This window comes from Proteus cibi (assembly GCF_003144405.1).
GTDB lineage: Bacteria > Pseudomonadota > Gammaproteobacteria > Enterobacterales > Enterobacteriaceae > Proteus > Proteus cibi.
The window spans coordinates 1-57,671 of sequence record NZ_PENW01000015.1 but is presented as its reverse complement, the minus strand read 5'-3'; the positions used below and the strand labels follow the sequence as shown (position 1 = coordinate 57,671).

Genomic DNA, 57,671 nt, shown 5'->3' with positions numbered 1-57,671 from the left:
TTCAAAAAGAAAGATTAGATATCGGTGAATTAAAAATTAATTCTTATCGACAAAAAATGAAACCTATTAATTTATTCCGTCAGTATTGTGGTACGAAAATATTAAAAGAGATAACCGCTTTAGATATTGCTGAAATAATAGATTCCGTCAAAGTATTAGGACATTCAAGAATGGCTCAGGTCGTTCGCATGGTGCTTATTGATGTATTTAAAGAAGCTCAACATGCTGGCTATGTTCCTCCTGGTTACAACCCTGCGAAAGCAACTAAACAACCACGGAACAGAGTGAAAAGAGAACGCATGACATTGGACGAATGGCGCACTATTTACCAGCAAGCTAAGAACCATCCTCCTTACTTGCGATGCGGCATGTTGCTGGCCTTAACCACAGGTCAGCGGATCGGTGATATCTGTAAAATGAAATTCTCTGATATTTGGGATGATATGTTACATATACAGCAAGAGAAAACGGGGAGTAAGTTAGCCATCCCTCTCTCGCTAAAATGTGAGGCTATCAACCTCTCCTTAAGGGATGTTGTTGCTCAATGTCGTGACGCGGTTGTGAGTAAATATCTCGTGCATTATCGACATACCACCGCGCAAGCGAAACGTGGCGAACAAGTCACACCAAATACATTAACCACAACGTTTAAAAAAGCGCGAGATAAATGTGGGTTAACTTGGGAAAAAGGTACGGCACCTACTTTCCATGAACAACGTTCTTTATCCGAGCGGCTTTATCGTGAGCAAGGAATTAATACACAAAAATTATTGGGGCATAAAACACAAAATATGACTGATAAATACCACGACGATAGAGGCAAAGAATGGCAAATTATTGCTGTTTAATTGAACAGTTTTGGGGAAGAGTTTTGGGGATATTTTGGGGAAGAATTTTATAGTACAAAAAATAAACGGGAACTAATAAGCTCCCGTTAACTATTTATCAAATCAACAATTACATATGTTTGATAATCGCGTCACCAAACTCGCTACATTTCAGCAGTTTAGCACCTTCTAACTGACGTTCGAAATCATAAGTGACAGTCTTAGCGGCAATCGCGCCTTCCATACCTTTAATGATTAAGTCAGCAGCTTCTGTCCAACCCATGTGGCGTAGCATCATTTCTGCGGAAAGAATAATAGAGCCTGGGTTAACTTTATCTTGGCCTGCATATTTCGGTGCTGTACCGTGTGTTGCTTCAAATAAAGCACACTCATCACCAATATTTGCGCCTGGTGCGATACCAATACCACCCACTTGAGCTGCTAATGCATCAGAAATATAGTCACCATTTAGGTTCATACATGCGATGACATCATACTCTGCTGGACGTAACAGGATTTGTTGTAAGAAAGCATCAGCGATAACGTCTTTAACGATGATCTCTTTACCTGATTTTGGATTCTTAATTTTAACCCAAGGACCGCCATCTAATAATTCACCACCGAACTCTTCGCGAGCTAACTCATAACCCCAGTCTTTAAAGGCACCTTCGGTAAATTTCATAATATTACCTTTGTGTACCAGAGTGACTGAATCACGGTCGTTATCAATAGCGTATTCAATTGCAGCGCGAACTAAACGTTTAGTTCCTTCTTCTGAACAAGGTTTGATACCAATACCGCAATCTTGTGGGAAGCGGATTTTGGTCACACCCATTTCAGTTTGTAAGAACTTAATTACTTTATCTGCTTCTGCTGAGCCCGCTTTCCACTCAATACCTGCATAGATATCTTCTGAGTTTTCACGGAAGATAACCATATCTGTGAGTTCAGGTTGTTTAACTGGGCTTGGAGTGCCTTTGTAATAACGTACTGGACGTAGGCAAATATAGAGGTCTAGTTGTTGACGTAATGCAACGTTTAATGAACGGATACCACCGCCAACTGGGGTAGTAAGAGGACCTTTAATAGAAACACGGTATTCACGGATAAGATCTAAGGTTTCTTCAGGTAGCCAAACATCTTTACCATAAACCTGTGTTGATTTTTCACCGGTGTAGACTTCCATCCACTCAATCTTACGTTCTTTGCCGTAAGCTTTCTCAACAGCTGCATCAACAACTTTTAACATTGCTGGCGTAACATCAATACCGATACCGTCCCCTTCGATATAAGGGATAACCGGATTATTTGGAACAACAAGCTTACCTTTAGCATCTAGTGTAATTTTAGCGCCATTAGCCGGAACAACTACTTTGCTTTCCATCTACCTCTCCTTTCATGTAAGCGCACGCTTTGTTAATTTTTTGTAAGAGACCTGTCAATACTACTTGATTATTCAGCTAACGCCAATCGCTTCTCTTTTAAGGTATAATCAATCTCCCATTTTTTACAAAAATTAACTATGGCAAATCAACTTAAAAATAGCGCTAAATCGAGAAAACATCACACTCCATCAGCACAAAGAAAACCAGTACGCCCAAGAGGTGAGCGTAAAGTTGTTATCTTTAACAAGCCATTCGATGTCCTTGTACAATTTACAGACGAAAATGGCAGAAAAACACTAAAAGATTTTATTCCTATTCGTGATATTTATGCAGCAGGACGTTTAGATAGAGACAGTGAAGGACTTTTAGTCTTAACAAATGATGGGAAGCTACAAGCACAATTAACACAACCAGGTAAAAAAACAGGAAAAATCTACTATGCTCAGGTTGAGGGCATTCCAAGTGCTATCGCATTACAACAATTTAGCAATGGATTAGAGCTTAAAGATGGCAAAACATTACCTGCACAAGTCGAAATAGTTGAACAACCTGAATGGATATGGGAGAGAAACCCTCCAATTAGAGAACGTCAAACTATCCCGACAACTTGGTTAAAAATAACCTTATTTGAAGGTAAAAACCGTCAAGTGAGACGAATGACGGCTCATATCGGTTATCCAACATTACGTTTAATCCGCTTTAGTATGGGCAATATTACATTGGATAATTTGTTACCCGGTGAATGGAAGGAGATTGATTTTGTTTAAACCTAATGTGACTGTTGCGTGTATCGTTCATGCAAACGATAAGTTTCTTGTTGTTGAAGAAACGGTCAATGGAAAAGCAACCTGGAATCAACCGGCTGGACATCTTGAAGCCAATGAAACACTTATTCAGGCTGTTCAGCGTGAATTATGGGAAGAAACGGGATTAACACTTCCTGTTCAACATTTTCTTAAATTACATCAATGGATTGCCCCGGATAAAACACCCTTTCTACGTTTTCTTTTTCTTATTGAAGCACAAGAACAATTTGAAACTCAGCCTCAAGATAGCGATATTGATTGCTGTCACTGGGTTAGCGCCGATGAAATTATTCATAGTCAGCAATTACGTTCACCGTTAGTAAGAGAAAGCCTACTCTGTTATCAACAAGGTGAACGCTATCCTCTTTCCTTATTAAGTAGCTTCGGAACGCCTTTTAATTAAATAAAGGAAAAGGGAAAGAAAAAACAAAGCATCAAAAACAGAGTAAGACTTGATGCACCTATGTTAGTGATATGGTAAAGTATGGCGCTTATTTTTCCGCAGTGAGATCCCGTTATGTCAGATAACAGCCAAAAAAAAGTCATCGTAGGAATGTCCGGTGGCGTAGATTCATCCGTCTCAGCCTATCTTCTTAAGGAACAGGGATATCAGGTCGTTGGTCTGTTTATGAAGAACTGGGAAGAAGATGACGATACAGAATATTGCTCAGCCTCTACCGATCTTGCCGATGCGCAAGCTGTGTGTGATAAACTTGGCATTGAGCTTTATACCATCAATTTTGCTGCTGAATATTGGGATAATGTTTTTGAACACTTTTTATCCGAATATAAAGCAGGTCGCACGCCAAACCCAGATATTCTATGCAATAAAGAAATAAAATTTAAAGCATTTTTAGAATATGCGGCTGAAGATTTAGGTGCCGATTACATTGCAACAGGTCACTACGTTCGCCGTCGTGATATTGAGGGTAAAAGTCAATTACTTCGCGGTGTTGATAATAACAAAGACCAAAGCTATTTCTTATACACCTTAAGTCATGAGCAAATTGCAAAAAGCCTTTTCCCTGTTGGTGAAATGGAAAAACCTGAAGTCAGAAAAATTGCCGAAAAACTGGAATTAGCGACAGCAAAGAAAAAAGATTCAACGGGTATTTGTTTTATCGGCGAACGTAAATTTACCGATTTCTTATCGCGTTATTTGCCTGCAAAACCCGGTGCTATCGTGACTGTTGATGGTGAAACTATTGGTGAGCACCAAGGCTTGATGTATCACACATTAGGTCAGCGTAAAGGCTTGGGTATTGGTGGTACAAAAGATGGCGGAGAAGATCCTTGGTATGTAGTGGATAAAGATGTTGAGAACAACATTCTTGTTGTCGCTCAAGGTCATGAGCATCCAAGATTAATGTCTGTCGGTCTAATTGCTCAGCAATTACATTGGGTATCAAGAGAACCTATTACTGAAGCTTTCCGCTGTACTGTTAAAACACGATATCGCCAACCTGATATTGCGTGTACAGTAACACCATTAGGTGAAGACAAAATTGAAGTCCGCTTTGATTGCCCTGTTGCAGCTGTTACTCCGGGACAATCAGCCGTCTTTTATCAAGACGAAGTCTGTTTAGGTGGCGGTATCATTGAAACCCGAATTCAGGAGTAGATGTGGCTAAAGATTTTCGTGATATTACACTTGCATTGGCAGGCATCTGCCAAGCAAGTCGTCTCGTTCAACAAATTGCTTACCAAGGTAATGCGAACGAGAATGATGTTGAAGTGATGGTTAACAGTGTTTTTAATCTCAACCCAACTTCAACATTAGATGTTTATGGCAATCAAGTCAGCCACTTAAAATTAGGCTTTCAAACACTGAAAGCCATTCATCAGGCGGTAAGAAGAGAAAAATTAACACTTGAACTAATGACTTACCAGCAGGGCTTAATCAATCTAGAGCGTCTTATCAATAGAAATAATGATTATAGCTCTCGTTTATCACAAAAAATTTCTCAATTAGAGCGCCAAAAAAGTTATTTTGAACCCATGTCCGAAGGTGTATTTAATGCCCTTGCTGGCGTTTATGTTGATGCAGTTAGCCCTGTCGGCCCTCGCATTCAGGTTCATGGCTCGATTGATCTATTAAATACACCTATTATTCAAGCTAAAGTTAGAGCGCTATTATTAACTGGCATTCGTAGTGCGGTGCTCTGGCGTCAAGTCGGTGGTCGTCGTTTTGATTTTTTACTGCATCAAAAGACTATCCTACGACAAGCTGATGATTTTCTCGCTCAATGTTAATACTTTAAATTCAACCTGGGAGTTGCCAACAATGGAATTATCTTCGCTGACAGCGATTTCACCGATTGACGGTCGTTACGGTAGTAAAACCTCGTCGTTACGTTCTATTTTTAGTGAATTCGGTCTTCTGAAATTCCGTGTACAGGTAGAAGTTCGCTGGCTACAAAAGCTGGCATCTTGCGCCGACATTAAAGAAGTTCCCGCCTTTGAAAAAAACGCAAACGATTACCTTGATGCGATCGTTGCTAACTTCAATGAAGAAGATGCGGCTCGTATTAAAACGATCGAACGCACCACTAACCATGATGTAAAAGCCGTAGAATATTTCTTAAAAGAAAAAGTGGCGACCATCCCTGCTTTACATCAGGTTTCTGAATTTATTCACTTTGCCTGTACTTCTGAAGATATTAATAACCTGTCTCATGCTATTATGCTCGAAACGGCACGCCAAGAGATCTTATTACCTGCATGGCGTGAACTTATTGATACCATTAGTAAAATGGCTCAAGAATACCGTGATTTGCCCTTGCTATCTCGCACTCATGGTCAACCAGCAACACCATCTACAATTGGCAAAGAGTTTGCTAACGTTGCCTACCGCATGGAGCGTCAATATCGCCAACTCACGCAAGTTGAGATCTTAGGTAAAATCAATGGCGCAGTCGGTAACTATAATGCTCACTTAGCCGCCTATCCAGAAGTCAACTGGCATCAATTTAGTGAAGAATTTGTCACTTCACTTGGTATTACATGGAATCCATATACAACTCAAATTGAACCACACGATTATATTGCGGAGCTTTTTGATTGTATTAGTCGCTTCAATACTATTTTGATCGATTTCGACCGTGATATTTGGGGTTACGTAGCACTGAACCACTTTAAACAAAAAACTATTGCAGGTGAAATTGGTTCATCAACCATGCCTCACAAAGTAAACCCAATTGATTTTGAAAACTCTGAAGGAAACTTAGGGTTAGCAAATGCAGTTATGGGACATCTTTCAAGCAAATTACCTGTTTCTCGCTGGCAACGTGATTTAACAGACTCAACTGTACTGCGTAATTTAGGTGTTGGTATGGGTTATGCGCTGATTGCTTATCAATCAACCGTGAAAGGTCTTAATAAACTTGAAGTGAATGAAAACCATCTTCGTGAAGAGTTAGACTGCAACTGGGAAGTATTAGCAGAACCAATTCAAACTGTAATGCGTCGTTATGGCATTGAAAAACCTTATGAAAAACTAAAAGAACTTACTCGTGGTAAACGTATCACAGAACAAGATATGGCCGTTTTCATTGATGGTTTACAACTACCAGAAGATGAAAAAACACGCTTAAAAGCAATGAAACCTGAAAGTTATATTGGTTTTGCAACCCAACTTGTTGATAAATTAAACTAATTTATCTCTCTAAAAAGGCAGATAATTTCTGCCTTTTTTTATAATCCAAACACAAAGAAAACTATCTATAACTTAAACACTTTGCTGGATACAGTGTTTTTTAAGCGATAGATTGTCTATGATTGCCCATATTTTTTCTGATAGGTTGACTATCATTTCCTATATTTATTTTACAACAGTGAGTTTTCGCTGCTTGTACTCAAGGTGGAATAATGCGGATCTTAATTATTGAAGATAATATCTTACTTCGCCATCACTTATCCGTGCAATTTCGTGATGCAGGGCATCAGGTTGATGCGGCAGAAGATGCCAAAGAAGCAGATACTTTTATTGCAGAAGGCATACCTGATGTTGCGATTGTGGACTTAGGATTGCCGGATGAAGATGGCATCAGCCTTATTCGTAGATGGCGAGAGAATAACATTACCCTACCAATAATGGTTTTAACAGCTCGAGAAAGTTGGCAAGAAAAAGTTTCCGCGTTAAATGCGGGCGCTGATGACTATGTGACAAAGCCCTTTCATTTTGAGGAAATTGTTGCACGTATTCAGGCATTAATGCGAAGAAACATGGGAATTGCATCGCAAATCCTCGCCATTGAACCTTTTGAATTGGATTTATCACGTAAAGAGTTCATGATTTCAGGAGAACAAATTAAGTTAACTGCATTTGAATATACAATTTTAGAAACCTTAATGCGTAATCAAAATAAAGTTGTTAGCAAAGATGCATTAATGCGTCAATTGTACCCAGATGCTGAATTAAAAGAGAGTCACACGATTGATGTGCTAATGGGACGACTACGTAAAAAAATCTTAGAAAAATATCCTGATGATGTAGTGGTTACAGTGCGCGGACAAGGCTACCGTTTTGATATGAAATCTTAATATGCAAAAAAAACAGCGCTCTCCACTCTCATTACGAACTCGTTTTTTACTTGCAACCAGTGCCATAATTTTGGCACTTACGCTCTCTTATGGGTTAGTTGCCATTGTCGGTTCGATAGTCAGTGTAGATAAAACCACTTTTATGCTAATGCGTAGTCAAAGTAATCTTTACTACAGCTTGGCACAGTGGGATAAGGGCAAGCTGAATATTGAGTTTCCTACGAATCTTAATAATAACAACACTTCACTGGTGGTCATTTTTGATGATAAAGGCAACGTGTTATGGACACCTCCCGATTTACCGAAAGCCATTCCAGATAGCATTAAACATAAATGGCGCCATGAAGAAGGCTTATTTGAGACCTCCGTTGATATCAAAACAACACGTTTAATGTTAAAGCAGTTACCGCAATATCGTGTTTATCTCAAACGTCTTGAAGAATACTCGAGTAATGAGTTTTTAACTCACTCAGTTGTGATTAATCATTATCCTGCCGCTGATAATATGCCTTATATGGCGATCGCGGTTATTGATCCTATTCCTCAACGTATGCAAAAAGTCAGTCAAGTTTGGGATTGGTTCTTATATATCATTCTTGCCAATCTCTTTTTGGTTGTTCCCTTAATTTGGTTGGCTGCACATTGGAGTTTAAGCCCCATAAAACAAGTTATTGAACAAATCAGTGCATTAGAAAAAGGGACCCGCAATGATTTGGATGAAAACCCACCAACAGAGTTAAAAGGCGTAGTCCGAAATTTAAATGTGTTATTGCGTAATGAACGCAGCCGTTACAGTAAATATCGCACAAGTTTATCTGATCTTACCCATAGCTTAAAAACACCGCTTGCCGTGTTGCAATCAACATTACGCTCTTTACGTTCGGGCAAACAGATGACAATAGAGCAAGCTGAACCTATCATGCTCGATCAAATAGAACGGATTTCACAACAAGTTGGTTATTATTTACATCGAGCATCCATCCATGGTGATCACGATATTACCACGCGAAAACTCCACTCACTGTCAGGATTGCTAGATAATCTTTGCAGCGCATTAAGTAAAGTTTATCAGTCAAAAGGTGTTGATTTAACACTCAATGTTTCACCTGAAATCATGTGGTTAGGTGAGAAAAATGATTTTATGGAAGTCATGGGTAATATTCTTGATAACGCCTGTAAATACTGCTTAGAATTTGTCGAAATCAATGTTAGCAATAATGAAAATAGTGTAATTATTATTGTTGATGATGACGGTCCTGGTGTCAGCCCTGAAAAAAGAGAAGCTATTTTCCAACGAGGAACAAGAGCAGACACTCTGCGCCCTGGACAAGGGTTAGGATTATCTATCGCGGTAGATATTATTGAACAATACTGTGGTGAAATTACTCTTACCGATAGCCCTTTAGGTGGTGCGCGTATCACAGTAATCTTTGCTGAGCAGCAACTTACTACTGAGCGAGAATAATCATTGTTGATATAACGCTTCTTTTTTAAATCACCGCCCAATATACGGCGTTATGTATGATATCTGTTCAGTTATTATCGCGTTACTCGCTATTACTCACATTGCTCAAAGGAATGTTTAGCAGGAAATTAGAATTCATTATACTATGGCTTCAGGCTTCCCGAATTCAGGATATACACAATGGACTATAAACTTAATTTAGATTGGCAATCATTCCTCGAAAGCCATTGGCAAAAACGCCCTTTATTAATTAAAAACGGCTTCTCTCGTTTTGTTGATCCTTTATCTCCTGACGAACTTGCTGGTCTTGCAATGGAAGATGAAGTAGATAGCCGTCTTGTTAGCTGTCAAGACGGACAATGGGGAGTCAAACACGGGCCTTTCGAGCACTTTGAAGGACTTGGTGATAAAGATTGGTCTTTACTTGTACAAGCCGTCGATCACTGGCATTTTCCTAGTGCGGCATTAATGAAGCCATTTCGTGTGTTACCCGATTGGCGCATTGATGATTTAATGATCTCTTATTCTGTCCCCGGTGGTGGTGTAGGACCACACCTTGATCAATATGATGTCTTTATTATTCAGGGGCAAGGTCGCCGTCGTTGGCGTGTGGGTGAAAAAATCCCAATGAAACAACACTGCCCTCACCCTGATCTGCTTCAAGTTGATCCTTTTGAAGCAATTATTGATGAAGAATTAGAACCGGGTGATATTCTTTATATCCCACCTGGATTCCCACATGAAGGTTATGCGATTGAAGAATCGCTAAACTACTCTGTGGGATTCAGATCACCTAATGCCCGTGAGCTTTTCAGTGGTTTTGCTGACTATGTGTTAGCAAATGATTTAGGTAGCTATCGTTATAGCGATCCTGATCTAACACCGCGTGAAAATCCAGCGTTAGTGCAACATCAAGAGTTAAATAAGCTTCACGATATGATGGAAGATTTACTTGCTCAACCAGAAGTATTCCGTCATTGGTTTGGGGAATTTATTTCTCAATCTCGTCATGAACTTGATCTCGCCGTTCCTGAGCCTTTATATGAAAATGCAGAAATTCATGATTTACTGCAACAAGGCGAGCAACTTCATCGTTTAAACGGTCTTCGCGCACTGCGTGTTGGCGATAACTGTTTTGTAAATGGTGAATTAATAGATACAAATTATATTGAAGCAGCAGATGCGCTTTGCCAATATGATTATATTGATAAACAACACCTAGGTGATGCATTAGCTGATCCGAAGTTTGTACGTTTATTAACACACTTAGTTAATCAAGGTTATTGGTATTTTGAAGATTAATATCAATAATTCTCGATATAGTTAACGTTAAAAGCCCTGCAATATTAATTTGCAGGGCTTTTTTAATACCTAATAATAAAAAATATATTTCATTTTAAAATCTAATGAATTAAATAATTTATCGATTCTTTTAAAAGTACTCTTGTATTATGAAAGAGAAACGGAATTGCAACAAAAAAAGCGCTTTGTAAGAAAAAGAGTAATAAAGTGTGCTTGCTGTTTGTCGTAAATAAAGAAAATAAAACTATGAAAGCAATAATAAAATAACTAAAAATAATAATAAATGAATGTTTTTCAGATCCTTTGATTAAACATTCACTTTCATTGTTAATATTATTTTCTTTTTGTTGATTTAACTTAGTTTGTTTTTTAATTGAGGAATTAACTAATTTTCCTGAAATCGCATCCATTCTACCATCCTTATATTATCATTTTATAATAATTATAGATGAAATTGAATTATTCTAATTTATCAATCTATTACAATAAAATAGCCTATATTTTAGGTTTAAAAAACTCATAATTAATATTCTCATTATTATAAAGTAGTTCTATTTTAGACTAAGCTATGCTATTGGATCTATTACAGATTAATTTCCAACGATTCCTTCTATTTTATTTTATCCATTTACCCTAAGGTAAAATGAAATTTTTACTGCTTTGATACCATCGAGGGTTCCAATACCATTTAACTAAAAATAAAAATCGCCCAGAAAGTCTATTTAGCCATTATAAAAAAAATAATAGCCGATATTTCGGCTATTATTTTTATTTTTGATACTAATAAGCGATTAGTTAATCACTTTAGCCTTTTCTCTTTCAGCTGTAATTTCAGCAATACGCATAATCACGCTCACAGCCGCTTCCATGCCTTCTAAAGAGATAAATTCATGCTTACCATGGAAATTATAACCGCCAGTAAAAATATTAGGGCAAGGTAATCCACGATAAGAAAGTTGAGCTCCATCTGTACCACCACGAATAGGCTTGATATTTGGCTCAATATCACAATCAATCATAGCTTGTTTAGCTATTTCAATAATGTGAGGGAATTGAACAACCTTATCATGCATATTGTAATAGCTATCATCAATCGTTAGCTCAATATAGCAGTCAGGATGCAGGCCTTTACCCACTTTCTCCGCAATCGCAATCATATTTTGTTTACGTTTTTCAAATAAGTTACGATTAAAATCACGGATAATATAATGCATTTCCGCTCTTTCTACCGAACCTTTGATACTTTGCAGATGGTAAAAGCCTTCATAGCCATCGGTATTTTCTGGTGTTTCATCAACAGGTAACTCCTGATGAATACGTGTTGCTAATCCTAATGCATTAACCATCACCCCTTTTGCACTGCCAGGGTGAACATTGTTACCGACAATTTTGATATTCACGGATGCCGCATTGAAGTTTTCGTATTCCAATTCGCCAACACCACCACCATCAACAGTATAAGCCCAGCTTGCGCCAAATGCTTTTAAATCTACATAATGCGCACCACGACCAATTTCCTCATCGGGTGTAAATGCAATACGAATATCCCCATGAGGTCGATTGGTTTCTTTTAGGCGTACCATGGCAGTAATGATTTCAGCGATACCGGCTTTATCATCAGCACCTAATAACGTTTTACCGTCTGTGGTGATTAATGTTTTACCAATCATTGAATGTAAGATTGGGAACATAACCGGCGATAACACTTCATCGCCAATACCCAACGCAATATCACCACCACGATAATCTTCAAGAACTTGTGGTTTTACATGTTTTCCTGAAAAGTCAGGAGATGTATCAAGATGGGAAATAAAGCCAATAACTGGCACTGGCCAAGATACATTGGATGGTAAACTTGCCATTACACATCCCTTATCACTGAGCGTTACATCGGAAAAACCCAGTTTTTTTAATTCTTGAGCCAATGCTTTAGCAAGTTTTAATTGTCCATCACTGCTTGGTGACATTTTTGAAGATGGTTTTGATTGTGTATCAAAATTAATATATTCAAAAAAACGTTCTAATAATTTATCCATTTTGCCCCCTAAGATCTCTCTAAGAACAATAATAGGGAACTCTATAAAATAATTATTGCGTCAAATCAGCTTTAGGATCATTAATTAATTCAAACAATTTATGAACATATTCATCAACGACCTGACTTGCAGGACCATAATGTTTTTCTTCAAACTGACTTTCAACCAAACTTGGTTCGAGATTTAACTCAACGGTATGCGCTCCCGTTAACCGAGCTTCATGAACAAAACCAGCTGCAGGATAAACATTTCCAGATGTACCGATAGAGATAAAAATATCAGCCTCAGCCAAAGCGCGATAAATCTCTTCCATACCCATTGGCATTTCACCAAACCAGACAATATGCGGCCGTAGTGGTGATGGGAATTGGCAACAATGACAACGATCCGTTGTTTCTAAATCCCCTTTCCACTCAAATACTTGACGAGATTGAGGGCAACGCACTTTTAGCAATTCACCATGCATATGCAAAATATGTTTACTACCCGCTTTTTCATGTAAGTTATCAATATTTTGCGTAACAAGTAAAAAATTATCTTTACCTAAACGTTGCTCTAGTTTTGCTAATGCATAATGCGCTTCATTCGGTTGAATAGAGGGTTGTTGCAATTGGCGGCGACGTTCATTATAAAACTGCTGAACCAATTGGGGATTGCGTTGATAACCTTCAGGTGTTGCAACATCTTCAACGCGATGTTCTTCCCACAATCCATCTTCTGATCGGAATGTTTTAATTCCTGATTCAGCCGAAATGCCAGCCCCTGTTAATACGACAACTTTGGGTAAATTCATTTCATGTTCCGTTTTATGGGTTAGATGAAAATAACGACAACGTGAATGTTGTCTACGTAAACCTTTTATTTTACGAAACTTCCTAAGCCGACGATGACGAAGTTTAAGTTTCATCATTACAATCCTTGGTTTTCAAGTTTAAATATCGCGTTTTTTATCTTCATTAGTTTAAGCGTTTTTTCTTTTTTGTCTGTCAATAAACTTATTGTCCGCTTAAAATTCTTGCAGGATCTAGTTTAGTGGCTCGACGTGCAGGATACCAACTTGCAATCAGGCTTAAGATCACAGTGGTAATAAATACAGAGAAAACGTCAATTAAATGCACTTCTGAAGGTAGAAAATCGACGAAATAAACATCGCCAGACAACACACTATGCCCTGTTAATGATTCAATCATAGACACTAATGGTGTTAAATTATAAGCAACCAAGACACCGAATATCACACCGGCAACACAGCCAATCATGCCCGATAATAAGCCGTACCATAAAAAGATATTACGAATATGGCTATCTCGTGCACCTAATGTTCGTAAAATAGCAATATCACTACTTTTATCTCTTACCGCCATTATCAGCGTTGAGACAATATTAAAACAAGCGACACCTATCACTAAAATCATCGATAAATACATAATGCTACGGATCATCTGAATATCGCTATACATATAGCCATAATCGCTTATCCAACTTTTAGCATAAACATATTCTTTACTATTTAAACCTGCATTATGAATAATCTCATTCGCGAAAAAAGGATCTACGGTTTTCACTTCAATCCCTGTAATGCCTTGCCCATAGTCCATATATTGCTGAGCATCGGCTAAAGGCACTAACGCTAATTGATGATCGAGCATACCACTGAGTTTAAATATGCCACTGACTTGTAAGCGAACACGTTTAGGTTGTAAAAGCTTTGTTGGATCATCATTATTGGGAATTAATACAGTAAGCCAATCACCTTGTTTGATCTTTAATGCATCAGCAACACCTTGCCCAATAATAATTTGTTGTTTACCTGCCTGAAAATCTTGCCATGCATTATTTTGTACATATTGAGGTAATAAGCTGATATCACCTTGTTTTTCAGGTGAGACCCCCATAACTTGCACTGCCTTTAACTCGGTTCCCTTTTCTAATAATCCAGTGAGTAAAATATAAGGAGCAGCAGCGACAACACCTTGGGTATTTTCAATACGGGGTAATGCGGATTGCCATTGCACAAATGGCTGTTCTACTGAATAAATTTGTCCGTGAGGCACCACAGATAAAATACGGTTTTTTAGTTCACGTTCAAACCCATTCATGGCACTTAGACCAATAATTAAGACAGCAACACCAAGCATAATGCCCAGCGTTGAAATGACTGAAATTAAAGAAACCATTCCCGCACGTTTTCGTCCTCTTGAAAAACGTAATGCGGTCACTAATGCAAGTGGCAATTGCGCCATTATTTCACTCCTGAAATTGCGTTTTGTGACTGTAGTTGACCATCTTTCATTTCGAGTTGGCGCTGAAAACGAGCAGCCAGTGACAAATCATGCGTTACAACCAGAAAAGCAGTTTGTTTTTCTTTGTTTAATTTAATCAATAATTCGAAAATTCCTTCTGCATTTTTCTGGTCAAGATTACCCGTTGGTTCATCCGCAAGGACTAATGCAGGATCGTTCACTAATGCTCTCGCAATCGCAACACGTTGTCTCTCACCACCAGAAAGCTCTGAAGGACGGTGATGAGCACGATCTTTTAACCCAACCGCTTCAAGTAAAGACATCGCTTTTTCTTTCGCAATGGAAGCGCTCGTGCCACCAATCATCAGTGGCATAGCAACATTTTCAAGCGCTGTAAAATCAGGTAATAGATGATGAAATTGATAAATGAAGCCCAATTGACTATTACGTAGATCGGCCTTTTCAGAAGAGGATAATTTATTAAGTGATTGCCCTTTAAAAAAGACTTCACCTGATGTTGGAGAATCTAATCCACCTAGTAAATGTAATAAGGTGCTTTTACCTGAGCCTGAACTCCCTACGATGGCAAGAAAATCCCCCTTATCCATTTTAAAAGAGACGGATTTCAGCACCTGTGTGGAAATAGAACCATCTTGGTATTGTTTACATAGGGCGTGGCAATCCAATAAACCCTCTTTGTTAATTTGTATTGGTTTTTCTGATGCCATTGGTTGTTTATTCAAAGAAGAATTACTCATAACGTAGCGCCTCTGCTGGCTGAATAGCCGCGGCCCGCCAAGACGGGTATAAAGTGGATAAAAGTGAAATGACAATAGCGGAGAAACCGATCATAAAGACGCGTCCCCAATCAAGTGTTGCGGGCAATTCCACACCTTGAGGGATAAGTCCTACCGCGGGCATAATGACGTTTAATTGGCTTGAGAGTAATGCACCTAGCAGCCCCCCCGCTACCGCGCCTAAAATACCTGCACCTGCACCTTGTAGCATAAAGATGGACATAATCTGAGCGCGTTTTAAGCCCATCGTTTGCAAAATAGCAACTTCACCTTGCTTTTCCATCACCAACAAAGAAAGTGAAGTAATAATATTAAAAGCCGCCACTGCGATAATTAAGCTTAATAATAATCCCATCATATTTTTTTCCATTTTAACCGCTTGGAAAAATTCACCTTTACGTTCGCGCCAATCTTTCCAACTTAGATTTTTATCTAACGATTGTGCACTGTATTTTTCAATATTGAGAGGATCAGTAAAGAAAAGACGCCATCCGGTAATATTACCCGGCTGATAACGCATTAAACGTGCGGCATCTTGCTGATTAACTAAGATTTGTGAGGCATCTGCATCGCCACCACTGTGGAAAATACCTTTAACAGTAAATAATCGTTGGCTAGGTAATCTTCCCATTGGCGTTAATTGGCTTACACTTGGCACAATAAGGCGGATGCTATCTCCTTCTTTTGCTTTTAGCTGTTTAGCAAGGCCACTTCCTAAAATCACACCATAGTCACCTGCTTTCAGCATAGAAAAATTGCCATAACGAATATGTTTCGTTAAAGGTTCATCTTGCTCTTTTTCTATACCCAGCATGACACCAACGCTGATATTGTCTTTACTCTGTAAAACAACATCGCCTTCTACTAAAGGGGTAACGTTTATGATACCTTCACGCGTCAGTAATCTTTCAGCTATATTTGAATCTCGAGGTAATTGCCCATTAGGTGATGTCACGATGGCTTGTGGAATATAAGCAAGAATGCTTGCTTGCAATGACCGTTCAAAACCATTCATGACAGAAGTCACTGTGATCAGTGCCGCTACACCTAACATAATCCCTAAAGCGGATAACCATGAGACGAAGCGACCGAATTTATCGACCGCACGACCCCGCATATAACGGAGCCCTATATAAAATGAGACAGAATTGTACATGAAATCTGTGCTGTTCCTGTTGCTAATGCGAAGTGTTCAGGGATAATAAAGGGTAGTCTTACTGAATGGAACCACTCTATTCCCAAACTGTGGTTTTTTCTTTTATCTTAACCTGCCCGCCAGTTTAAGCTTTAGCCATTAAGCTAAAGATGTGTTGGGAGTTAACTACAACAAAGAGTTCACATTACACGCTTATGTCCTCAGAATATCGTTATCAACTTCCTATAAAACAAGGGGATACTCGTCAGCTAGGTCAACTGACTGGTGCCGCTTGTGCTCTAGAATGTGCAGAGATCATCAAACGTCACTCTGGATTAGTCGTTCTTGTTACTCGCGATATGCAAAATGCATTACGTTTACAAGATGAAATCCGTCAGTTTTGTGATTATCCAGTAGAGACATTATCGGATTGGGAAACGCTGCCATACGACAGTTTTTCACCTCACCAAGAAATTATCTCAAACCGCCTTTCTACGCTATACCGTATTCCATCACTTCTCAAGGGAATTTTAATCTTACCTGTCAATACGTTAATGCAGAAGGTCTGCCCGACTGATTATCTCGCAAGTCATGCGTTGGTAATGCAAAAAGGAGAGGTACTTTCTCGTGATAATTTACGTAAAACATTAGATGAAGCGGGATATCGTCATGTCGAACAAGTATTAGAACATGGGGAATACGCAACGCGTGGTGCATTATTAGACTTATTTCCTATGGGAAGCGAATTTCCTTATCGTATTGATTTTTTCGATGACGAAATAGATAGTTTGCGTACATTTGATGTCGATACACAACGGACACTCGCTGAAGTTGAGCAAATTAATTTACTCCCCGCCCATGAATTCCCAACAGATACAAATGCGATAGAAATTTTCCGTAGCCAATGGCGTGAACGGTTTGATGTAAGACGTGATCCTGAACATATTTATCAGCAAGTCAGTAAACACATATTGCCAACGGGAATTGAATATTGGCAATCCCTGTTTTTTGAACAGCCTTTATCTAACTTATTTGCTTATTTCCCTAAAAACACATTGATAGTGACGCAAGATCTACAAGATTTTGCAGAAAAATTTTGGCAAGACATTAATCAACGTTTTGAAAGCCGTCGCGTTGATCCTATGCGCCCACTGTTACCACCTGATGATATTTGGCTAAATGTTGATAAATTTAATAAAGAGTTAAAACAGTGGCCTCGTATTCAACTTAAAACAGAAACGTTGCCAGAGAAAGCCGGACAAATCAATTTAGGCTATCAACCTCTTCCTGATTTATCGATTAACGCTCAAAGCAAATCACCTTTAGATAACTTACGCCGATTCCAAGAACAATTTTCAGGCAGTGTGATTTTCTCTGTTGAAAGTGAAGGACGACGCGAAACCGTACAAGAGCTTTTATCACGGATAAAAATAGCCCCCAAGCAGATCATTGAATTATCTGACGCTCAAGAGAAAGGTTTTTACTTTATCATTGGTGCTGCTGAACATGGATTTATTGATAGCCATCGTCAATTAGCCATGATCTGTGAAAGTGATATGTTAGGCGAACGCATTAACCGTCGTCGCCAAGACAATCGTCGCGCAATTAATACCGATACCTTAATTCGCAACCTTGCTGAATTAAGTATAGGGCAACCCGTTGTTCATCTTCAGCATGGTGTTGGTCGCTATCAAGGAATGACAACGTTAGAAGCGGGTGGCGTTAAAGCTGAATACTTGATGTTAAGCTACGCAGGTAATGACAAGCTTTATGTTCCTGTTTCATCACTGCATTTAATCAGTCGTTATTCTGGTGGCGCAGATGAAAATGCCCCACTCCATAAATTGGGTGGCGATGCATGGGTAAGAGCGCGCCAAAAAGCCGCCGAAAAAGTGCGAGATGTCGCAGCAGAGTTATTAGATGTTTATGCTCAACGGGAAGTAAAAACAGGCTTTGCCTTTAAAATGGATAAAGAGCAATACCAAGCATTCCGCCAAAGCTTTCCTTTTGAAACAACACCTGACCAAGAAATGGCTATTAATGCTGTACTGAGTGATATGTGCCAAGCTATTTCAATGGATAGACTGGTCTGTGGTGATGTCGGATTTGGTAAAACCGAAGTTGCGATGCGCGCTGCCTTTCTTGCCGTTAACAACAATAAACAAGTCGCCATTTTAGTACCAACCACCTTATTAGCTCAGCAACATTTTGATAATTTTCGTGATCGCTTTGCTAATTGGCCCGTTAACATTGAGATGATCTCGCGTTTTCGTAGCGCAAAAGAGCAACAGCAAATCACCGAAAAACTGGCTGATGGAACCGTTGATATTGTCATTGGTACACACAAACTCCTTCAACCGAATATCCAATGGAAAGATTTAGGGCTATTAATTGTCGATGAAGAGCACCGTTTTGGTGTTCGTCACAAAGAGCGTATAAAAGCCATGCGCGCAAATGTCGATATTTTAACGCTAACAGCAACACCGATCCCTCGTACATTGAATATGGCAATGAGTGGCATGCGTGATCTTTCGATTATTGCAACACCACCAGCACGCCGCTTATCCGTGAAAACCTTTGTACGAGAATATGATGATTTAGTGGTACGCGAAGCTATCTTGCGTGAAACATTGCGTGGTGGACAGGTTTATTACTTGTATAACGATGTTGAAAATATCGAAAAAGCTCGTGAAAGACTCGCTACGCTTGTCCCTGAAGCGCGTATTGGTATTGGTCACGGACAAATGCGTGAACGTGAGCTTGAACGTGTGATGAATGATTTCCATCACCAACGTTTTAATGTATTACTTTGTACCACCATTATTGAAACAGGTATCGATATCCCAAGTGCGAACACCATTATTATTGAACGTGCAGATCACTTTGGTTTAGCGCAATTGCATCAGTTACGCGGTCGTGTCGGTCGTTCTCATCATCAAGCTTATGCTTATTTGTTGACACCACACCCTAAAGCAATGACAAAGGATGCTCATAAACGTTTAGAAGCGATTGCTTCATTGGAAGATCTGGGTGCAGGTTTTGCATTAGCGACTCATGATCTCGAAATTCGAGGCGCGGGTGAATTATTAGGTGAAGAACAGAGCGGTCAAATGAATACCGTTGGCTTCTCACTTTATATGGAATTGCTAGAAAGTGCGGTAGAAGCGCTTAAAGAGGGTAGAGAGCCATCACTTGAAGATCTCACCAATCAACAAACTGAAATTGAGTTAAGAATGCCGGTCTTATTGCCTGATGATTACATTCCTGATGTAAATGTCAGACTTTCATTCTATAAGCGAATTGCCAGTGCAATCGACTTAACAGAGCTTAATGATCTAAGAGCAGAGTTAATTGACAGATTTGGTCAATTACCTGATGCAGGACGTTATTTACTGCGTAATGCCGCGATCCGCTTAAATGCAATGAGTTTGGGTATTACTCGAATTGAAGCCCATGATAAAGGCGGATTTATTGAGTTTGGTGAGAAGAACAAGGTTGATCCAGGATATTTAATCAGCTTACTTCAAGAACAACCTGCTATTTTCCGTTTAGATGGTCCATCAAAATTGAAATTTATTACTGATTTAACTGAGCGTGAGAAACGACTCACTTTTATTGATGATATGTTAAGTGCATTTGATGAGCATAAAACAACCGCACTTTAGCCGTTATTAAATCCACATAAAGGCGTAATTGAAGCACTTCATTACGCCTTTCTTTTTATATTATTTGATTTACTCTTTGCGACAAGGCACTTTTTCATTCATAGAACAATAAGGCTCTTGTTCTAAAATCAGTCTACCATCAGAATCTAAGGCGATAACTTCACCGGGTTTGAACGTGGTACGCACCTTGCCCGGTGTTCCATCGATAGTATAAAGCACATCATAACCCACAATTCTACGCTCTTGACGATAAATCGGGATGCACTCTTTAAATTGAGGGTAAGGGAAACTAGCAATATTGCTGTTATTGAGTGCTTCAATCATATAAAACACTCGACACTCTTGCTCTGCAGGGTGAAATCGTGACAATTTTTCTGGTGTAAAAGGTGTCGGTAATCCAATTCGATGACAATACTCTTCTGTCACAAAAACAGTCGATTTAATCGGTGTAGCCGAAACGACATGAGCGTATTGAGGTTGGGGAAATACCCACCTCCATGCAATAAATGAAAGAATAGCTAATACAATGATCAGTCCTATTAGTGTGTACTTTTTGACATTAACACCCACTTTCACCCCTTTTTATTTGTTTTATCCTTAATTGCCATCGATGCGTAATAAAAGCCTCTGGTTCACTCTAACTGGCTAATATATTTAGTATTCAATAAATGAATTCTCTAATCTGATAGCTTAATTCAACATCCATGCTGATTAACATAATAAGTAAACTACGTATTTATGACATGTTAAATACACCACTTATTTCTGTTTTAATTACTTAATTAAATAAATACTGACGATATTCTCACGACTTACACATTATATTAAGATAGATCTTAATTTATTAAGCTGAAAAAATAGAAATCGTTATACTATTTATAATATATCATTATGATAACACCAAGTTAACAAATGTCGCCTAAAAATAGGATATATTTCATATTTAATTTCATATTCTAAAATTTACTTTTAAGATTTGTAAGATTATTTAATCCAATTAAATACGAATAAAAATAACAAGTTAAGCTTATCTCTAATAATTTTCACTTATTATCTTTCTTATACAAATCTACTAAACACCATAACACTTTATTTGATGAATTAATGAATTAAACATCATTTTTTATTTAAGAAAAGTCTTAAATAATTTAACGCTATAAATAAAATAACCGCTATTTTCAATATGACAAGATTGAACTTAATAATAAAATTATATTTATCATTATTCTATTGAACGCTAGAGTTATTGGTTATTTTTGATATAGAAAGATAAATCATCTAGTGCTTTATGCTAAGATTTTTTATCTTATTTAGATATTCTCATTTAATTATTTAATTTAAAAGAAAAATAGATAAAAAACCCTCATATAATATGAGGGTTTTAAAAGGTAACTTTTGTCTTATCTGTAAAACAAAAGATAAATTAATGAAGTTTTAGTTTAGGTCTAATCACTCGATTGATTGACCCAACTAACATCATAAGCCCAGTTTTGATATAACCATGCAAAGCAATTTGATGCATTCTATATAAAGAAATATAAACAATCCGCGCTATGCGCCCTTCGATCATCATGTCCCCTTTCATCAAATTCCCCATCAAACTCCCCACCGTACTAAATTTAGAGAGTGAAACTAATGAGCCGTGATCGGTAAATACATAATCTTTTAACGGCTTATCTTTTAACATTGCTAAGATATTGCCGTAACAACGGCTTGCCATTTGATGTGCGGATTGTGCTCTTGGTGGAACAAAACCGCCTTCTTTTCTTGGACAAGAAGAACAGTCACCAATCGCAAAGATAAATTCATCTACGGTTGTTTGTAAGGTTGGTTTAACAACCAACTGATTAATACGGTTAGTCTCCAGACCGGCAATCTCTTTCATAAAATCGGGGGCTTTAATACCCGCCGCCCACACCATTAAGTCAGCATCGATATGCTCACCATCTTTGGTGTTTAATCCACCTTCATCTGCGCTTGTGACCATAGTTTTAGTCATCACTCGCACACCTAATTTTGTTAATTCTTGATGTGCAGCACTAGAAATACGTACTGGTAATGCAGGTAAGATACGTTCTCCAGCTTCAACCAAAGTGATATTTAATGCTGAAGGTGCTAATTTTTTTAATCCATAACTATTAAGCTGGCGGACTGCATTATGCAATTCAGCTGAAAGCTCAACCCCCGTCGCACCACCACCCACAATCGCAATATTTACCTTACGATTTTCTTCTTGTGCATTGTTATCTGCTGAATATTTTAAAAACAAATTCAACATTTCATTATGGAAACGATGTGCTTGTTGAGGACTGTCCAAGAAAATACAGTTCTCTTTAATACCCGGTGTGCCAAAATCGTTTGATTTACTGCCTAACGCCATTACTAAAATATCATAGTCTAATGTGCGCTCAGGTACGAGTAGCTCTTGCTCTTCATCATAAATAGCAGCCAGTGTGATAGTTTTTTGCTCACGATCAAGCCCAGTTAATGAGCCTAATTGGAAATTGAAATGATGGTTATAGCCGTGTGCTAAATAGCTTAAAGCATCAACACCATCATCCAAAGAGCCTGTTGCCACTTCATGTAACAAAGGTTTCCATAGATGACTATTGTTACGATCCACTAAGGTGATTTCTGCTTTTTTGCTGCGCCCTAATTTATTGCCTAATTTGGTCGCCAGTTCTAAACCACCCGCGCCACCACCGACAATAACAATTTTTTTTAATGACATTTAACGTCACTCCATAAAGATATTTACTGTTGTTATTTAAATAGTCTTAGTGAAATCTACTTAAATAACGACAGTTAAATCGTTTCGGCTGTTATTTTTGTTCTTAAGCAAGTTAATTGGAAATATGGTCATACCAAAGTTGATTTATATCAAAAATATTTGAATATTCATATCTATTTTTTGAAGAAAACCGTCGTTTTTTGCCTTTTACTGATGAATAAATCACCATCAAAAACATAAAAATATTTGTTTTATTATTAAATACAATGAATTAGAGATATTGACATAAGAAAGAACATTAAAACTATTAGTGATAATTGAGATGATAAAAAATAAAGGGGCAAAACAAATATTGAAAAGAGAGAGATAGAAAGAACAGTATGGGCGTTTTAGCTACGTTAGATAAAAAATGGATGGCACAAACGCCATCCATTTTAAGCACATTACTTTGGTCTTACTCTTTGCTATTAAACGCTTTAATTTTAAATAGATGTTCAGAGAGGCTCTTAAATTTATGCGTTTGTACTTCATCCCAAATGACAGAGTAATAAGGCGATAATTCATCAGCAGAACGCTGGTTATCTAAAATCTCATCATTACGAGATAAAATCACTAAAGCGTTATCTTTGTTTTTAGAACGAAAATCTTTAATACATTTCGTTGCAATATCTAAATATTCTTCAGGTCTGTCGATTTTGTCTGTCATGTTTTCGTAAGGAAAAAGATTAGGATTAATCATTACCTGACGAATATTACATAAGAAACCAATACGCTCTGCCCAATACCCACCTAATCCTACACCGCAAATTAATACGGGCTCTTTCGTGGATTTAATCACTTTATCCGTCTCTTTCAGTAAGTGTTGCATGTCATGACGAGGATGCAACGTACTGTAGCTTAAAAAGCGGACATCAGGATCAATAAACTGTAGCTGTAAAACTTTCTCATGATTTCCAGGACTTGTGGAATCAAAACCATGTAAATATATAATCATGCTCGCTCCTGCCATTGCTCCTGTAATTGGGTCAGCAACTGATGCGCTTTTTTCCAACGATCAGAGGTTTGTAGCTCACTCAATGTGTAACGACCTCGGTGATGGTACAATGTGGAAATGCGTTCTGCTTTGACAGAGGACAGGTTATCTAACACACTTACTGCCCCTTTTCGGTTATTACACACTAAAAGCATATCACAACCGGCATCTAGTGAACGTTGTGCTCTTTCTGCATAACTTCCCATAATGGCAGCACCTTCCATCGATAAATCATCAGAGAAGATAACGCCTTGGAAGCCTAATTGTTCACGTAAAATGGATTTCAACCAGTACGATGAACCACTTGCAGGGCGCTCATCAACCTGAGAATAAATAACATGAGCCGGCATAATGGCATCTAATAACTGGCGTTGAATAAAGTCTTTGAAAATAGACATATCACGTTGGCGAATATCATTTAAAGAGCGATCATCACGAGGTGTTTCTTTATGAGAGTCAGCTCTTACCGCGCCATGACCAGGAAAGTGTTTACCTGTTGATTTCATGCCCGCAGAGCGCATACCTTTAATAAAGCTCTCTGCCATTGTCATGGCAATCTCAGGTGAATCATGGAAAGAACGCTCACCAATAGCAATACAGTTATGACCTAAATCGAGCACAGGTGCAAAACTGATATCAATATCCATGGCAATCATTTCTGATGCCATTAACCACCCAGCTTCTTGTGCTAAATGGCTGGCTTGATAACCTTCATTGAGTGCCGCATAAGATTGAGCTGCTGGTATGCGTGTAAAACCATCACGGAAGCGCTGTACTCGCCCTCCTTCTTGGTCTACGGCAATCACAAGGCGCTCATGAGATGCATCCCGAATTTGACGAACTAATTCATTTAATTGTTCAGCATCATGGAAGTTGCGGGTAAAGAGGATTAATCCACCGACAAGAGGATGCTTTAAAATTTCACGCTCTTCACTATCGAGTTCATATCCTTCAACATCAAGCATTACCGGACCCATAACATTCCTCTCTTTGTAATTGTGACAAGATAATGTCTTTAATTCGTCAGACTGAAATAGCGACGTAAAGGTTCAGACATTATTAAAAATGATCCATCTTTTGTTTGTTGCCAACGGACTTCATACCACATTAGCATCATATAAAAAATGAATGGCTCTCTTGAAAAAATACGCTCTTTCAACGTGTTCACAGAATAAATATCTGCCGCTTTGGGTTGAGCATAATGACAATGATACGAATAATAATAATCCAAAAACGTATTTTGTTGTGCCTCATTGAGTTGGTTTGTTGCAAAAAACGTCATCAACGAATCTGCTGTATCAATATCGGCTGCATATTCCCAATCAATAAATTTTATACCGGAATCACTAAGAAGAATATTCTCAACATGTAAATCCATGTGAGCAGGCGCGTATTTTATGAGATTGCATCGAGGTTGGCGTAAAAAATGTTGTTGTAATCGTAACCATTTAGCAGATAAACGTTTTCTATCAATACGCTGCCAATAAATTAATAATTCATGCTTTAAGTTAAGAGGAAAACCTAACGGAGTGTGTTGATGGAGTATGGCTATTTTTTCAGCCAACGGTTTTAAATAAACACTAAAAAGTGCTTGGTGAGTAAGATGTTCACCCTGTAACCAATAAAGAAAAAACCACTCTTTATAACGTGTAGCAACTTTAGGTGATAAATTAGAGCATGATAGCTGTTTTAAAATGGCGTATTCTTTTCTTCCATGTACATAAAGCGCTTTTTTTTCATCGCCATAATAACGAGCAACCCAGTCAATATCTGCACATTGCACACGAAAAGCACCACCGCCAGATCCTTCTAATGCAGTGATTTTCCATTTACTTAATGCCGTTGCAGGGAAAAGCGCTTGCAAGGCATTAAGCAAACTTGAGTAATGCGGATCACTCAACCTTATGGCGCCCATTCCAAAGAATTTCACCAGAGGAAACCGACATTAACTGCATACTGATCACACGGTTATCTTTTTTACCATCAACAGTTGAGAATAAAATATAATCAGCTTTCAAATAACGGGCTAAGCCAATCGCTGCACTACGAAGACCCAAGCTATCTTCACCTGATAAACCGAGGGCTTTTCGTGCTGAAATCATTTGCGTATAAGGTACCGTTTGCAATGCACTAATACTATTAACAGATTCAATAATGGTATTAGTTGCATTTACCGATTGAATATTCCCACCAGAATTATTTTTAACATTATCAACAACGATAAGTTTACCCGCTTCTAAATCACCAGTAACCGCCATTTCTCTAATTAAAGGAGTGACAGCAGCATTCCAATTAATACTCGTGATTTTAGGTGGCGTTGGCACAACTTCAATAGGTGGCTCTATTGGTTGAGGTGGCTCTACTGGCTCTGTAGGCGTCACCGGCTCTACAGGTACAGGCGGTTGTTGTGGCAACATAGATGGACAACCTGCTAATAAAAACACAGATATCGCCACAAATAGAACTCTTTTCATGCTCGTGTTACCTTATCCTAAGTAAAGAGATAAACTCTGACATAACTAATGGTTTTATCTGGTATATCACCACTAATTTCGGCATCACCATCACCAAGAATCGTCACATCATTTACATTCCCAGCCGGAGAAACTTCAAGTCCTTGTTCGTTATACCAATAAAAACGATAGCGAATAGTGACAGGGTAAGATTGTGTATTTGATAACATGACTGTCGCTTTTGTACCATTAGCATGGTGTTCAATGGTTGGCTGACCCGCAACAACGCCGACAACTAATACCGAAGGCTCCATAATAATCGCCTGCTGACGATTGAAATAGAGCTTATTATCTGAATGAGATGATAAACATCCTGTGAGCAATGTCGTCATAAACACAGCGATAAGTAATGAAAAAACGACCTTACCTTGTCTTATCATGTATTACTTCCTGTTATCCTGCTGTTAGTATCATATCCATTACTGGCTTAATAATGGTCCTAATGGTTTTCCACCAAGTAAATGCATATGGATATGGAAAACTTCTTGTCCACCATGTTTATTACAGTTCATCACTAAGCGATAGCCATCTTCTGCAATACCTTCTTGTTGTGCAATTTTTGCCGCAACAACAAAAAGGTGTCCTAATACTTGCTCATCTTCCGCAGTAACATCATTAACCGTAGGAATAAGTTTATTAGGAATAATTAGAATATGAGTGGGTGCTTGAGGTGAAATATCACGAAATGCAGTCACTGTATCATCTTGAAAAACGATATTGGCTGGAATTTCACCACGAATAATTTTACTGAAAATTGTTTCTTCTGCCATTTCCATCACCTTATTATTTATTTTAATTCCTGATTAATTCTATTAAGCAGGTAAGTTTTGAATATGAAAGAGCTTAGCAAAATTGCGTGTTGTTTGTTGCGCTAACTCTTCAACACTCACCCCTTTTAAGACAGCCATATACTCTGCAACATCACGGACATAAGCGGGTTGATTTTCTTTTCCGCGATGAGGAACTGGCGCTAAATAAGGAGAGTCTGTTTCAACTAAAATCCGATCAAGAGGCACGATACGAGCGGCTTCTCTAATTTGTTCAGCATTTCTAAATGTCACAATACCGGAAAAAGAGATATATAGACCAAGATCAAGTAATGCTGTTGCCGTCTCTTTATCTTCAGTAAAGCAATGCAAAACACCACCACAATCTTGAACTTTTTCTTCTTTTAAAATCGACAAAGTATCTTCGCGAGCACTGCGTGTATGCACAATAACGGGTTTATTAACTTGGCGTCCAATACGAATATGCTCACGGAAAATGTCACGTTGCAGAGCCGCATTTTCTTGTTGGTAATAGTAATCTAGCCCTGTTTCACCTAAAGCCACAACATCCGGTGCCGCTGCTAAACGTGCTAATTCTTCAATATCATGACCTTCATCTAAATTTAAAGGATGTATCCCACAAGAAAAGGCGATATTGTCACGTTTACCGATTAGCTCACGCATACTCTTAAAGCCCGGTAATGTAGTTGCTACTGCTAACATATATCGAACATCACGCTGCTGTGCTTTTTCGACAACATCATCAATATTTTCATGTAATTTTTCATAATCTAAGCAGTCGAGATGGCAGTGTGAATCAACTAAAAACATAACTTACTCTCATTTATCTGGTACGACTTATATACTCGTTATCCTTCAAGTTACAGGGGGTGTTGGCTACGCTCAGCAACCCGAATCACATACATGAGTATGCTCATCGGGATATCTTTGCTTGCCGCCTACCTGCAACTCGAATGAGTTAGAGTATAGGTGTTTTTTATTACAGCTAAATCATAATTAATATATAGATAATTAATTTTTTGTGGCTAGCTGATTTTCCCAATCTAGTAGCTGCTCTACTAGTAATAATTCTCTATTTAATGCTGGAATGGTCATTAACTGGTAACGACACTGTTTCCATCCATCAATCGTGGATAACAAAATATCCGAAGGCCATTGTGATAACGCCATAATCAATGCTTGTTGGTCTTGGTTCACACAATATACTTGTGCATTGGTTTGGTATTTTAATGCATCCAGCAGCAAGGATAACAACCAATACAAGCGACGTTCGGCATTATCTTGATTTAATTGTGGCAAAAATGAATATAAATCATGTTGTTGTATGCTTACATATAAAGCTTGGCAAAAAGTCGCTCTTTCTTTCCACTCATCTTTCAATAATGAAAGTGCTAAAACCGGAGCGTTCTGAGAGAGATTTAATGCCGTCACACTATTTGCATAAGGGATGTTTGGTAATTGTTGCTGTAACCAATGCGTTGCGTGCTGGAGATCTGGCGTTGCTAAATGATAATAAAAACAACGACTACGCAATGTCGCCAATAACACTTCCGGTTGCTGACAATTCAATAAAAAATAGGTGTTTTTAGGTGGCTCTTCTAACGTTTTGAGTAATGCATTTGCCGCCGCTTCTGTTAACGCTTCAACATCTTTTATCCAAACCACTCTGAAACCACTTTGCTGAGCATGATGTTCCAGCTTTTCAGTGACTTTTCTTACTGCTTCAATCCCAATAGAGGACTTACCCTTTTCACTCTGCAAAATATGCCAATCTGGGTGTGTTTCAGCAAGCATCAAACGACAGCTATGGCATTCATTACAACTTTTTAATCCCTGTTTATTCTGGCACATTAACCAACGACTTAATCCATAAGAGAGAGCTTCTCCTCCCATGCCTTCTATCGCATGTAAAAGCAAAGCATGATGACCACGCCCTTCTTGATACATGCTAATAAGTTGTCGATATGCCTGATTTAGCCAAGGATACCAATTCATAGTGATTTATTTTCCTGCTGAACTAGCCACGCGGTTAATGTTTGACGGATATCTGTTTGTACTTTTTCAATCGTTTGAGATGCATCTATCGTGATAATAGTATCATCACCTTTAGCTAATGCCTGATAACGTTCACGAGTGCGATAAAAGAAATCCATTGATTCTTTTTCAATCCGATCTAACTCGCCCCTAGCACGCGCTCTGGCAAGACCCATTGCCGGATCTAAATCAAGATACAAAGTTAAATCTGGGCGGAAATCACCAAGTACAGTATTACGAAGTGACAACATAAGATCTTTATCTAAGCCACGCCCACCGCCTTGATAAGCTTGTGAAGAGAGATCATGTCTATCGCCAATCACCCATTTACCTTCCGCTAATGCGGGTTTTATGACGTTCTCAACCAGTTGAACACGCGCTGCATATAGCATCAATAATTCGGCTTTATCCGTGACTTTTTCGCCGTCAATACCTTGCTTGATAAGTTCACGGAGTTTTTCAGCAAGCGGTGTGCCACCAGGTTCACGGGTAAAAGCCAGATTGGTGATACCTTTATCTTTAAGTGTATCAATAACCGTTTGGATTGCGCTGGTTTTTCCAGCGCCTTCTAATCCTTCAATTACAATAAATTTGCTGTTGTTCATAATTATCTTTGTTGTAAGCGTCGGTATTGTGCGACGGCTTTATTATGTTCATTAAGTGTGGTTGAAAATTTATGACCACCCGTTCCATCTGCAACAAAATAGAGGTAACGTGTATCCGCTGGATGTGCAGCCGCTCTAATTGAAGCAACACCGGGCATTGCTATTGGTGTTGGTGGCAAACCATCAATTTGATACGTGTTATAAGGTGTATAGCCATTTAAATCACTACGATAAATCGTGCCTCTATATTTATCCCCTAAACCATAGATCACCGTTGGATCAGTTTGTAATCGCATATTCGTTTTTAATCGATTGACAAAAACAGACGCAACTTTTGTTCTTTCAGCATCAATACCTGTCTCTTTTTCAATAATTGATGCCATGATAAGCATTTCATAAGCGGATTTATAGGGTAAATCACGGTCACGTTTGATCCACTCTTCTTCTAGTGTCTTTTCCATTTGTTGATAGGCACGTTTTAAAATTGCTACATCAGTTGTACCCGCAGTATAGTGGTAGGTATCTGGTGCAAACCAACCTTCTAGACTAGTGATCTCTGGCTTTATTCCTATTTCTTGACGTAGCTTATCGCTATCCATCGTGTGTGCAATAGCAGCAAGTTGAGGCGCTTGTTCAAAAATAGATTGCCAATCCTTTAAACGGCTTCCTTCTATAAAACGGATAGAAAACTGAGCTTCTTTACCACTTTTGATCAGCAATAAAACCTCATGTAATGTCATCCCGTTTGTTAAACGGTAAGTGCCTGCTTTAAATTGGCTTAGTTCTGGTTTGGCTTTTAATAAAACCTGAAAATAATCCCCTTCATTCAGCAGATTATTTTTTATTAATAGTTGCTCCATAGCAACACGCCCTGTTCCTGCGGGCACAGTCAGTAGCAATTCATCTTGTTTTACAACAATCTTTTCTTCTAGATCTCGAAGATGTTGCATCATATACAATGCAACGGCACCAAGGCTAATCAATAAGGCAAAAAAAACTATCCATACTATTTTTTTTATCTTCATTTATAACTCATTAAATTCTATTTAAGTGACAAACTGTGTTGTAAAACAACATGATAATAATCCCTATTAGGATATTGATAGCGCTTATCATCTGAAAAAGTGATTTGTGAAACGGGGATCACTGGCATCAACGCATTTGTTAACCATATTTCATCAGCTTGATAAAGTGTTTCAGGTTTTTCTCTCACAATATCAATTTCCCAATGATTTTTTTGAGCTAATCGAAAGATAGATTGGCGCATAATGCCATCTACCCCTGAATTAGTCAGATTGGGGGTAAAAAGCCTATTTTCTTTGCGCCAAAAAAGGTTCGCTGCATTGGCTTCAACTAAATATCCTTCATTATCACACACTAAAACATCATCAAATTCTGTTTGTTCTAAATGATATTTGATAAGGACTTGTTCTAGACGATTGAGGTGTTTTATCCCGGCCAATAAAGGATTTTGCCCTAAGGTAACTGGACTTATACCCAGCGATACACCTTCGCTCTGCTGGTTACGATAATGGGTAGGATAAGATGACAATGATATTATTACTGTCGGCGTTATAAATCCATTGGAGGAATACCCTCGTCCACCACACCCACGACTAATAATAATTTTAATAACACTTTTTGTTTGCGTCAGAGAAGCAATATCGATGATCTGTTTTTCAAGTTCAGACCAATTAGGATGAGGTAAGAAGAGAGCGTTGCAGCCTTGTTTTAAGCGATTTATGTGTGCAGATAACAAAATGGGATCACCTGACTCAACAGCGAGTGTTGTGAAACAACCATCGCCAAACTGTACCGCACGATCACTGGCATCTACATTTTGTTGCTGTTGTCCATTTACCCAATACATCTAACACACCTTGCATCTATGTTATTGATATCAATCTGCACATGATAAAACAACTGGCAGTAAAAGGACAAAATAAAAGACCCAGTATCATTCTGGGCCTTTAGGTATTTTCAACTTTCTACAAAAAACGGGTTATACGCGTTTAAAGAGAATTGAACCGTTAGTACCACCAAAGCCAAATGAGTTACACAGAGCATATTCCATGTTCTCAACTTTGCGTGCTTTATGTGGAACAAAATCAAGATGACAATTTTCGTCTTGATTATCTAGGTTAATTGTTGGTGGTACGATTTGATCACGCAGTGAAAGGATAGTAAAGATAGACTCAATAGCACCAGCAGCACCTAATAAGTGACCTGTCATAGATTTTGTTGAGCTAACTAATACATCAGTGCCTTTGCCAAATACGTTTTCTACCGCTTGTGCTTCAGCAACATCGCCAGCATTTGTTGATGTACCGTGTGCGTTGATATAACCCACTTCTGATGAGGCAATACCCGCATCTTTCAGTGCATTTGTCATTGCCAGCGCACCGCCTTCGCCATTTTCTGCCGGTGAAGTCATGTGATAAGCATCGCTGCTCATACCAAAACCTACGACTTCAGCATAAATTTTAGCACCACGGTTTTTAGCATGTTCGTACTCTTCAAGAACAAGAACACCCGCACCATCACCTAATACAAAACCATCACGATCTTTATCCCATGGGCGGCTAGCCGCTTGAGGGTTATCGTTACGTGTTGATAATGCACGAACAGCACCAAAGCCACCTAAACCTAAAGGTGTGGTCGCTTTTTCGGCACCGCCCGCCAGCATTACATCTGCATCACCATAAGCGATAATACGTGCAGCATGTCCAATATTATGAACACCTGAAGTACACGCTGTTGCGATAGAGATTGTTGGGCCACGAAGACCATACATAATGCTTAAATGCCCTGCAACCATATTAATGATGGTTGAAGGTACAAAGAATGGGCTAATTTTACGAGGACCACCATTCATCATCGATGTATGGTTTTCTTCGATAAGGCCTAAGCCACCAATACCAGAACCAATAGCAGCTCCGATACGACTTGCATTGGCTTCTGTTACTTCAAGACCTGAATCCGCAATGGCCTGCACACCCGCTGCAATACCATATTGAATGAAAAGATCCATCTTACGCGCATCTTTACGCGAAAGATTATAATCTTCATGATTGAAATCTTTTACCAATCCAGCGAATTTAGTCGCATGATGACTGGTGTCAAAATCTTCGATAAGGCCGATACCACTCTGTCCGGCACACACAGCTTCCCAAGAAGCTTCTGCGTTATTACCGACAGGAGATAACATGCCTAGTCCGGTCACAACTACACGACGCTTAGACACGCTTATCCTCCAAGGAGGGAAAAAGTTTAGGATTAAAAATATAGGCGGTCGAGTGACCGCCTAGATTAGCAAGCTTATTTACCTGCGTTTTCAACGTAATCAATAGCAGCTTGAACTGTAGTAATTTTTTCTGCTTCTTCGTCTGGGATTTCGATATCGAATTCTTCTTCCAGAGCCATTACCAGCTCAACTGTGTCAAGAGAATCAGCGCCTAAGTCATCAACAAATGAAGCTGAATTTACAACTTCTTCCTCTTTAACACCCAGTTGTTCAACAATGATTTTCTTAACGCGTTCGTCGATAGTGCTCATACTATTAAATTTCCTATCAAAACTCGCTTGCGCGATGATTTTCTTAGTTTATAAATACAGGAAAAGATCTAACCAATCCCGACTGTGTGGACTACTTTATTCGCTATATTTTGCATTATATTGTACGCAAAAAGCAAATATAAAGACGTCCCCATAATTAGATCATGTACATGCCACCATTGACATGCAATGTTTCACCCGTGATATAGCTCGCTTCATCAGAAGCTAAGAAAGCTACAGCACTGGCAATCTCTTTGGCATCACCTAAACGGTTAGCAGGGACTTGAGATAAAATACCTGCTCTTTGGTCGTCTGTTAATGCTCTAGTCATATCAGTTTCGATAAAGCCTGGAGCAACAACATTCACCGTAATGCCACGGGAAGCAACTTCGCGTGCTAATGATTTACTAAAACCAATCACACCCGCTTTCGCCGCCGCGTAGTTTGCCTGTCCTGCATTACCCATGGTTCCAACAACAGAACCAATAGTAATTATACGACCATGACGTTTTTTCATCATAGCACGCATAACTGCTTTAGACAGACGGAAGACTGATGAAAGATTAGTATCAATGATATCTTGCCACTCATCATCTTTCATGCGCATCAACAGGTTATCACGAGTAATACCTGCATTATTGACCAAAATATCAATTTCGCCAAATTCAGCACGCACATCGGCTAATAATTTTTCGATAGAGTCGTTTTCTGTGACGTTTAACACAAAACCCTTACCCTTACCGTCTAAATATTCGCTAATCGCTTGCGCGCCGTTTTCACTCGTTGCTGTACCAATTACTGTCGCACCACGTGCAACTAAATCTTCTGCAATCGCACGGCCAATGCCACGGCTTGCACCAGTAACTAGCGCTATTTTTCCGTCAAATCCCATGAGATCCCTCAGTCATTTCCTAATGCAACATCTAATGATGCAAGATCATTAACTGCTGCAGCGTTCATCTCTTTAGAAATACGTTTTGTTAAACCAGTTAATACTTTTCCTGGTCCGATTTCTAATAGTTGTGTGATACCTTTTTCAGCAATAAGTTCAACCGTTTCAGTCCAGCGAACCGGATTATAAAGCTGGCGAACTAACGCATCACGGATTGCATTGGCATCTGTTTGCGCTATCACATCAACGTTATTAACAACCTGAATTTCAGGTTGTTTAAATTCGATTTCTTGCAATGCAACTGCAAGTTTATCAGCAGCGGGCTTCATTAAAGCGCAGTGAGAAGGCACACTTACCGCTAATGGTAATGCACGTTTAGCACCGGCTTCTTTACATAACACACCCGCGCGTTCTACCGCTTCTTTGTTACCGGCAATAACAACTTGTCCCGGTGAGTTAAAGTTTACTGGTGAAACAACTTGCCCTTGAGCAGCTTCTTCACAGGCTTTTGCAATAGCGTCATTATCTAAACCGATAATCGCATACATTGCACCAGTACCCGCAGGAACGGCTTCTTGCATCAGTTGACCACGTAATTCTACTAATTTAATTGCAGCAGCGAAATCAATAACTCCCGCACACACTAAAGCAGAATACTCGCCAAGACTGTGACCTGCCATAACTTGTGGCATTTTGCCTTGTTTTTCTTGCCATACACGCCAGATAGCAACAGAAGCGGCTAATAGTGCTGGCTGTGTTTTCCATGTTTTGTTTAGCTCTTCTTCAGGGCCATTTTGAACTAAATCCCAAAGAGAGTAACCCAATACATCAGATGCTTGAGCAAATGTTTCAGTCACGATTGGATATTGCTCTGCAAGTTCTGCAAGCATTCCAATAGCTTGTGATCCCTGTCCGGGGAAAACCATTGCAAAATCAGTCATGTTTATTTTCCTGATAATATTAAAAACGGATAAGTGCAGAACCCCAAGTAAAACCACCGCCAAACGCTTCCAGTAAGATTAACTGACCACGTTGAATGCGATTGTCTCTTACAGCTTCATCTAATGCTGTTGGGACTGATGCTGCTGACGTATTGCCATGGCGATCTAATGTCACCACTACTTTATCCATTGTCATATCCAGCTTTTTCGCTGTCGCTGAAATAATTCTTAAATTTGCCTGATGAGGCACAAGCCAGTCCAGTTCAGATTTATCAATTTTGTTAGCTTCAAGTGTCTCATCCACAATGTGGGCAAGCTCACGAACTGCGACTTTAAAAACTTCATTTCCTGCCATGGTCACGTAAGCAGGTAAATCGTCATTTTCTCTACTTTGATAAGGTAATGCTAATAGATCACCAAAACGTCCATCAGAATGTAAATGGGTAGAGATAATGCCTTCTTCTTCTGATGCGCCAACAACCACAGCACCTGCCGCATCACCAAATAAGATAATCGTGCCACGATCTTCAGGATCTAAAGCGTGAGATAATCTGTCAGCACCAATAACCAGTGCTTTTTTAACAGAACCCGCTTTAATAAATTGATCCGCAATACTTAATGCATAAACAAAACCTGAACATGCTGCTGCAACATCAAAAGCAATACAGTCATTAATACCTAGTGCATTTTGAATTTGGCAAGCGGCACTTGGAAATGCATGTGAGCCAGATGTAGTTGCCACAATAATCAATCCAATGTCTTGCTTATCAATACCTGACATTTCTAATGCTTTTTCGCCAGCACCCGCGCCCATCACGGCAACAGTTTCTTCTTCTGTTGCAATTCGACGTTCATGAATACCCGTTCTGGTAACAATCCACTCGTCAGATGTTTCAACCATTTTTTCTAAATCGGCATTAGTTCGCACTTGTACAGGCAAGTAACTACCAGTACCTAAGATTTTTGTATACATTCTATCAATCGCTCTTGGGTAATACTGTTGTCAGTCGTGAAGCAATTCGCTCTGGAATTTTTCGCTCAACGGCATGAACAGCCTGTTCTATTGCTGCTGTAAACGCGCTTTCATTTGCGCCACCATGGCTTTTAATGACGATACCGCGTAATCCTAACAGAGAAGCACCGTTATACTGGTCGGGGTTCATATGTCCAAAACGCTTAATTAGTCGTTTTTGTAACCATTTCTTCAATAATTTCATCCACCACGACGTTTTTTTATTTTCGGTAGTAGAAGATTTAATCAATGAAAGGAAAACTCTGATAACTCCTTCCATCGTTTTAAGGGAGACATTACCTGCGAAGCCGTCACACACCAATACATCAGTTTTTCCTGTCAGTAACTCATTACCTTCAACATAACCAATATAGTTAATATTTGGTGTCGATTTTAATACCGTAGCAGCTTCGCGGATATTATCTAATCCTTTACTTTCTTCTTCACCTATATTTAAAAGTGCCACTTTGGGTGAATCAATCCCTGCTATCTCTTCGGCCATAACTGCGCCCATTACCGCAAACTGGACCAGCATTTTGCTATCACAATTAACGTTGGCGCCTAAATCCAGAACAACCGTCTTACCTTTTTTCTGGTTAGGTAATACCGAAACCAGTGCAGGACGTTCAATTCCATCAATTGCATTAAGTCGAAGCTTTGCTAATCCCATCAATACGCCAGTATTTCCCGCACTTACACACGCCTGTGCATCCCCTGTTTTCACGAGATCAAGAGCCACTCGCATTGATGTACCTTTACTCGCTCTAATAGCGTGTGACGGTTTCGCATCATTGGCGACAATATGTTCTGCGGGTATAACATGTAAACGGGAGATTAGCTCAGCATTTTGATTTGCAAGCAGAGGAGAGATAGAGTCTGGTTGACCTACCAGCAATATTTTCAAATGAGGATTAGATGCCAGCGCCCGCAAACAAGCAGGCACTGTGATGCGAGGACCGAAGTCCCCGCCCATCGCATCTAACGCTATGGTTAGATTTGTCAAGGTATCAACGAGCTATAAAGCTAATTACTTGTTGATAACCTTGCGGCCACGGTAGTAACCGTCAGCAGTTACATGGTGACGCAGGTGAGTTTCACCAGAAGTTTTGTCAACAGAAACTTGAGTTACTGTCAGCGCGTCATGAGAGCGACGCATACCGCGTTTAGAACGAGTTGGTTTGTTTTGTTGTACGGCCATTGACCTTACTCCTTAGTACTTTTCTTTAAACTGGCTAATACGGCAAATGGATTTGGCTTCTCTGATAATTCTTCAGGGAGTTCACCAAACACCATATCCGCGTCGGACACTTCACAGTGTTCAAAATCATGTACCGGAACCACCGGCAAGTTGAGGATTATTTCATCTTCAATCATTGCCAGCAAATCTATTTCACCAAATTCGTTTACATAAACTGGTTCATATTCTTCCGGTAATGTCTCGGCCCGTTCATCACTGACAACAGGGCTAAAACAATATGTTGCGTGAACATGATACGGAAAATGGCCACCACAACGTTGACATTCTAAAGTTACATCCACATCGGAATGCCCTTTAATCACGGCAAGACGTTGATGGTCGATATCAAATGATAAAGCCACATCAATATTACTGTCCACACTGACCACCGATTCAGCTAAGCGGCTTACTTGCTCTGGAGAATAATGACCGTCATAGTCTAAATTCTTTTGAGCTGCTCGCAGCGCATCAATGGTCAGGGGTAATTTTACCTTTTGCATAAGGCGCGCATATTATCTTTGTAATGGAATATAGTCAAAGAAAAAGGCGGGTTATCTACACCTTTCCACCAAAATTCGCTTTATCAGCGGCGCATAGTTTAGAATGTCAGGCATCATTTTGCTACGGATTTTAAAAAAAATATGTTGCCACTCGTTCTTGCGTCTACTTCACCCTTTCGAGCTCAGTTGCTGAAAAAGCTTGGAATGCCCTTTATACAGGCATCTCCAGAGATTGACGAAACCCCTATGCCCACAGAGTGCGCTCAAGATCTTGTCAGTCGCTTATCCTATGAAAAAGCCAGCGCTTTACAAGCAAAATTTCCACATCACCTTATAATTGGTTCTGATCAAGTTTGTGTGCTAAATAAAAAGATTACGGGGAAACCCCATAATTTTGATAATGCTTTTGCACAATTAAAACAAGCTTCTGGGCAATGTATCTCGTTCTACACCGGATTAACTGTATATAATAGCCTAACTTTAGAACATCAAACACATTGTGAATTATTCCAAGTTTACTTTCGCCATTTAACAGATGAAGAAATTATCAGTTATTTAAATAAAGAAATGCCTTTCAATTGTGCTGGAAGTTTTAAATCTGAGGGGCTAGGTATTACCCTATTTGATAAACTTGTTGGTGACGATCCAAATTCTTTAATTGGTTTACCACTTATCCGATTGAATAAAATGTTACTCTCGCAAAGAATAAACCCATTATTTTTCTCTGATGATCAAAAATAAATCTGATCATCTTATTTTTTAATCTTATGTAGCGATAAAGCGTATTATGAATAAATTAGCATCAGTCTTAACAGCTTTGGTGATGGCAACAGCATTAGTGGGTTGTTCTGATGAAAAAGACACTGAAATTTCGACAACAAAAACAGCTAACACGACAAATACTATCCAAGACAGTGTGATTTCAGACAAAAAAGATGACAACACATCCTTATTTAAAAAGAATTTTGTCAGTAGTTGCATATTAGGTTCTGGTATTACCGATGATGCGTTAATTCCTCAAATTGCTGAAGTATGTGAATGCACTTACGACGGCATTATTAAAGATTACGGAATTACTGAATTTATCCGTGTAGATATGGAAATGCGCAAAAACGGTTCAAAATCACTGCCTAAAGAGTGGAACATTGATAAAATTGTTGAGCAATGCATGACAAAAGTGGAAGGTTAGTCCTATTTCCTATTCACTTTTTTAGTGGTTTAAGAAAAGCAATACGCCCAGCTAACTGGGCGCATTGGGTATTTAGATTTTCTGTCGAAATAAAATTTTTCGACTTAAGATTTTTGACTGCGTAATACTTGTAAACAATGGCGTAACTGATTATCCATTGGCGCTTCAATTCGCATTTGTTCACCTGTTGAAGGATGAGTAAATGTCAAAGAGCTTGCATGTAAAAATAAGCGATTAAGTTTGGTTCCTACCAATTGTGAATCAAAATCACGATCACCATAACGATCATCAAATGCAATAGGATGACCTGCATGTAATGTATGTACACGAATTTGGTGTGTTCTTCCTGTCACAGGACTTGCTTTAACAAGTGTGGCAAATGCAAAACGTTCTTCAACTTTAAAACGTGTCTCTGAAGGTTTTCCTTCATTACTCACTTTAACCACTCGCTCACCACTTTGAAGAATATTTTTCAATAACGGTGCCTGAACAACTTTAGTGTGAGATTGCCATTGACCACGAACTAAGGCTAAATAATCTTTTTGCATCTGTTTTAAGCGTAATTGTTCATGCAACGCTCGCAATGCTGAACGTTTTTTTGCAATTAACAAAACACCTGATGTATCTCTATCGAGACGATGTACAAGCTCTAAAAAACGAGCTTCTGGACGCAATGCGCGTAAGCCTTCAATCACACCAAAACTGAGACCGCTTCCCCCATGTACAGCCGTACCTGAAGGTTTATTAATGAGCATTAAGTGCTCATCTTCATATAAAATACAATTAGCCAACGCCGAGACTTTATCAAGTTTTGGTGATACAGCGACTTCTTCTTTTTCCGATACTCGCACAGGAGGGATACGGATACTGTCACCCGCATTGAGTTTATATTCAGGTTTAATTCGCCCTTTATTAACTCGAACTTCCCCTTTGCGGATAATTCGGTAAATCATACTTTTTGGTACACCTTTTAAGCGTGCCAGTAAAAAATTATCGATACGCTGGCCTGCTTCATCGCCATCAATGGTGACGAACTGAACTTGATTAAATGATTTCATAGTGGCGATTCTTTGGCTCTCTTAAAATAAAAATAACAAACAACTTTGTGGTGTACAAAATAACATCAAAATCTGTCGTCTATTTTAACCTGAATAATGGGAAAAAGACGAAACATTAGCTAATCTCTCATATTTATACAGAAAAAGTCACCAAAGCAGAAAAGTCATCTTGCTATAACCCTAACACCAATGGAATAATGCAGACTCTCCTGATTATGTTTATCAGGTATATTTATGAAAATTTTGTTTGTTTGATTTTCAAAATGCAGCAATGGCGTAAGACATAGTCGAAAATCAAACAATTTAGTATGCCATAAATACATCGCTTATTGAGTTGAAACATTGTGTTCAATTAAAGAGTGCTGAATTTTTGAACTAAAAATCAGACTCACCGACATATTGCACCTCTATACAATCGACAACCGTGAGGTTGACGCCTTTGTAAAAGACACGAGGTCATCGGTTATCAATAGTGTAATTACGTATGTTAGTGGCACATTATAAAACGTGAAAATAACGAGTAAGTCACAATATGAAAAGAATGTTAATTAACGCAACTCAGCAGGAAGAGTTGCGTGTTGCCCTTGTCGATGGGCAACGTTTGTACGATCTGGATATCGAAAGCCCCGGTCATGAACAGAAAAAAGCGAATATCTATAAAGGTAAAATTACGAGAATTGAACCCAGCTTAGAAGCCGCTTTTGTTGATTATGGTGCGGAACGCCACGGTTTCCTTCCTATTAAAGAAATAGCCCGCGAATACTTTCCTAGTAACTATCACTCCCATGGTCGTCCTAACATCAAAGATGTCTTAAAAGAAGGCCAAGAAGTTATTGTTCAAGTTGATAAAGAAGAGCGTGGTAATAAAGGTGCAGCGTTAACCACTTTTATCAGCCTTGCAGGAAGTTATTTGGTCTTAATGCCAAATAATCCTCGTGCAGGTGGTATTTCTCGCCGTATTGAAGGTGAAGACCGTACTGAACTCAAAGAAGCTTTATCAAGCCTTGAAATCCCAGATGGCATGGGTCTGATTGTACGTACTGCGGGTGTAGGTAAATCTGCCGAAGCGCTACAACAAGACTTAAGCTATCGTCTAAGACACTGGGATGCAATTAAGAAAGCGGCTGAGAATCGTCCTGCGCCATTCTTAATCCATCAGGAAAGTAATGTCATCGTTCGCGCATTCCGCGACTACTTACGTCCTGATATCGGTGAAATTTTAATTGATAACGCCAAAGTCGTTGAAATGGCGCGTAGCCATATTGAAGCGATTGGTCGTGGTGATTTTGCTAGTAAAATTCGCCATTACACAGGTGCAGTACCTCTGTTTAGCCATTACCAGATTGAATCACAGATTGAATCTGCGTTTCAGCGCGAAGTTCGCCTTCCTTCAGGTGGTGCTTTAGTTATTGATACGACCGAAGCATTAACAGCGATTGATATCAACTCCTCACGCTCAACCCGTGGTGGTGATATCGAAGAAACTGCATTTAACACTAACTTAGAAGCGGCTGACGAAATTGCGCGCCAATTACGTTTACGCGACTTGGGTGGTTTAATTGTTATCGACTTTATCGACATGACGCCTGTTCGCCATCAGCGTGAAGTTGAAAACAGAATGCGCGAAGCTGTTCGCCAAGACCGTGCTCGCATTCAAATTGGACGCATCTCTCGCTTTGGCTTATTAGAGATGTCTCGTCAACGTTTAAGTCCTTCATTAGGTGAATCTAGCCATCACGTTTGTCCGCGTTGCTTAGGCACTGGTACTATTCGTGATAACGAATCACTGTCACTTTCTGTGTTACGTCTTATCGAAGAAGAAGCACTTAAAGAAAATACACATGAAGTACATGCGATTGTGCCTGTTCAAATTGCCTCTTATTTACTTAACGAAAAACGTAAAGCAGTGACTGACATTGAATTACGTCAATCTAATGTCAAAGTGGTTATTGTTCCTAATGACCAAATGCAAACGCCTCATTTCTCGGTTATTCGTGTACGTAAAGGCGAAGAAATTACTTCTCTGAGCTACAACTTAGCGCAATTCCATGAGAGTCAGTTAAATGAAGCTGAGGACGATGTTGTTACAGAGCGTAAAGCACCTGAACAACCGGCTATTTCAGCCTTTGGATTGCAAGAAGAAGAGCCAATTGAAGCGACAAAAAGCAAAAAAACACCTCAACCTCAAGCTAAACCGGTTAAATCAGAACAAGCTCAAGGTACAGGTTTCTTTGCTTCTATCGCAAAATTCTTCTCTAACTTATTTAGTAGTGAACCCGCACCTGCGGTAACACAAGAAAAACCACAGGAAAATAAGAAAGAGAATAACGACAATCGTCGTGATCGTCGTAATAACAATAATCGACGTAACAACAATAATCGCCGTGATCGTGATAACGATCGTAATCGTGATAACGCAAATAGCGAAGATAATCGCAAAAATCGCAATCAAAAACCACAAACGACGCCAACCACGGAAGTCAGTAGTGAACAAGAGATTGCAGAACGCGAAGCTCGTCGCCAGCAACGTCGTGAACAACGTGCTGAACAGCGTCGTCGTCAAGAAGAAAAACGTCAACAGCAACAAGAAGCTGCTAAAGCACAAGCCGCTCTTGCTGAAAATGATACCGTTGCAAAAAACAGTGCTGATGAGAAGAAAGAAGAACCTCGTCGCCCTGTGATGCAACGCCGTAATCGTCGTCAATTAACACAATCTGTACGTGTAACTGACAATGATAATAATGCATTAGTAGTCGCACCTGTTTCGACCGAAAAAGCGGTTTCTGAGCCACCTGTTGCAACAACACAAACTAAAGTTGCGCCAACAGAAAAATCAGCACCTAAAGCAGTTGCTGTTACAAAGGTTGAAGTAAATGAAGCGCCAGCTGTAAAAGCATTACCTGATGCAACTAAATCACAAGATGACAATAAAAACGAAGATAATAACGGGCAAGATAATGTTATGCCACGTCGTTCTCGCCGTTCACCTCGTCATTTACGTGTAAGTGGTCAACGTCGTCGCCGCTATCGTGATGAGCGTACCTTAACAGTATCACCAATGCCTCTGGCAATGGCGGTTGCTTCTCCTGAACTTGCTTCAGGTAAAGTCTTCATTCGCTACCCAATCACACCAGTAAGTGATGCATCATTGATTGAAAATAATGTTGAAAACAACAATGACGTTTCTGTTGAAAACCACATTATTACTCATAAAGATCCACAAATGGTCGCTATCGCGCCTGCGGTTTCAGAAGCCATTGTTGCTGATATTGCACAGGTAGGATCGACTGAATCAACTTACTCTGTCACCGTTAGCACTGAAGCAAACACCGAGGCTGTTGCTGAAATTATTGCAGTAGAACCACAAGCCACACCTGTTGAAACTAACGATATCATTGAAAACAATGTCATCAGCGATGTAATCAATGAAGTGAATACCGAAGAGCACGTTACTCGTAAAGAGAATATTTCAGCGGTATTAAATACCACTGAAGCTTACATGCATGAAACTTCACAACACGCTGAAACAGATATCGAGCCAGAAGAAGTTGTACAAGATACTGTTTCACCTATAGAGAGTGAGGTATCAACGCCTGAACCTCAACCTGTTGAAGCAGTAATTGCAACGGAAGACGCGGTTGAACAGCACAAAGAAATTGCTGTTGAAACGGTTATTGACGCTGTCGTTGACGCTGTTATTGAAAACCAGACAGAAGAAAACGTAGCCGCTGTTGAAGAAGTCAACGTCGTTACAGAGAGCAAACCAACGGAAGTCGTTATTCGTCAAGAGCCTGTTGCTACAATACGTAAACTGCATGCAAGCTCACCAATGACAAAAGCACCCGCCGCTGATGAAGCGCCTGTGGCAATTGAAATCAAAGCGTGGGAAGCACGCCCAGCTTTTGATAAGAAAGGTCGCATAGGTGCTGGTGGACATTGTTCTACTAATCACGCTTCTTCAGAAATGACTAAAGCTGAAAGCCAAAACTGATAATCAGGTGTTATTAATAATATCTTGATAATCGTTTTAAATTGAGAACCCACTTTTAGTGGGTTCTTTTTCTTGGGAATAACAATCATCAATATAACTTAATACTTATTAAGCCAAAAAAAAGCCCCTGAATATTCAATTCAGAGGCCTTTAATTTCTTATTCTTAGTACAGCGTAAAGCAATCAGTCTTTTAGCTCAGGAAGATTTTTAATTTCACCCATCGCTTTTAACTGCTTAGATAATTCACGGCGCTCTTTAGACAGATCGGCATTTTTAATAATGTAATCGTCAACACGATCGTCATAGTCACTACGCATATTAGCAATAATACCCAGTACATCTTCAATCGACATACCCGGTTTAATGTATTCACTTAAGTTGTCTAACAAAAGAACGCGTTTTTGGTTATCACGGATCTTTTTCTCATTGTCAGTGATCTCACGACGGATTTTGTTTTTACGACGATACATACGCACAAACTCCAGTACGTTTTGGAAAGACGGCTTGTTTGCGTTATCCATTTCCTACACCTTTACAATTGATATTTAAGATAAATAGTTCTGTTTAAGATTATCGCTTAATCGTGTCAATAAACAAGCAAAGTTTACAAATTTAATTGATTTTGCTTAATTAACAATTAATTAGGATGATATACATTAATCAATATAGTCAATATTCTTTAACCCGTAAATATTCACTTATTTTATGATAAAAAAATGGCTACACATTTTTACTGGTAGCCTAAATCGACACTACAAAGGATAAATTAATCAGCAATTAAATAGGTTGTGCTTTATTTTGATCTTCATGTTGTAAGCCATCAAGTGGCAATAATGCTTTCGCATCTGAACGTAAAAATACGGCAGAGAGGAGTGTTGTCCCTATTACAATACATCCCATCACCATATAGGTTGGTGCAAAACCATAATGATCATAACCGTAACCGGCTAATGGAGATAATAATGTCGCGACAATAGAACTCACACATTGAAAACCAACTAAATAAAGTGTTGAAGATAAACGTTTATCAAAGTGTTGACTGTTATATTTAAAGATTGAAATTAATAAAATGGGTAATTCAACAGCATGTAATAATTTCATACAAGAGATCAAGACAGGTCCTTCGACTAATCCTGAACCAATAATACGAGCAGCCATAACACTGCTTGCCAGCAATAAGCCGTTTTTAGCACCAATTTTATTGACAAGGAAAGGCGCGATAAACATACCACCAGCTTCTAAGAATACCTGCAATGAATTCAGGTATCCGTACATTTCATTACCCTGTTGTAAGGTCGCAAATTGCGATGAGAAAAAGACGGGAAACTGTTGGTCATAAACCCCATAAACACAGGTACCAATAACAAACAAAATAAGTGCCCAAAAACGAGGCAATGAAAGCAAATTCAAAGCATCTTTTATGGTAATAGCCGATGTTTTCCCATGCTCTAATTGATTAAATGCATCTGATTTATCTGTTTTTAACAGTGCTAAAAGAATTAAGAACACGACACCTGAAATAGAAGCCATCACAAAATTGTAATTAGGATCGATATTTATATTATGTCCGGCAATAAATGTTGCAGATGCCCAACCTAATGATCCCCACATTCTCGCCCTACCGTATTCAAAACCACGAATACGACTAACACGCTCTGTATATGATTCTAATACGCCAATCCCCGCATTAAATGTCATACCAACATATAAGCCCCCTAGAATGGAGCCAACAAAAATATTCCAACGTAATATTGATGCAAAACCTAGAAAAAATGGCCCAGAAAGAATAAGTAATACTGCAATCACTAATAATAAATTCTTTCTTAACCCGAGTTTATCTTGAATAAAGCCATATAAAGGTTGGGCACATAAAGCAATCAAAGAAATTGCAGAGAATATTAATCCAGTATCAGTCGCTTTTAATCCTACATACTGATTTAACCAAATAGAAACTAATGAAAAAGATGAAGACCAGGTAAAAAAGAAGAAAAATAACAGCGCACTTAAGATCGCATAGTATTTTTTTGAGTCTTTGTTCATTGGTTGAGCGCCTTATAAAATCATTTCACCCTTAAATGTTAACGTTAACTTTTAAGTTAACAAACAATCATATCGCTTTAATGTGATATAAAGCACATAAGTTAACGTTAACAATTTAATTTATGTGTTCTGGATCTACTTTTATTTTTTATTACCATTACTGCCAGTAAAACGCACAAATAGGTATCATATAATCCCTTTTCTTTAATTCCCTTTGCTAAAATAGCGGTACTCTCCATAATTCAATTAAGACTATGCTAACGGATTTAAACCACCTAACACTCGCCACCAATAATGTGAACAAAAGCTTTGCCTTTTATACTGAAATATTAGGTTTTAAACCTCTTGCTTTATGGGATAACGGTGCTTATCTACAACTGGGCTCCTTGTGGTTATGTTTATCTCACGATAAACGCCATATTACTGAAGACAGTGATTACACCCACTATGCTTTCAGCTTATCTGCAAATAATTTTGAAACCTTTAAACAGCACCTTTTATCCCATGGTATTACTGCATGGAAAGAAAATAAAAGTGAAGGTGATTCATTCTATTTTTACGATCCTGACCATCATAAACTTGAAGCCCATGTGGGTGATTTAAAAAGTCGTTTAGAAGCCTGTCGTCAACATCCTTATTCAGGCATGCAATTTTTCGACGAAGACAAAAATAATGACTAAGATAATACTATGGATATACTTGGTTTTATTATTACGTTACTGCCTATAATTATCTCACCAGGTGCAAGTTTTACAATTGCGTTAGATAACACCTTAACCTATGGCGTAAAAGGATTATTGATCACGATTGCAGGCACCGCATTAGGTATTATTACTCATGGACTTTTGGTTGGATTGGGAATAACCCAATTATTAGTTTCGTCTCCTTCGGCTTTTATGGTATTAACCATTCTTGGTAACGTGTATTTAATTTATCTTGGAATTTCACTGATACACTCTGGATTAAAAGCTTCTAAAAACACCACAATTATTCATCAAAAAGCCTCTATCAAAACCGCTTATATTGCTAATGTGCTTAATCCTAAAGCAATTATGTTATATCTCGTAGTTGTATCCCGTTATGCAGGTGCAACACCAACACTCGGTAATTATCTTGCTTTATCTTCTATTCATATTTTAATGATGAGTATCTGGCTAATTGCTTGCTGTGGTTTTATTTTATTGTCATCACAAAAGATCAATATTGTTACTATGAAAAAAGTAATCAATATTAGCGGTGGTACACTCCTACTTATCCTCACCGTAACACCTTATATTAAACACGACATGAGTGCGTTTTAATCTGGCATTTCACGTTTACTGCATTATGGTTTACCATGGTCTTCATGAAGCCCAATACAACTCATTGAGTAATGATTTACAAAATCACCAATAAATTTAATGGTAGGAAACCTTGTCTAATTCAGCAAAAATGCCCACATTTTATGTCCATGACTACGAAACCTTTGGTACTCACCCAGCACTAGATCGCCCTGCTCAATTTGCAGGTGTAAGAACTGACATGGATTTCAACATCATTGAAGATCCTCTCGTGATTTATTGCAAACCTAATGATGATTATCTTCCTCACCCAGAAGCCGTAATGATCACAGGAATAACACCACAAATTGCAGCAAAAAATGGGGTGATTGAAGCTGAATTTACTCGTCAAATTCATCAAGCTTTTAGCCAACCGAATAGTTGCATTATGGGTTATAACAACCTTCGATTTGATGATGAAGTCACTCGTAATATCCTTTATCGTAATTTTTATGATCCTTATGCTTATAGCTGGCAAAAAGGAAATTCACGTTGGGATTTACTTGATGTGTTACGTGCCTGCTATGCACTGCGCCCTGAAGGTATTGTTTGGCCTGAAAATGAAGACGGTTTTCCAAGCTTTCGCTTAGAGTTATTGACTAAAGCAAATGGCATTTCTCATGAAAATGCGCATGATGCAATGTCTGATGTTTATGCCACCATTGCGATGGCAAAAAAATTAAAGCAAGCTCAACCGCGTATGTTTGATTATTTCTTTAATTTACGCGATAAACGTAAAGTTCAGGCACTAATTGATATTCCGGCAATGACACCGATTGTGCATGTTTCAGGCATGTTTGGTGCTGCGCGTTCTAATTTAAGCCTTGTTGCTCCATTAGCGTGGCATCCTGATAATCGCAATGCAGTTATTGTCTGCGACTTAGCCGCAGATATCTCTCCATTATTAACACTCAACTCAGAGCAATTGCGTGAGCGTTTATATACACCACGTAGTGAATTATCAGTTGATGAGCCACCTGTTCCAATTAAATTACTGCATATTAATAAATGTCCCATCGTGGCACCGCAAAATACATTAAGACAGCAAGATGCAGATAGAATTGGTTTAGATGTTGATAATTGTTTAAAAAACCAAGCAATCTTGTTTTCTCATCCTGAAATACGCAATAAAGTCGTGGAAATATTTGCGCAACAAACGCCTTTTAGTGTCTCTGATAATGTTGATTCGCAAATTTATAATGGTTTTTTCAGTGAAAATGATCGTAGTGTGATGGAGATTATTCGCTCAACACAACCACAGAATTTACCTGCTTTAGATTTAACGTTTGAAGATGCAAGAATGGAACCTCTGTTTTTCCGTTATCGTGCAAGAAATTATCCTTCAACACTTACTTATGACGAACAACAACGTTGGTTAGCGCATAGAAAAGAGATGTTATCGCCAGAAAAACTAACCGAATATATTAATACCATTCAGTTATTAGCTGAAGAGCATGCCGATAACGAGGAAAAATTAAAGCAGCTACAAGCGCTTTATTTATATGCTCAAGAGATTGCGAGTTAATACTATTCAATAAGTTATTAATTAATATCAGAGATTATAATAATCTCTGATATTAATATACCTTTTTAGGTATAAATTGATTATATATTTACGAATAGCTACGCATAAAAATAAAATACAAATAAATATAATAACCACTCATATTTTATACCGAGGTTATTATGCGTTTTAATGTAAAAGAGTGGAATGCTGTTTCTGAGTTATTTACAGGAAGTTTATTATTAGGAAATGGTTCATCAATTGCTATAGATCCTAATTTTAATTACTCTAATTTATTTTCCAATGCTAAGTTACCAGAAAATGTAAAAAGTATTTTTGATTCTTTCCAATCTCAAGATTTTGAATATATTCTAAGAAAATTCACCCAAGCTACAGTAATAAATAATATCTTCAATATTGATTGCAAGGATATTCATCAGGCTCACAGTCAAGTAAAAGAAACCTTAATTAATACAGTTAAAGGTATTCACCCTTGCATTGATAAAGTGAGAGATAAAATTAATAATTGTGCTAGCTTTATTAAGCAATTTGACACAATATTCAGTTTGAATTATGACATTATGCTTTATTGGACTATTATGCAAGTTAATGATAATCATCCATATCCACTTTTTAAAGATTGCTTCAATCACAGTAGCTTTTATGAAGATTTTGAAGAATACCGCGAATACAAAGGTAATCGTTCTAATCTTGTTTTTTATCCTCATGGTAATCTTATTCTTGCAAAGAATGAAAATGATGAAGAGTTAAAATTAAGTATTCAAGGCGATAACCATCTTATCGATCAAATTAGTCAAATTTGGGATAATTATAATTACTCTCCGCTATTTATCTCTGAAGGTACAAGTGAGGAAAAATTAAAAACTATACGTTCCAGTAACTATTTAACACGTATTTATCATGAAGCTATTCCTAAAATTAACGATAGTTTACTCATTTTAGGCTGGAGTATGGGGGCACAAGATGAGCATATATTAAGGCAAATCCCTTTTAATAAAATTAGACATCTTGGGATCGTGATTTTTATGAATGATAAATATGAAGATACATGTGATCATTTTTATTCTCGTATCCGTCATTTTATTGATCCTGAAAAAATTAATGTTTATTTTATTGCTCATAATAGCGAATCATTATGGGCTAATGACTAGATGGAAAAAAGGCAGGTTTTATCCTGCCTTTCTTTTTTAATTTAATACACAATCTACAACAGTTATTCTTTATTCTCTACGCTACTTATTTTAGGTTCATTATGTGTATGTCCACAACCACACTCTTCTCCCCAATATTTTAATTTTGAGGTCTTACCAATACCTGGGTTCATGCTATTAGTTGGATCGTTATGTTTATAAAATGCTTTTAATTGAGGCTTAGCATAATACATATGACCTACGTTATGCTCTGCGGGATACTCCGCACCACGTTGATCTAATAATGCCAGCATTTCTGCTTTTAATGCCTTAGCATCAACACCTTTTTTAATAATATAATCTTGGTGCATTACATGACACATAAAATGCCCACAATAGAGTTTATAAAGTAATTTACTCTCTATTTCAGGTGGTAATTTTTCAAACCAATCTTTGTCATTACGGCGCAATGCAATGTCTAATGGCAACACATCTTCTACGTCATTAACATGAACGGCATGATAACGTACAGCCGCACCCGCAGCGGCAAAACGATGCAAAAAGGCTTTATTTCCCTCTTCTTCGGTACATTCAAAATAATCGCCTGATGCTAACTTAAAGTATTCTTTTAAATAAGTTGCCGCTTCTTCAATTCCATCATCCGCCATTCTTAACATGAGATGATGTTCATATTTGTCACGAAAATCTGTCATACGCGCTGGTAAATGAGCAGGCCAGAGTTTGCTCATAAACTGCATGGTTCTGTCCACCATATTTTTAGGCAAAAAAGGCACTTTATTTAATACCGCATCGACTCGCCCTTTTACGGCAAATAATATTGGCATTTTATCTGTGCCCAATTTATCAATCACCAAAAACGTATCTTTTCCATACACTTCAGCCATTTTATAATAGCTTCTATGCATATATTCGCCAGCAACAGGCAACTTTTTAAAATGGCTTAAAATATGGCGACGAATATCTTCAAGCTCGTCCGGATTATTAGTACCAATATAAAAAACCTGAGTACGATGATCTGCGGGGAAAGTATCTAATCTCACAGCAAATACAGATAATTTTCCTGCACTCCCTGCGGCTTCATATAAACGCCGTTCATCATTGTTAAAGCGAGAGGGGGTATTAGCATCAACATCACGTATACGCTCATGATATTCATGATCAGAAGCCAATTTTTCTGTCGTTTGTATCTGCTTCTCATGATAGTGACGATTATCTAAATTGGTTAATATTTCCTCTGGCGTTTCGCCTAAATCAATCCCTAAATGGTTAACTAATTCAGCTTCGCCTTTTTCATTAACACGAGCATAAAGTGATAATTCGGTATAAGCAGGTCCACGGCGAACTAAAGCTCCCCCCGAGTTATTACAAATTCCGCCTATCACCGATGCACCAATACAAGAAGATCCAATAACAGAATGAGGCTCACGACCTAATGGTTTTAATACTTTTTCTAAATGCCATAGTGTACTGCCAGGAAAAGCAATAACTTGATTATGTTCTGAAAGAACCTGTATTTTATCTTGACGTAATGTACTAATAATCACGATATCTCTATCATAATCATCTCCATTAGGTGTCGAGCCCTCAGTTAATCCTGTGTTTGCCGCTTGCATAATAATAATTTTATCGGCTTCAACACAGGTTTTAAAAACTCGCCATTGTTCTAATAAATTAGCGGGAAAGACAACAGCAAGCGCCTTACCTTGCCCTGAACGAAAACCTTTACGATACCGTTCTGTTTTATGTGCCTGTGTTAATACTTGTTTTTTACCAACGATGCCTTCAAGTTTGCGAATAAAATGTTGATTTACAGAACTATTACTATCATTCATTATTTTCCCTATCCTATTCCTGTACTCTCTGATTAATCTTTTATTTACCTATTTTTATTATTACTCATAAGACTATGTGCAAAATATAAACTTATCATTTATATAACTGCTTTTATACAGCTATCTGCATTTCTTAAAAAATAACATTTATTTCTAATCATTTTTATTATTTAAAGACAACTTCAATATTTATTTCTTAAATAGAATATAAATAAGCCCTATTTTAATATTTTATCCTATAAGTAGCTTTTCTCTTGCTAACTGCTCCCACGCTTGGCAACTTCGGCTTTTATAGCCATTTTTATTATTAGCGAGTGCTATTTGATATGACAATATAGGCTCCACAACAGGAAGAACAACCAAATCATCAATAGGATTTTTATTACACATACTATTTGGTAAAAGTGTTACTCCCACCCCCGCTTTTACCATTGCAATAATTAAATCTAAATGGTTGCTACGCCCTGCAATAATAGGCACTGTATTGTAAATACCACAAGCACTATAAATTAAATCATTAATACGAAAATCTTCAGAAAAAAAGATAAAAGACTCATTAATCAACTCTTCAAAATGAATTTCTTTTTTTATCGCTAAAGGATGGGATGGCGACATTAATAACATTAAGTGATCTTCTGAAAAAGGAGTTAATTCAAAAGTATCTTCATTAAAAGGCAATACGACGGCAGCAGTTTCAACTCTTCCTTCTCTCATGGCATCAGCCATTTGTTTAGTGCCTAATTCAAATATTTTTAGTTCAACCTGAGGATGACGAGAACTAAAAGCCATAATAATGTCAGCAAAATACGTCGAAGCTATTACAGGAGGTAATCCAACATTTAATGTTCCTGTTAATGGTCCAGACTTGTCCTGTAATGCTTTATTCATATCATTAAATTGTGCAATTATCTGTTTTGCATGTTCAAACAGTATTGCACCATCATCCGTTAATCTAACGCCATCAACTTCTCTCACTAATAAAATAACACCTAACTCATCTTCTAATTTTTTAATACTACGACTAATTGCGGGTTGAGTGACAAATAGTGCATCAGCGGCTCGACTAAAGCCATTTAATTGAACAACTTCAACAAAATAGCGTAATACACGAATATCCATAAATTATTTTCACCTTATTACTTTTAGTTATACCCCCAATAATAATAAACCATTTCATATTAGTTAATATCCGAGATAAAACATTAAGCATAATGTAAAAGTATTACTATACTTTTACAGATTATTATTCTATTTTTTTGGAGATACAATGAATAAGACTGTCGTTGAATATACTTTAAACCGCTTATATGACTTAGGAATAAGTGATGTCTTTGGTGTTGCTGGCGATTACGCATTTCCTATAGAAGACACTATTTGTAATAGTCATCATATGCGTTGGATTGGGAGCTGCAACGAACTCAATGCAGCTTACGCTGCTGATGGTTATGCCCGAATTAAAGGTATGGCTGCATTATCGACAACATTTGGTGTTGGGGAGTTAAGTGCAATTAATGCTATTGCCGGCGCTTACGCAGAAAATCTACCTATTTTCCATTTAGTCGGTATGCCCGCAAGCGGTGTACAAAAAAGTAAGCGCCTTGTTCATCACACCTTAGGTAATGGTGACTTTGATATTTTTTATCAATTAGGTCAACGTCTTGCTTGTGCTCACGCAATATTAACACCTGAAAATTGTATTTCAGAAATGGAACGTTTAATTGCTACTGCATTAAAAGAGCGACGTCCGGTTTATATTGGCTTACCTGCTGATTATGCCGTAATGCAAGTGACAGAACCGTTACCTGTTACCACACCGAAAAAATCAACAAGTGATAAAAAAACATTAGAAAAGGCAGTATCAACAATAATAGAGAGACTAACTCACAGCAATAATGTCTGTGTATTACCTGGTATTTTATCCACACGCTTAGGATTATCAGATAATGTTCAAGCTCTTATCAATAAAACTGGCTTGCCTTATGCCACTATGTTTATGGATAAAAGTATTTTGAGTGAATCTAATCCCCAATATGTTGGTATGTATGATGGCAAATTAATGACACCTGAAGTCAGAGAATTTGTGGAAAAGAGTGAGTACATATTAGGAATTGGTGCAATGATGACCGACTTCAATACAGGAAGTTTCACTGCAAATATTAAACCAAAACAATTTATCAACATTATGTCAGACTATGTTGAGATTGATTCTGTTATCTACCCTTCCGTTTATATGGAAGATATTCTTTCTGAATTAACAAAACGTCTACCAAATAAAACTTATCATCAGATAAAAGCCAGAGGATTAGATAAACCTGTTATATCAGATAATGGTAAAATTACAGCGCAATATCTCTATCCACGGTTAGAGCGGTTTTTTAAACCTAATGATATTATTATTGCAGAGACTGGTACGTCATCAATGGGATTAGGTTTTGCCCTATTACCAGAAGGTGCACAATTTCATAACCAAACATTATGGGGCTCTATTGGTTGGGCGACACCAGCATCATTTGGTGCCGCACTTGCAGCACCTAACAAACGCGTTATTTTAATTACTGGTGAAGGTTCACATCAATTAACCGTACAAGAGATTAGCCAGTTTGTTCGCTTTGGATTAAAACCGATCATCCTTATTTTAAATAATGATGGTTACTTAATTGAACGATTATTATGTGATTATCCCGAAGCTTATTATAACGATCTTGCTCAATGGAATTATCACCAATTACCTAAAGCTTTTGGCGCAACAGATTGGCATTGTGAGAAAGTCACAACCATAAATGAATTAAATAAAGCCCTTGAAGTAGCCGGATCAACAGAGAGTGCCTCTTATATCGAAATAGTAACCGCACGATATGAAGCATCTGAATTAGCACAAAAATTAAAAGAATCGAAAAGTTCACTATATTCATTCTAAAATAAATGGATGAAGTGATAAATAAAGTCTTTAAGCAGAATAAAATAGATAAAATCTTAGCTATTTTTATTTGTTAAGTTTGCCATGACTTAAATATCCGGCATGGTCTGATTTTTATTTTAAATATACAGACCATGTCATTTTTTATCATTATATTGCTCACATTGCATTTAAATGATTACGCATTGTTATTAAAGCAAAATAAAAACATTCTTAAACAGATCAAAACCTTGATTACCTGCAAATAAGCTCGTTTGTTCTTCCACTAAGCAGTATTTGCTGTCCATTTTATCGCTATCACGTATTGTCCATGTGCCTTTTAATACCGCAGATTGAAGAGTATATTTTTTATTTGGATTTAACCAATATTATAAACAATGCAATTTTAAATAATTGTTGTCGAATACTATGCCCACTCGCTATTTAACCCACATTAGACGATTAAATTAGAGGCTTTCGAATCAACTTATTAAAGTTAGTTTCGATTATTGATTTCTTTTACGAACTCGGGTCACAAATACTTTAAAAAATCTCATCGCTATTTGCCTACTTTTAAGTGAAAATTAACACATCAAAAGTAGGAAAATAAACAATATAAATTACTATTTTGGGATGTCTTACTTTAATCATCGTATTTAAAATCTATATTAATTTTCATTTTTTCTAAGTCTAAAGTTATTTCGCACCCATACCAAAATGAATTTTTCCCGGATTTTATGTTATCAATATAAAAACTTCTCAAATCTTCTAATATATCAGTTAAATCATTTATAGCTTTGCCATCAGGATCATACCAATTTAATTTATTATTTTTATCTACATAGTCAAATTCATAAGTACAACCATCTCTTTCACAAAAAAGTTGAGCTCTAATGATAATTTTTTTAGCATCAGGTGGACTGGAATCAACAAGTAACTGTCCAATTTTTTGGTATATAACTTGATCGTTCATATTTAATTTCCTCTTTGAACATTAGTAAAACTTTTGATCACTGATCTTTCTCCTTCTATTGTATATCTTACATTAATTTTTGCTGGCCCATCATTATTTTCCATATAAACAGGCTCTATCTTAACACTTATCTCTTTATTATCTTTTAACCATCTTGCCAATATATTCTCCATATCTTCCATTCACTAAGATTTAAATTACAATTCATTTACACTATATTTATTTTTTCACCAACCACTAAAAACATGGACAAAAAAATTTATTTATAGAATATAATTAGCTTATTATTTTGTCTCTTTTCTGTTCACTAATATTGTTAATTTTTTCTTGGAATTCTGTATTAGTCATTTCGGTTGTTATCGCTAACTCTATAATGTTTTTTATTTCATTGACTTTAAGTAAATTTGGATTATCTGAATAAAATTAAAAAAACTCTACTAAAAAAGATAATAACACTGATGAATATAATTATTTAAAAAAACGCATCATTTAATATTAAAGTGGAACATTAACCAAAAAGTAATGCCAATCCCCCCACCAAGTAGACTACCAAGCTCCAAGCTATCTATCCAATTAAGCTGATATACGCTCTTATTAGTCAGTAGCCACTCAGACGCTACAAAACCTAATGAACATGTAACAATACAAATAAACATCAATAAAATTAAGTGGTTAAATGATAATTTCATTAACGTTTATCCTCTTGATTCACTTTATCACTAGTCATTTTATTACTAATATCATTTTTTTCTATTATTTGATCACTTGTAATATTACTGTTCATCCCTGCTCCACTATATTCCAGAAAACCAGAACCCAAAGCGCCTCCTGCAATCCCAGGAAATGGGGGTAATGTAAATTCCTGCGATATATAATTGGAATAAAAAGGTATTTCAGCATACTTTAATATATAACGGCTTACTGGCATACCAAAATGACGCTTAATCAATTGCCTTTCCCAATAATTAGTGACCCCAAAACCAAGCCCATACCCCAGCGTTGTTCCAAATATAGCTCCAACCACTGCAGCTTCTGAATTTTCGCCTGCTATTTTACTCCCTAAATAAGCACTACCTGCGTTTAATTGAACATTGGAATGTAGATTTCGACCTGTTCCTGTCCAACCAGTAAAGCCTGCTAGCACAAAGCTTAGATAATCAAATTTATCACCAGTATTGCCGTTGTATATTTGTACACCTGCATTTGCACTCATACTCAATCCAGTTCCTATCAGTTTAGCCTCTGCTGAGGCTGCCGAAATTCCTCCATTCAGCTTGAGCCTTTCATAACCAGCTGTGCATTCTAATGAGTTTCTTTGGCATGCTTTTCTAAATTCTTCTGAATTTTTTCCATGAATTGTGGCGTACTTGTCAATGATAGGCTGGCAATTCTCACCTGCTGCTTTACATATTGTCATTTCTTTATCAAACGCACGAGCCTCATCAAAACTCAGATAATTATTCTCAACCACCACCTTCCCGGCTTGGGCGGCATTGGCAACGCCTGCACTATTATCGCTGATTAAACCGCCGGCAATGCCGGAAGCTAACGTTGCCCATGCGCTTATATTCTGCTTTTCAGACTCAGTAAGTTCTTCGGGGGTTTTGCCATAAAGTGAGTGCGATAAAATACCCATGGTTTCGCCAGTCATC

Annotated in this window: 53 protein-coding genes and 1 pseudogene (1 of these 54 running past the window's edge); 18 read left to right on the top strand and 36 right to left on the bottom strand. The window is 38.0% G+C overall.

The features are described 5' to 3' along the window. Positions 1-848: pseudogene (locus tag DK865_RS07845) on the top strand (tyrosine-type recombinase/integrase); its annotated part reaches 22 nt to the left of the window's first position; the annotation flags it as partial. A 109-nt stretch (positions 849-957) separates the two neighbouring features. Here the strand turns inward: DK865_RS07845 and icd are convergent. Further along, positions 958-2,211 carry an NADP-dependent isocitrate dehydrogenase gene (gene icd, locus DK865_RS07840; protein WP_023582546.1) on the bottom strand — a complete coding sequence of 418 codons (1,254 nt, stop codon included), beginning with the start codon at positions 2,209-2,211 and terminating at the stop codon, positions 958-960. A 138-nt stretch (positions 2,212-2,349) separates the two neighbouring features. Here icd and rluE point away from each other — a divergent pair, with 138 nt between their 5' ends. The 8 genes from rluE to DK865_RS07800 all read left to right on the top strand — a co-directional run bounded on the left by rluE (position 2,350) and on the right by DK865_RS07800 (position 10,327). Further along, positions 2,350-2,979: a 23S rRNA pseudouridine(2457) synthase RluE gene (gene rluE, locus DK865_RS07835; protein ID WP_109391615.1), complete on the top strand. Its 630-nt coding sequence runs from the start codon at positions 2,350-2,352 to the stop codon at positions 2,977-2,979. Next, on the top strand, positions 2,972-3,421 hold the full coding sequence (locus DK865_RS07830) for an NUDIX hydrolase (RefSeq protein ID WP_109391614.1): 450 nt from the start codon (positions 2,972-2,974) through the stop codon (positions 3,419-3,421). Before rluE ends, DK865_RS07830 begins: the two co-directional genes overlap by 8 nt. A gap of 114 nt (positions 3,422-3,535) precedes the next feature. Continuing rightward, positions 3,536-4,639 carry a tRNA 2-thiouridine(34) synthase MnmA gene (gene mnmA / locus DK865_RS07825; RefSeq protein WP_023582548.1) on the top strand — a complete coding sequence of 368 codons (1,104 nt, stop codon included), beginning with the start codon at positions 3,536-3,538 and terminating at the stop codon, positions 4,637-4,639. Positions 4,640-4,641: 2 nt separating this feature from the next. Then, complete coding sequence (hflD, locus tag DK865_RS07820; protein WP_036913363.1) at positions 4,642-5,271, top strand: high frequency lysogenization protein HflD; 630 nt, start codon at positions 4,642-4,644, stop codon at positions 5,269-5,271. Between the two features lie 31 nt (positions 5,272-5,302). After that, positions 5,303-6,673 carry an adenylosuccinate lyase gene (purB, locus tag DK865_RS07815; protein ID WP_109391613.1) on the top strand — a complete coding sequence of 457 codons (1,371 nt, stop codon included), beginning with the start codon at positions 5,303-5,305 and terminating at the stop codon, positions 6,671-6,673. Between the two features lie 212 nt (positions 6,674-6,885). Next, positions 6,886-7,560 (top strand): two-component system response regulator PhoP, encoded by a 675-nt coding sequence (gene phoP, locus DK865_RS07810; RefSeq protein ID WP_109391612.1) that lies wholly within the window; start codon positions 6,886-6,888, stop codon positions 7,558-7,560. 1 nt (position 7,561) lies between these two features. After that, positions 7,562-9,025, top strand: a complete 1,464-nt coding sequence (gene phoQ / locus DK865_RS07805) for a two-component system sensor histidine kinase PhoQ (RefSeq protein ID WP_109391611.1) — start codon at positions 7,562-7,564, stop codon at positions 9,023-9,025. A gap of 180 nt (positions 9,026-9,205) precedes the next feature. Further along, positions 9,206-10,327, top strand: coding sequence for a ribosomal protein uL16 3-hydroxylase (locus DK865_RS07800; protein WP_109391610.1), 1,122 nt, complete (start codon positions 9,206-9,208; stop codon positions 10,325-10,327). Between the two features lie 101 nt (positions 10,328-10,428). Here the strand turns inward: DK865_RS07800 and DK865_RS07795 are convergent, their stop codons facing one another. The 6 genes from DK865_RS07795 to lolC form a co-directional block, all read right to left on the bottom strand. Continuing rightward, a complete protein-coding gene (locus DK865_RS07795) occupies positions 10,429-10,737 on the bottom strand; it encodes a hypothetical protein (RefSeq protein WP_023582553.1) in 309 nt (102 codons plus the stop codon). Between the two features lie 381 nt (positions 10,738-11,118). After that, on the bottom strand, positions 11,119-12,363 hold the full coding sequence (gene pepT / locus DK865_RS07790) for a peptidase T (RefSeq protein ID WP_023582554.1): 1,245 nt from the start codon (positions 12,361-12,363) through the stop codon (positions 11,119-11,121). Positions 12,364-12,415: 52 nt separating this feature from the next. Beyond that, positions 12,416-13,273 (bottom strand): Sir2 family NAD+-dependent deacetylase, encoded by an 858-nt coding sequence (gene cobB / locus DK865_RS07785; protein WP_109391609.1) that lies wholly within the window; start codon positions 13,271-13,273, stop codon positions 12,416-12,418. A gap of 85 nt (positions 13,274-13,358) precedes the next feature. After that, complete coding sequence (lolE, locus tag DK865_RS07780) at positions 13,359-14,606, bottom strand: lipoprotein-releasing ABC transporter permease subunit LolE (RefSeq protein ID WP_023582556.1); 1,248 nt, start codon at positions 14,604-14,606, stop codon at positions 13,359-13,361. Continuing rightward, a complete protein-coding gene (gene lolD, locus DK865_RS07775) occupies positions 14,606-15,334 on the bottom strand; it encodes a lipoprotein-releasing ABC transporter ATP-binding protein LolD (protein ID WP_373930744.1) in 729 nt (242 codons plus the stop codon). The genes lolE and lolD overlap by 1 nt, the downstream gene beginning before the upstream one ends. 22 nt (positions 15,335-15,356) lie before the next feature. Then, positions 15,357-16,559, bottom strand: coding sequence for a lipoprotein-releasing ABC transporter permease subunit LolC (gene lolC / locus DK865_RS07770; protein WP_036913368.1), 1,203 nt, complete (start codon positions 16,557-16,559; stop codon positions 15,357-15,359). A 194-nt stretch (positions 16,560-16,753) separates the two neighbouring features. Here lolC and mfd point away from each other — a divergent pair, with 194 nt between their 5' ends. After that, on the top strand, positions 16,754-20,203 hold the full coding sequence (gene mfd / locus DK865_RS07765) for a transcription-repair coupling factor (protein WP_023582559.1): 3,450 nt from the start codon (positions 16,754-16,756) through the stop codon (positions 20,201-20,203). Positions 20,204-20,272: 69 nt separating this feature from the next. On the opposite strand, the gene umoD is transcribed toward mfd, so the two are convergent. The 21 genes from umoD to yceD form a co-directional block, all read right to left on the bottom strand. Beyond that, positions 20,273-20,773 carry a flagellar biogenesis regulator UmoD gene (gene umoD, locus DK865_RS07760; RefSeq protein ID WP_036913371.1) on the bottom strand — a complete coding sequence of 167 codons (501 nt, stop codon included), beginning with the start codon at positions 20,771-20,773 and terminating at the stop codon, positions 20,273-20,275. A gap of 853 nt (positions 20,774-21,626) precedes the next feature. Beyond that, entirely contained in the window at positions 21,627-22,934 is a 1,308-nt protein-coding gene (locus DK865_RS07755) for an NAD(P)/FAD-dependent oxidoreductase (protein ID WP_109391608.1), read from the bottom strand. 454 nt (positions 22,935-23,388) lie between these two features. Then, a complete protein-coding gene (gene ycfP, locus DK865_RS07750; RefSeq protein ID WP_023582561.1) occupies positions 23,389-23,928 on the bottom strand; it encodes an alpha/beta hydrolase YcfP in 540 nt (179 codons plus the stop codon). Continuing rightward, entirely contained in the window at positions 23,925-24,944 is a 1,020-nt protein-coding gene (gene nagZ / locus DK865_RS07745; RefSeq protein ID WP_023582562.1) for a beta-N-acetylhexosaminidase, read from the bottom strand. The genes ycfP and nagZ overlap by 4 nt, the downstream gene beginning before the upstream one ends. A 38-nt stretch (positions 24,945-24,982) precedes the next feature. Then, positions 24,983-25,867, bottom strand: a complete 885-nt coding sequence (locus DK865_RS07740) for a phosphotransferase (RefSeq protein WP_228407736.1) — start codon at positions 25,865-25,867, stop codon at positions 24,983-24,985. Then, positions 25,860-26,441 carry a penicillin-binding protein activator LpoB gene (locus tag DK865_RS07735; RefSeq protein ID WP_023582564.1) on the bottom strand — a complete coding sequence of 194 codons (582 nt, stop codon included), beginning with the start codon at positions 26,439-26,441 and terminating at the stop codon, positions 25,860-25,862. Before DK865_RS07735 ends, DK865_RS07740 begins: the two co-directional genes overlap by 8 nt. Before the next feature lie 17 nt (positions 26,442-26,458). Next, positions 26,459-26,860 carry a YcfL family protein gene (locus DK865_RS07730; RefSeq protein WP_023582565.1) on the bottom strand — a complete coding sequence of 134 codons (402 nt, stop codon included), beginning with the start codon at positions 26,858-26,860 and terminating at the stop codon, positions 26,459-26,461. A gap of 39 nt (positions 26,861-26,899) precedes the next feature. Continuing rightward, a complete protein-coding gene (gene hinT, locus DK865_RS07725; RefSeq protein WP_036913377.1) occupies positions 26,900-27,250 on the bottom strand; it encodes a purine nucleoside phosphoramidase in 351 nt (116 codons plus the stop codon). A 42-nt stretch (positions 27,251-27,292) separates the two neighbouring features. After that, complete coding sequence (locus DK865_RS07720; RefSeq protein ID WP_109391606.1) at positions 27,293-28,078, bottom strand: metal-dependent hydrolase; 786 nt, start codon at positions 28,076-28,078, stop codon at positions 27,293-27,295. A gap of 201 nt (positions 28,079-28,279) precedes the next feature. Next, on the bottom strand, positions 28,280-29,263 hold the full coding sequence (gene holB / locus DK865_RS07715) for a DNA polymerase III subunit delta' (RefSeq protein WP_109391605.1): 984 nt from the start codon (positions 29,261-29,263) through the stop codon (positions 28,280-28,282). Then, positions 29,260-29,907: a dTMP kinase gene (gene tmk, locus DK865_RS07710; RefSeq protein WP_023582568.1), complete on the bottom strand. Its 648-nt coding sequence runs from the start codon at positions 29,905-29,907 to the stop codon at positions 29,260-29,262. The genes holB and tmk overlap by 4 nt, the downstream gene beginning before the upstream one ends. A 2-nt stretch (positions 29,908-29,909) precedes the next feature. Beyond that, entirely contained in the window at positions 29,910-30,932 is a 1,023-nt protein-coding gene (gene mltG, locus DK865_RS07705) for an endolytic transglycosylase MltG (RefSeq protein WP_023582569.1), read from the bottom strand. 17 nt (positions 30,933-30,949) lie between these two features. Beyond that, positions 30,950-31,777, bottom strand: a complete 828-nt coding sequence (gene pabC / locus DK865_RS07700) for an aminodeoxychorismate lyase (RefSeq protein ID WP_109391604.1) — start codon at positions 31,775-31,777, stop codon at positions 30,950-30,952. Between the two features lie 132 nt (positions 31,778-31,909). Further along, complete coding sequence (gene fabF / locus DK865_RS07695) at positions 31,910-33,151, bottom strand: beta-ketoacyl-ACP synthase II (protein WP_036913381.1); 1,242 nt, start codon at positions 33,149-33,151, stop codon at positions 31,910-31,912. A 74-nt stretch (positions 33,152-33,225) separates the two neighbouring features. Further along, positions 33,226-33,462, bottom strand: coding sequence for an acyl carrier protein (gene acpP, locus DK865_RS07690; RefSeq protein ID WP_004247087.1), 237 nt, complete (start codon positions 33,460-33,462; stop codon positions 33,226-33,228). Between the two features lie 157 nt (positions 33,463-33,619). Then, entirely contained in the window at positions 33,620-34,354 is a 735-nt protein-coding gene (fabG, locus tag DK865_RS07685) for a 3-oxoacyl-ACP reductase FabG (RefSeq protein WP_023582572.1), read from the bottom strand. 8 nt (positions 34,355-34,362) lie between these two features. Then, the gene (gene fabD, locus DK865_RS07680) at positions 34,363-35,295 is read right to left on the bottom strand and encodes an ACP S-malonyltransferase (RefSeq protein WP_023582573.1); all 933 of its coding nucleotides are present in this window, start codon (positions 35,293-35,295) and stop codon (positions 34,363-34,365) included. Between the two features lie 19 nt (positions 35,296-35,314). Beyond that, a complete protein-coding gene (locus tag DK865_RS07675) occupies positions 35,315-36,268 on the bottom strand; it encodes a beta-ketoacyl-ACP synthase III (RefSeq protein ID WP_023582574.1) in 954 nt (317 codons plus the stop codon). Between the two features lie 4 nt (positions 36,269-36,272). After that, on the bottom strand, positions 36,273-37,310 hold the full coding sequence (gene plsX / locus DK865_RS07670; protein ID WP_071788556.1) for a phosphate acyltransferase PlsX: 1,038 nt from the start codon (positions 37,308-37,310) through the stop codon (positions 36,273-36,275). A gap of 24 nt (positions 37,311-37,334) precedes the next feature. Next, positions 37,335-37,505, bottom strand: coding sequence for a 50S ribosomal protein L32 (gene rpmF / locus DK865_RS07665; protein WP_006537252.1), 171 nt, complete (start codon positions 37,503-37,505; stop codon positions 37,335-37,337). Positions 37,506-37,510: 5 nt separating this feature from the next. Then, on the bottom strand, positions 37,511-38,044 hold the full coding sequence (gene yceD / locus DK865_RS07660) for a 23S rRNA accumulation protein YceD (protein ID WP_023582576.1): 534 nt from the start codon (positions 38,042-38,044) through the stop codon (positions 37,511-37,513). A gap of 141 nt (positions 38,045-38,185) precedes the next feature. On the opposite strand from yceD, the gene DK865_RS07655 reads away from it, so the two are divergent. Both DK865_RS07655 and DK865_RS07650 read left to right on the top strand, forming a co-directional pair. Next, complete coding sequence (locus tag DK865_RS07655) at positions 38,186-38,785, top strand: Maf family protein (RefSeq protein WP_023582577.1); 600 nt, start codon at positions 38,186-38,188, stop codon at positions 38,783-38,785. A gap of 46 nt (positions 38,786-38,831) precedes the next feature. After that, positions 38,832-39,233, top strand: coding sequence for a hypothetical protein (locus DK865_RS07650; protein WP_023582578.1), 402 nt, complete (start codon positions 38,832-38,834; stop codon positions 39,231-39,233). A 104-nt stretch (positions 39,234-39,337) separates the two neighbouring features. On the opposite strand, the gene rluC is transcribed toward DK865_RS07650, so the two are convergent. After that, positions 39,338-40,291, bottom strand: a complete 954-nt coding sequence (gene rluC / locus DK865_RS07645; RefSeq protein WP_023582579.1) for a 23S rRNA pseudouridine(955/2504/2580) synthase RluC — start codon at positions 40,289-40,291, stop codon at positions 39,338-39,340. A 532-nt stretch (positions 40,292-40,823) separates the two neighbouring features. Between rluC and rne the strand changes: the two genes are divergently transcribed. Further along, complete coding sequence (rne, locus tag DK865_RS07640; protein ID WP_109391603.1) at positions 40,824-44,282, top strand: ribonuclease E; 3,459 nt, start codon at positions 40,824-40,826, stop codon at positions 44,280-44,282. A 183-nt stretch (positions 44,283-44,465) separates the two neighbouring features. On the opposite strand, the gene tmaR is transcribed toward rne, so the two are convergent. Both tmaR and DK865_RS07630 read right to left on the bottom strand, forming a co-directional pair. After that, a complete protein-coding gene (gene tmaR, locus DK865_RS07635; protein ID WP_023582581.1) occupies positions 44,466-44,804 on the bottom strand; it encodes a PTS system regulator TmaR in 339 nt (112 codons plus the stop codon). Between the two features lie 256 nt (positions 44,805-45,060). Then, the gene (locus tag DK865_RS07630) at positions 45,061-46,323 is read right to left on the bottom strand and encodes an MFS transporter (RefSeq protein WP_023582582.1); all 1,263 of its coding nucleotides are present in this window, start codon (positions 46,321-46,323) and stop codon (positions 45,061-45,063) included. A gap of 254 nt (positions 46,324-46,577) precedes the next feature. On the opposite strand from DK865_RS07630, the gene DK865_RS07625 reads away from it, so the two are divergent. The 4 genes from DK865_RS07625 to DK865_RS07610 all read left to right on the top strand — a co-directional run bounded on the left by DK865_RS07625 (position 46,578) and on the right by DK865_RS07610 (position 50,318). Then, positions 46,578-47,003: a VOC family protein gene (locus tag DK865_RS07625; RefSeq protein ID WP_109391602.1), complete on the top strand. Its 426-nt coding sequence runs from the start codon at positions 46,578-46,580 to the stop codon at positions 47,001-47,003. Positions 47,004-47,012: 9 nt separating this feature from the next. After that, positions 47,013-47,624, top strand: a complete 612-nt coding sequence (locus tag DK865_RS07620; RefSeq protein WP_109391601.1) for a LysE family translocator — start codon at positions 47,013-47,015, stop codon at positions 47,622-47,624. A 112-nt stretch (positions 47,625-47,736) separates the two neighbouring features. Beyond that, entirely contained in the window at positions 47,737-49,167 is a 1,431-nt protein-coding gene (sbcB, locus tag DK865_RS07615) for an exodeoxyribonuclease I (RefSeq protein ID WP_109391600.1), read from the top strand. A gap of 161 nt (positions 49,168-49,328) precedes the next feature. Beyond that, positions 49,329-50,318, top strand: a complete 990-nt coding sequence (locus tag DK865_RS07610; protein WP_023582586.1) for a DUF4917 family protein — start codon at positions 49,329-49,331, stop codon at positions 50,316-50,318. A 62-nt stretch (positions 50,319-50,380) separates the two neighbouring features. Here the strand turns inward: DK865_RS07610 and dld are convergent, their stop codons facing one another. Further along, a complete protein-coding gene (dld, locus tag DK865_RS07605; protein WP_109391599.1) occupies positions 50,381-52,150 on the bottom strand; it encodes a D-lactate dehydrogenase in 1,770 nt (589 codons plus the stop codon). A gap of 231 nt (positions 52,151-52,381) precedes the next feature. Beyond that, positions 52,382-53,269: a LysR family transcriptional regulator gene (locus DK865_RS07600; RefSeq protein WP_109391598.1), complete on the bottom strand. Its 888-nt coding sequence runs from the start codon at positions 53,267-53,269 to the stop codon at positions 52,382-52,384. 148 nt (positions 53,270-53,417) lie between these two features. Between DK865_RS07600 and DK865_RS07595 the strand changes: the two genes are divergently transcribed. Further along, entirely contained in the window at positions 53,418-55,067 is a 1,650-nt protein-coding gene (locus DK865_RS07595; protein WP_109391597.1) for an alpha-keto acid decarboxylase family protein, read from the top strand. A 622-nt stretch (positions 55,068-55,689) separates the two neighbouring features. Here the strand turns inward: DK865_RS07595 and DK865_RS07590 are convergent. From DK865_RS07590 to DK865_RS07580, 3 genes are all read right to left on the bottom strand, one after another. After that, positions 55,690-56,019 (bottom strand): hypothetical protein, encoded by a 330-nt coding sequence (locus DK865_RS07590; RefSeq protein WP_109391596.1) that lies wholly within the window; start codon positions 56,017-56,019, stop codon positions 55,690-55,692. A gap of 2 nt (positions 56,020-56,021) precedes the next feature. Next, positions 56,022-56,180, bottom strand: a complete 159-nt coding sequence (locus tag DK865_RS18625) for a hypothetical protein (RefSeq protein WP_162556617.1) — start codon at positions 56,178-56,180, stop codon at positions 56,022-56,024. Positions 56,181-56,707: 527 nt separating this feature from the next. Continuing rightward, positions 56,708-57,671 (bottom strand): VENN motif pre-toxin domain-containing protein (locus DK865_RS07580; protein ID WP_109391595.1); only part of this gene is annotated, 964 nt, incomplete at its 5' end.

Excerpts from the sequence above, each read along its gene's own strand:
- phoP (WP_109391612.1), top strand. The coding sequence starts at position 6,886 with ATGCGGATCTTAATTATTGAAGATAATATCTTACTTCGCCATCACTTA.
- DK865_RS07800 (WP_109391610.1), top strand. The coding sequence starts at position 9,206 with ATGGACTATAAACTTAATTTAGATTGGCAATCATTCCTCGAAAGCCAT.
- hinT (WP_036913377.1), bottom strand. The coding sequence starts at position 27,250 with ATGGCAGAAGAAACAATTTTCAGTAAAATTATTCGTGGTGAAATTCCA.
- acpP (WP_004247087.1), bottom strand. The coding sequence starts at position 33,462 with ATGAGCACTATCGACGAACGCGTTAAGAAAATCATTGTTGAACAACTG.
- DK865_RS07625 (WP_109391602.1), top strand. The coding sequence starts at position 46,578 with ATGCTAACGGATTTAAACCACCTAACACTCGCCACCAATAATGTGAAC.
- tmk (WP_023582568.1), bottom strand. The coding sequence starts at position 29,907 with ATGAACAACAGCAAATTTATTGTAATTGAAGGATTAGAAGGCGCTGGA.
- DK865_RS07595 (WP_109391597.1), top strand. The coding sequence starts at position 53,418 with ATGAATAAGACTGTCGTTGAATATACTTTAAACCGCTTATATGACTTA.
- rne (WP_109391603.1), top strand. The coding sequence starts at position 40,824 with ATGAAAAGAATGTTAATTAACGCAACTCAGCAGGAAGAGTTGCGTGTT.
- rluE (WP_109391615.1), top strand. The coding sequence starts at position 2,350 with ATGGCAAATCAACTTAAAAATAGCGCTAAATCGAGAAAACATCACACT.
- DK865_RS07755 (WP_109391608.1), bottom strand. The coding sequence starts at position 22,934 with ATGTCATTAAAAAAAATTGTTATTGTCGGTGGTGGCGCGGGTGGTTTA.
- mltG (WP_023582569.1), bottom strand. The coding sequence starts at position 30,932 with ATGAAGATAAAAAAAATAGTATGGATAGTTTTTTTTGCCTTATTGATT.
- mnmA (WP_023582548.1), top strand. The coding sequence starts at position 3,536 with ATGTCAGATAACAGCCAAAAAAAAGTCATCGTAGGAATGTCCGGTGGC.
- dld (WP_109391599.1), bottom strand. The coding sequence starts at position 52,150 with ATGAATGATAGTAATAGTTCTGTAAATCAACATTTTATTCGCAAACTT.
- phoQ (WP_109391611.1), top strand. The coding sequence starts at position 7,562 with ATGCAAAAAAAACAGCGCTCTCCACTCTCATTACGAACTCGTTTTTTA.
- cobB (WP_109391609.1), bottom strand. The coding sequence starts at position 13,273 with ATGATGAAACTTAAACTTCGTCATCGTCGGCTTAGGAAGTTTCGTAAA.
- DK865_RS07610 (WP_023582586.1), top strand. The coding sequence starts at position 49,329 with ATGCGTTTTAATGTAAAAGAGTGGAATGCTGTTTCTGAGTTATTTACA.
- pepT (WP_023582554.1), bottom strand. The coding sequence starts at position 12,363 with ATGGATAAATTATTAGAACGTTTTTTTGAATATATTAATTTTGATACA.
- DK865_RS07730 (WP_023582565.1), bottom strand. The coding sequence starts at position 26,860 with ATGATAAGACAAGGTAAGGTCGTTTTTTCATTACTTATCGCTGTGTTT.
- DK865_RS07720 (WP_109391606.1), bottom strand. The coding sequence starts at position 28,078 with ATGTTTTTAGTTGATTCACACTGCCATCTCGACTGCTTAGATTATGAA.
- nagZ (WP_023582562.1), bottom strand. The coding sequence starts at position 24,944 with ATGGGTCCGGTAATGCTTGATGTTGAAGGATATGAACTCGATAGTGAA.
- fabG (WP_023582572.1), bottom strand. The coding sequence starts at position 34,354 with ATGGGATTTGACGGAAAAATAGCGCTAGTTACTGGTGCAAGCCGTGGC.
- lolD (WP_373930744.1), bottom strand. The coding sequence starts at position 15,334 with ATGGCATCAGAAAAACCAATACAAATTAACAAAGAGGGTTTATTGGAT.
- lolE (WP_023582556.1), bottom strand. The coding sequence starts at position 14,606 with ATGGCGCAATTGCCACTTGCATTAGTGACCGCATTACGTTTTTCAAGA.
- lolC (WP_036913368.1), bottom strand. The coding sequence starts at position 16,559 with ATGTACAATTCTGTCTCATTTTATATAGGGCTCCGTTATATGCGGGGT.
- yceD (WP_023582576.1), bottom strand. The coding sequence starts at position 38,044 with ATGCAAAAGGTAAAATTACCCCTGACCATTGATGCGCTGCGAGCAGCT.
- DK865_RS07795 (WP_023582553.1), bottom strand. The coding sequence starts at position 10,737 with ATGGATGCGATTTCAGGAAAATTAGTTAATTCCTCAATTAAAAAACAA.
- DK865_RS07600 (WP_109391598.1), bottom strand. The coding sequence starts at position 53,269 with ATGGATATTCGTGTATTACGCTATTTTGTTGAAGTTGTTCAATTAAAT.
- DK865_RS07620 (WP_109391601.1), top strand. The coding sequence starts at position 47,013 with ATGGATATACTTGGTTTTATTATTACGTTACTGCCTATAATTATCTCA.
- DK865_RS07650 (WP_023582578.1), top strand. The coding sequence starts at position 38,832 with ATGAATAAATTAGCATCAGTCTTAACAGCTTTGGTGATGGCAACAGCA.
- holB (WP_109391605.1), bottom strand. The coding sequence starts at position 29,263 with ATGAATTGGTATCCTTGGCTAAATCAGGCATATCGACAACTTATTAGC.
- DK865_RS07630 (WP_023582582.1), bottom strand. The coding sequence starts at position 46,323 with ATGAACAAAGACTCAAAAAAATACTATGCGATCTTAAGTGCGCTGTTA.
- pabC (WP_109391604.1), bottom strand. The coding sequence starts at position 31,777 with ATGTATTGGGTAAATGGACAACAGCAACAAAATGTAGATGCCAGTGAT.
- rluC (WP_023582579.1), bottom strand. The coding sequence starts at position 40,291 with ATGAAATCATTTAATCAAGTTCAGTTCGTCACCATTGATGGCGATGAA.
- icd (WP_023582546.1), bottom strand. The coding sequence starts at position 2,211 with ATGGAAAGCAAAGTAGTTGTTCCGGCTAATGGCGCTAAAATTACACTA.
- DK865_RS07735 (WP_023582564.1), bottom strand. The coding sequence starts at position 26,441 with ATGAAAAGAGTTCTATTTGTGGCGATATCTGTGTTTTTATTAGCAGGT.
- ycfP (WP_023582561.1), bottom strand. The coding sequence starts at position 23,928 with ATGATTATATATTTACATGGTTTTGATTCCACAAGTCCTGGAAATCAT.
- fabD (WP_023582573.1), bottom strand. The coding sequence starts at position 35,295 with ATGACTGATTTTGCAATGGTTTTCCCCGGACAGGGATCACAAGCTATT.
- mfd (WP_023582559.1), top strand. The coding sequence starts at position 16,754 with ATGTCCTCAGAATATCGTTATCAACTTCCTATAAAACAAGGGGATACT.
- rpmF (WP_006537252.1), bottom strand. The coding sequence starts at position 37,505 with ATGGCCGTACAACAAAACAAACCAACTCGTTCTAAACGCGGTATGCGT.
- tmaR (WP_023582581.1), bottom strand. The coding sequence starts at position 44,804 with ATGGATAACGCAAACAAGCCGTCTTTCCAAAACGTACTGGAGTTTGTG.
- DK865_RS07655 (WP_023582577.1), top strand. The coding sequence starts at position 38,186 with ATGTTGCCACTCGTTCTTGCGTCTACTTCACCCTTTCGAGCTCAGTTG.
- DK865_RS07590 (WP_109391596.1), bottom strand. The coding sequence starts at position 56,019 with ATGAACGATCAAGTTATATACCAAAAAATTGGACAGTTACTTGTTGAT.
- purB (WP_109391613.1), top strand. The coding sequence starts at position 5,303 with ATGGAATTATCTTCGCTGACAGCGATTTCACCGATTGACGGTCGTTAC.
- DK865_RS07675 (WP_023582574.1), bottom strand. The coding sequence starts at position 36,268 with ATGTATACAAAAATCTTAGGTACTGGTAGTTACTTGCCTGTACAAGTG.